Below are 57,671 nucleotides of genomic sequence, written 5' to 3' on the forward strand. Positions count from 1 at the left end.
ATGCCCGATATGGAAAGTTTCTGGAAAGATCTGGAAGATACTTACCAATCTGTTTTGTCTGCACCAAGTTTTGATGCTTGGATAAAAACAACGCAACCGCTAAAGTTGGAAAATAACCAGTTATGGTTAGAAGTTCCTTCAGCTGTTCATAAAGACTATTGGGAAAAGAATTTAGCCGCAAAAATTGTCGAGACCGGCTTTAAATTGACTGGTGCTGAAGTGATGCCTCATTTTGTTGTTACTGGTGAAACAGAGACGATGCCAATTCAAGAAGAAAAAAAAGCTCCTGTAACACAGGAAAAAATCGCTGAACATGGCAAAAAAGCTTTATTGAATCCAAAATATTCTTTTGACACATTCGTTATCGGAAAAGGAAATCAAATGGCACATGCCGCAGCTCTAGTTGTAGCGGAAGATCCTGGTTCAATTTATAATCCGTTATTCTTTTATGGTGGAGTTGGTTTAGGAAAAACCCATTTGATGCATGCCATTGGTCATCAAATGCTGCAAAATCGACCAGATGCTAAGGTAAAATACGTCAGCAGTGAAACATTCACAAATGAGTTCATTAATTCGATCCAGACAAAGAATTCTGAACAATTTAGAAAAGAATATCGAAATGTTGACTTACTACTAGTCGATGATATTCAGTTTTTAGCAGAAAAAGAAGCAACATTAGAAGAATTTTTCCATACCTTCAATGATTTGTATAATGAAAACAAACAGATCGTGCTAACAAGTGATCGACCGCCTAATGATATTCCAAAACTACCTGAGCGCTTGGTTTCTCGTTTTGCTTGGGGCTTATCTGTCGATATCACACCGCCTGACTTAGAAACTAGAATTGCCATTTTACGCAAAAAAGCAGATGCAGAACGTTTGGAGATTCCTGACGATACTCTTAGTTACATTGCTGGTCAAATCGATTCCAACATTCGGGAATTAGAAGGTGCATTAGTTCGAGTTCAAGCGTTTGCCACGATTAATGGCGAAGATATTACAACTAGTTTAGCTGCGGATGCTTTAAAATCCTTAAAATCTGTCGGCAGTCAAAATCACCTATCTATTTTACAAATCCAAGAAGAAGTGGCAAAGTACTATCATATCCAATTAAAAGATTTAAAAGGCAAGAAACGCGTGAAATCGATCGTTGTTCCTAGACAAATCTCTATGTACCTTTCTAGAGAGATGACAGATAACTCTCTACCAAAAATCGGTGCGGAGTTCGGCGGAAAAGATCATACAACGGTCATCCATGCTCACGAAAAAATCCAACAATTAATGGAAAAAGATCCGACAATTCAAAAAGAAGTTGGGGAAATCAAAAACTTGCTTAATTCTTGACCTGTGGATAAAAAAGAGGAAAAGGAAAAAGTTTTCCACAAGTTATGCACAGGTGGAAAACTTCTATTCCATTTCATTTTCAGACTTTTCCACAGAATTAACAAGCCCTACTACTTTTATTATTTATTTATATATAAATACAAAACTGTCTTAGCAAAATTAATGCTTTTAAAATCAATTAAAAAGGAGTTCAATCATTATGAAATTAACTGTAAAAAGAAATACATTCTTGCAAGAATTACAAACGGTTCAAAGAGCCATTTCTTCTAAAACAACGATCCCTATTTTAACAGGTGTAAAAATCGTTTTAACGGATGAAGGTTTATCTTTAACAGGTAGTAATGCAGATATCTCTATTGAAAGTTTTCTAAGCAAAGAAGATGAAAAAGCTCAAATGACGATTGAATCAACTGGAAGTATCGTTTTACAAGCACGTTTCTTTGGTGAAATTATTCGTAAATTACCCGAAGAAATGTTCACACTTGAAGTACTGGATAATAATCAAGTAGCGATTACTTCAGGTAAAGCGGATTTTACAGTTAACGGTTTGGATGCAGATAATTATCCACACCTTCCTGTAATTGATGCTAAAAATCAAATTCAATTGCCAGTGCACCTGTTGACAAAAATTATCAATGAAACTGGTTTTGCTGTTTCGCTGCATGAAAGTCGCCCAATTTTAACAGGTGTTCATTTTATATTAGACGATCAAAAATTATTAGCTGTCGCAACTGATTCACATCGTTTGAGTCAACGAATCATTCCTATTGAACAAGCAGCTGAAAATTTCAATATTGTGATTCCAGGAAAAAGTTTGACTGAGCTTTCTCGTTCATTCACGAATGAAGAAGAAATGGTTGAAATCAGTATTATGGAAAACCAAGTACTCTTCAAAACTCAAAATATGTATTTCTATTCTCGTCTGTTAGAAGGAAATTATCCTGATACCAATCGTTTGATTCCTACAAGTTTCAATACTGAAATTGATTTTTATGTACCAGAGTTATTATCAGCTATCGACCGCGCCTCTTTATTGTCACATGAAGGTCGTAATAATATCGTTCGTTTAGCAATTGCTTCTGATTCTGTTGTTCTTTACGGAAACTCTCCAGAAATCGGTAAAGTGGAAGAGCCATTAAATTATGAAAAAGTAACGGGTGATCCATTGGAAATTTCTTTCAACCCAGATTATATGAAGGATGCTTTGCGTGCTTTTGGTGATATGAGTATTACAGTTAAATTTATCTCTGCGATTCGTCCATTTACGTTGGAACCAACGGAAACAGATTTAGACTTTATTCAATTGATTACACCAGTTCGTACGAATTAAAACATCAAAAAAAAGTGAGTGAAAAACTGAACTTCAGTTTTTCACTCACTTTTTTCAGATTTATTGTGGATAGGAATGTTATCCAGTCTCATGTTTCTTTATAAGTCTTTTGATTTTTGTTCCCATAATTGTAAAGTAGATAGCGCCAAACATAAAAAACACCATTGGCATTATCTGGAGGAGCAAAAAGAACGTCTGCATAATAATCATTCCAAACAATTGCAGACCAGTATATGCCCAAATGCTTGAAGTTAAGTACCATGAGGATATGTTTTCAAAAGAAGGTTGCAGCATAAAGAAATAAAGAATCATCAAGGTCGCCCATATAATGGATTGATTATATAAACGTTTATAGCGTTCATTACTTGACGAAATATCTGAAAATATATCTAACTCTTGATTTTCACTTTTCAGTGGGACAAAAAATTGAAATCCACTACTTTTCGTCCCACTGATATGTTGCCAACCACTATCTTCAAATAAAGTCAGGTACGCAATATAATCAGCTTTCTTTTTGAATGTTTGATAATCAATCCTATAATTCAGTGTTTTTGGAGCTATCTTTTCAAATGTATAGATTCCCCATGCGTTATATTTAACCAATGCCCAACCTTGTTCAGCCATTTCTTTTAAATACTGTTCTTCTCTTTTTATATCAGCAAACAATTTAAATTTTTTCATTTGTTCCCTCCTATAATAAATTATCAGCAAGAGTCACTAATTCTTTTAATCGTTTGACTTCAAGCTTTAAAACTTTTTTTCCAGTAGTTGTTAACTTGTATACCCGTCGACGTTTATCTTCTCCAGAAACCTCACAAATCAACTTTTGTTTTAATAGATTTTCTGTGGCACCATACATTGTACCAGCTGCAATACGTACTCGTCCGTTGCTTATTTCTTCTACTTTTTGCATGATGGCATATCCATGTGATGGTTCAATTAGTGCCATCATAATATAGAACGTTGTTTCTGTTAGAGGTAAGATCTTATTGATAGTCATTTATCGTACACCTTTTATAAAATTATTATATACAGTTCGACTGTATAGTTAGATTTTATATCGGAGAACTGTATAAGTCAATTACTTTTTAGTAAATAAAAACTGAATTTTTTGATCTTTAACTTTTCTTGTTTCATAAAATGAAAGACACAGAAAAGTTTTTCAAGAAGCAAAACTTACAAATTTCTTCTTAAAATGCATTTTAAGCCTTTTTTAATCGTTAGAATATTTTTTGTCGATTATATTCAAAATTGCTTAGAAAGAAAATTAGACGGATAAATTTGTTTTTTAGCGTAAAAAAGAGTATAATATTAGAGTGAAAGTGAAAACAAAAAAGAGGGATGCATTTTGAAAAAGACGATTGTTTTAGAAACTGATTACATGACACTTGGTCAGGTCTTAAAAGAAGTCGATGTTATCAGCAGTGGCGGTGCTGCCAAATGGTACTTAGCTGAAAATAGTGTTTTCGTAGATGGGGAATTAGAGAATCGCCGCGGCAGAAAATTATATGCTGGCATGATGCTCGAGATACCTGAAGAAGGTACTTTTTTTATGGTCAAAAAAGGCGAGACAGTCGATGAGACTGAATAAAATCGAGGTACAGCATTATCGTAATTATGATGGGCTGAGCTTAGATTTTCCTAAAACATTAAATATTTTTCTTGGAGAAAATGCGCAAGGAAAGACCAATCTCTTGGAAAGTATTTATGTTTTGGCGATGACCCGCAGTCACCGAACCAGCAACGAAAAAGAACTCGTTCATTGGGATTCAGATTCAGCAAGAATCAGCGGTGTTATCGAAAAAAAGACGGGAACGGTACCACTGGAAATCATTATTTCTAACAAAGGTCGTAAGACAAAGGTCAATCATATTGAACAAAAGCGTTTGAGTTCATATATTGGTCAGTTGAACGTCATTTTATTTGCACCAGAAGATTTATCGTTAGTCAAAGGTTCACCACAATTACGGCGTAAGTTTATTGATATGGAATTAGGACAAGTCAATCCAATTTATTTGTATGATTTGGTTCAGTATCAGTCTGTCTTGAAACAACGTAATCAATATTTAAAACAGTTAGCTGAAAAAAAACAGTCAGATCTGGTTTATTTAGATATTTTGACGGAACAATTGGCGGAATTTGGCGGTAAAGTCTTGTTTGCTCGTCTTGAATTTATCAAAAAACTAGAGCACTGGGCAAACTTGTTACACAAGAAAATCAGCCACGAAAAAGAAGAATTAGCGATCAACTATTTTTCAAGTATCCCATTAGACCAAGAAAATTTTTCACTAGAAGAGATCCAGAAGCAACTACTTCAGAGCCTTCTTGACAACCGAAAACGTGAATTGTTCAAAGCAAATACTTTTTTAGGTCCTCATCGAGATGACCTGATTTTTAATGTAAATGGACAAAATGTCCAGACATATGGTTCACAGGGGCAACAAAGAACCACGGCTCTTAGTGTGAAGCTTGCAGAAATTGATTTAATGTATTCAGAAACAGGAGAATATCCTGTATTGTTATTGGATGATGTCATGAGTGAATTAGATAATGAACGACAATTGCACCTGCTAGAAACGATTGAAGGAAAGGTTCAGACTTTTTTAACAACAACAAGTTTGGATCATTTAAACAATAAATTAACTGTTGAACCAGACATATTTTATGTTCATCGGGGAGAGATAGAGAGGGAAGCATCTATATGACAGAAGAAGAAAAAAACATGAAAGAACGTGCACAAGAATATGATGCCAGTCAGATTCAGGTATTAGAAGGTCTTGAAGCAGTTCGTAAACGTCCTGGTATGTACATAGGATCGACGAGTTCGGAAGGTTTGCATCACTTAGTTTGGGAGATCGTTGATAATTCGATCGATGAAGCTTTGGCAGGCTTTGCATCAAGTATCCAAGTAATTATTGAAGAAGACAACAGTATCACAGTTGTCGATGATGGACGTGGGATTCCAGTCGGTATTCAAGCCAAAACAGGTCGTCCAGCAGTAGAAACAGTTTTCACTGTTCTCCATGCCGGAGGAAAATTTGGCGGTGGCGGATATAAAGTTTCCGGAGGACTTCACGGGGTAGGTTCCTCTGTTGTTAATGCTTTGTCAACAACATTAGACGTAAAAGTCTACAAAGAAGGAAAAATTTACTTCCAAGAGTTTCATCAAGGTGCTGTCAAAGATGATTTGAAAGTAATTGGTGATACAGACCGTCATGGAACAACTGTCCATTTCGTGCCTGATCCAGAGATTTTTACAGAAACAACTGTATTCAATTTTGATAAATTAGCAACACGAGTTAGAGAATTAGCGTTCTTGAATAAAGGGCTAAAAATTTCTATTGAAGATAAACGTGAAGAAAAACCTGTCTTGAAAGAGTATCATTATGAAGGCGGGATCAAGAGTTATGTAGAACATTTGAATGCAAATAAAGATGTATTATTCCCAGAACCTATTTTCATTGAAGGGGAACAACAAGACATCATTGTTGAAGTATCTATGCAATATACGGATGGTTACCATACTAACTTACTAAGTTTCGCCAATAACATTCATACTTATGAAGGTGGAACGCACGAATCGGGTTTTAAAACGTCATTAACGCGTGTAATCAATGATTATGCCCGTAAACAAAAGATTATGAAAGAAAACGACGAAAACCTAACAGGGGAAGATGTTCGTGAAGGATTGACAGCTGTTATTTCTATCAAACATCCAGAACCTCAATTTGAAGGACAAACCAAAACAAAATTAGGAAACTCAGAAGTTCGGACTGTTACAGACCGTTTATTCTCTGAGTATTTCAATAAATTCTTGATGGAAAACCCAACTGTTGGGAAACAAATCGTAGAAAAAGGCCTGCTTGCTTCAAAAGCTCGTATGGCGGCTAAAAGAGCTCGTGAAGTAACTCGTCGTAAAGGCGCTCTTGAAATCAGTAATTTACCAGGTAAATTAGCCGATTGTTCAAGTAAAGATCCTGAAAAATGTGAAATCTTCATCGTCGAAGGAGATTCAGCCGGCGGTTCAGCAAAACAAGGACGTAGCCGTGAATTCCAAGCGATTTTACCGATTCGTGGGAAAATTTTGAACGTTGAAAAAGCTAGCATGGATAAAATTTTAGCGAATGAAGAGATTCGTTCACTATTTACAGCGATGGGAACAGGGTTTGGTGCTGATTTTGATGTATCGAAAGCGCGTTACCACAAACTAGTGATCATGACCGATGCCGATGTCGATGGCGCACATATTCGTACGCTGTTGTTGACGTTGTTCTATCGTTTCATGCGCCCTGTTGTTGAAGCTGGATATGTATATATCGCTCAGCCACCTTTATATGGGGTTAAACAAGGAAAAAATATCACGTACGTTCAACCAGGGAAAAATGCTGAAGAAGAATTGGCTCAAATTTTAGCCTCTTTACCAGCTAGTCCGAAACCAAGTGTTCAACGTTACAAAGGTCTTGGGGAAATGGATGATCATCAATTATGGGAAACAACCATGGATCCTGAAAAACGTTTAATGTCACGTGTCAGTGTTGATGATGCAATCGAAGCCGATCAAATTTTTGAAATGTTGATGGGAGACCGTGTCGAACCACGCCGAGCATTTATTGAAGAGAATGCCCATTACGTGAAAAATCTAGATATTTAATTAAGAAGGAGATAGATTCATGAGTGAAGAAATCAAAGAGAACATTCAAGACGTCAATCTGACCAGTGAAATGAAAGAATCCTTCATTGATTATGCGATGAGTGTTATTGTGGCTCGTGCGTTGCCGGATGTTCGTGATGGGTTAAAACCAGTTCACCGCCGTATTTTATATGGGATGAATGAGTTAGGTGTAACACCTGATAAACCACATAAAAAATCAGCTCGTATCGTTGGGGATGTTATGGGTAAGTACCATCCACATGGAGATTCATCCATTTATGAAGCAATGGTGCGGATGGCTCAACCATTTAGTTACCGCAGTATGCTAGTTGATGGACACGGAAACTTCGGTTCTGTCGATGGAGACGGCGCAGCTGCTATGCGTTATACCGAAGCAAGAATGAGTAAGATCGCTTTGGAAATGCTGCGTGATATCAATAAAAACACGGTAGATTTTCATGGAAACTATGATGACTCAGAACAAGAACCAGATGTATTGCCAGCACGTTTCCCTAACCTTTTGGTGAATGGAACAACAGGGATCGCTGTCGGGATGGCAACCAATATTCCACCACATAATTTAGCGGAAGTAATCGAAGCTGCAAGTTTATTGATGGAAAATCCCGATGCAACGACCAATGAATTGATGGAAGTATTACCTGGACCAGATTTCCCTACAGGTGGTTTAGTTATGGGTAAATCAGGTATCCGTCGTGCCTATGAAACGGGTCGCGGATCGATCACAATTCGGGCTAAAGTTGAAATCATGGATATGCCTAATGGTAAAGAACGTATCTTAGTATCTGAGTTGCCGTATATGGTCAACAAGGCACGCTTGATTGAACGAATTTCAGAATTACATCGTGAAAAAAGAATCGAAGGAATCACCGATTTGCGTGATGAATCTTCTCGTGAAGGAATGCGTATCGTCATCGACGTTCGTCGTGATGTGAGCGCCTCTGTCATCTTGAATAATTTGTATAAGATGACAGCATTACAAACTTCTTTTGGTTTCAATATGTTAGCAATCGAAAAAGGCATTCCTAAGATTTTAAGCTTGAAGGAAATTCTTGAAAATTATATAGAACATCAAAAAGAAGTAATTACACGTCGTACAGAATTTGATAAGAAAAAAGCTGAAGCGCGTGCTCATATCTTAGAAGGTTTACGAATTGCTTTAGATCATATTGATGAAATCATCGCAATTATTCGAAATTCCAAAGCCGATGATGAAGCAAAAGCCTCTTTGATCGAACGTTTTGAATTTTCAGATCGTCAAGCACAAGCGATTTTAGATATGCGTCTACGCCGTTTAACTGGTTTAGAACGTGATAAGATCGAGAATGAATACCAAGAATTATTGAAATTAATTGCTGATTTGAATGATATCTTAGCTCGTCCAGAACGTGTTATTGAGATTATCAAAACAGAACTTGGTGAAATTCATGATAAATATGGTGATGCTCGTCGTACAGAATTATTAGTCGGTGAAGTGCTAAGTTTGGAAGACGAAGACTTGATCGAAGAAGCCGAAGTCGTTATTACCTTGACGAACAATGGCTATATCAAACGAGTAGCAAATAGCGAATTTAGAGCACAGCGTCGCGGTGGACGTGGTGTGCAAGGAATGGGCGTTCATGATGATGATTTCGTGAAAAACCTTGTTTCTTGTTCAACACATGATACATTATTATTCTTTACAAATAACGGGAAAGTATACCGTGCTAAGGGATATGAAATTCCTGAATACGGCAGAACAGCTAAAGGAATTCCTGTGATCAACATGTTGGGTATCGACTCTAGTGAGAAGATCCAAGCGATCATCGCTGTTGAAGGACAAGCAGAAGAAGGACATTATCTATTCTTCACGACTCGTAAAGGTACTGTTAAACGTACTGCAGTTAAAGCTTTCTCTAACATTAGAAGTAATGGTCTAATCGCAATTGGTCTGAAAGAAGATGACGAATTAGTCAATGTTGTTTTAACCAATGGAGAACAAAACATGATCATTGGAACCCATAATGGTTATTCTGTCACATTTGCCGAAACAGCTGTTCGTGATATGGGTCGTACAGCATCAGGTGTGCGTGGTATTCGTCTAAGAGAAGATGATTACGTCGTAGGAGCCTCATTATTGGACGCTGACACGGAAGTTCTAGTGTTGACGGAAAATGGTTACGGGAAGCGGACAAAAGCCTCTGAGTACCCTGTGAAGGGCCGTGGCGGTAAAGGGATCAAGACAGCCAACATTACAGCGAAAAATGGTCCATTAGCAGGACTTACAACTGTACGCGGTGATGAAGACATTCTAGTGATCACTAATAAAGGGGTCATTATTCGTTTCAATGTAGATTCAGTATCTCAGACAGGTCGTGCCACATTAGGTGTCCGCTTGATGAGAATGGAAGAAGATGCAAAAGTTGTAACGATGGCCGTTGTTGAGCCAGAGCCAGATGAAATTGTTGAAGAAGTTGAAAGTGTTGAAACAACAGTGATTGAAACTGAAACACCAGATACAGATACAACGACAGAAGAATAAATTGAAAAAGAACATTTCAGCAGAAGGCTGAGATGTTCTTTTTTTATAAATTTAAAAAATACATAATATCGTTTTGCTTTGTTTTGAAAAAAAGTATGATTATAATAGGAGTAATAAGAAGTGAGAGGTAAAAAGAATGACACAAGAAAAACTATTACTTTCGAAAACTTTTTCAAAACAACTAAATATTGGAACGGCATTGTCCAACTTTCTTGAAAATATACTGGAAATATTCGGAGGAAAAACGACTGTTTATGAACGAAGACCGATTACTTTTTCTGAATATCTGTATGTAGAAATGATTACTTTTTCAAATGGATTTCAAATTCGGACAAGCTTGAAAAGAAATCCAGAAACTTTCGAAATCGAAGCTTTTGCCTATTCAGAACCGAACCACGTTTATTTATCAAATTTAACTTCGGAAGAATTAAATCTAATGTATCTACTTGTCAAAAAAGAAAGAGAACAAATCATGAATCGAAAATATTCAGATGTGAATCAAAAAGAATTAGATATAATGTCTTCTTTGCTGATGAATTTAAAAGTTATTACAGGTGAAATAATATAGATAAATACCTCATTTGAAGTGAATATGACAAGTGAGGTATTGGCCTGTGGCTGAATCCGTCATAATAAGCTTATCAACTAATTGGGAGCGAATAAATAGGACAAATCATAATGAAAAAAATCGAAGCATTAAAACTAGAAAACGAAAACTTGAGATTACGTTTAGCAACGATAAAAGAGGAAAACAAAGAAGTTTGACAAAGTATAAAACTAGTTTTGTCAAACCTCTTTTTATTTATCCATTTTGCGGGTCATCAGTGTACAACGACCAACAGCCGTCATTTCTCCAGCTTCATTAAAAATTTTCCCTTCCCAAACTTGAATAGATTGACCGATACGATCAGCGGTTGCGATGACTGTTAATAAGCCACTAGGTACGCTTTTTAGATGGCTGATTTGAAGGTCGAGGCCAACTGCATAGGAAGTTTCATCCAGCTGTTCATTTGCCCCTAAGCTACAGGCCGTTTCAATCAAAATACCATTCATTCCGCCGTGTAAAATTCCATAAGGTTGTTTATGAAAGTCTTCTATTTTCATTGTTAAAACCACTTTTTCTTTAGATAATTTAGTAGTTTCAATGTTCAAATAATCTAATAAATACATGAAAATCACTCCTCTCTTTCTTCAGCGAATTCATTGTTAGATCGACTCCAGAAAAGCAATCACCTTGTCTAAGTTCAACTCATGATAACTTAACGAATCAAAGTAGAATACTTTTTCTTTTGGATAATCTTTTAGATCGAATTGTTTTTGCAGTCCTGGGACACAGATAATAGCATCTGCTTCTTGGGCGATAATGTCAATATCTGCGATGGAATCATCTAAAGTGACGAGCCAGTGACTATTTTTCTTTTCAAGTGCTTGGTTTAGCTGAGTTATTAGTTTATTTTGTTTAAACATGCCTAAAATATTTCCACCTGGCATTTTACTTCTGCCAAGCATGGGTGTATGTTGATAGACTACGATTGCTGTGCTCATAAAAATCTCTCCTTTATGATTAATAATGAGGTTCTTAGTAATAATAGTAACTAAGTTATTAACTGTTCACAAGGAAATTCATGTAAGTTAGTAATTTTATGCTTCGATCAAGGTTTTATTTTTTACTTTTGTAGTATAATTTATTTTTATAACTTTAAGCAGAAAGTAGGGGATTCACAGATGGGTTGTCTAGGAAATATTATTTGGCTTATTTTTGGTGGTTTTTTCGGTGGTCTGACTTGGTTTTTAGCTGGAATTCTTTGGTGTATTACAATTGTTGGGATTCCCATAGGATTACAGTGTTTCAAGCTCGCAGGCTTAAGTTTTTGGCCGTTTGGTAAAAGAGTGGTATATAGCACGAGCACGACTTCGTTTTTAGTGAACATTCTTTGGTTGATTTTCAGTGGTTTTTGGTTAGCGGTTGGACATTGTATTAGTGGAATTCTTTTGTGTGTAACGATTATTGGAATTCCGTTTGGTATGCAGTCATTTAAATTAGCTAAGCTAGCATTGATGCCGTTTGGAGCGCAAGTGGTACCTACGAATAGTATTTATATGGAATAGGATAAAAAATAAGAGTAGCTGAGCTGATCATGGCTTAGTTACTCTTATTTTTGATTATATATTTCTTTGAACCAGTTCTCCGACTTGTTTTGCTACCGTTGTTGTATCACTGCTGATTTCTTCTAAAACAAAAGATTCAATAATACCTATCACAGCGATTCCTAAAAATTTCAAAAGAATTTCTTGATCGATATAACGGTTGTAGGAGCCAATATTGGTCGGGTAAATCGTGAAAGTAATGGTAATGTAGCTGGTATAATCAAAGCTTTAGAAGCGATTGGGCAACAGCGTACAGTAGAAGCACAAGGTGGAGAACCTTTGATTGCGAATTGGATACCTAAGAATCAAGAGGAAAGAGAAGCTGCTGGAATAACAGATATTGACATTGTTGAGGTAGTAGATTACTATACAACGCCTCGTGGCCAACATCCTTGTTCTCCGAATAAAGTGAGGTATACTAGTTTCGGCTCAGTGATCGGGTTTGATGCGTTTCATATGGCAGAAGATTTGTTGACACAGCCGTTGTAAATTATTGTTGGTAGTGTAGAAGGGGCGTTTGGTTCGAAGCGAGATGGGTATGAATTGTTTGAACGTGCAGCTTCTGAGAAGAAAGAGTTGTACGTAATTGAAGGTGCTAGTCATTATGATTTGTATGATCAGATTGGTTTGGCTGTGGAGAGACTAGGGAATTTTTATCAAGAGAATCTTTAATGTGAGACCAAAAAGTTAGACTTTTTTCGGAGTAGTGAATTCTACTTCGTTTTTTTTGCTCAAAATTCCACATCCAACAAGACTAGCTTATAAATCAGTAAAACAACTCCTACCAATCGTAAAACTGTAAGAAAAAGCGGCATAATAAGAAACTGTAAATAATTGATTTTCCACGTCTTTTACGTAAAACCTATAGTTTCTCCTAGTACTATTTCACCAGTCTTTAAACCGTCTATCATTCTAAAATTTCTATATTTGTGTATAATAGAAGCATTGAAAACTAATTTAGCTTCACAAGCTAACCTCTCGGAAAAAAGATAAAATATAAATAAGGCCAAAAGAACCGTAGTTATATTTTCCTATTTTCAGTCAGAGCTAAGCGGTTTGTTCCGCTTTTAAAATTATAAGGAGGTTTCTTCATGAGAAACTGGACGACAATCAAAGAATACGATGAAATTTTATTTGAACAAGAAGGAAAAGTCGCGAAAATCACGATTAACCGCCCTCAGGTGCATAATGCTTTTACACCGAAAACAGTTATGGAAATGATTGACGCATTTAACATTAGTCGTGATAAACAAGATATCGGTGTGATCATTTTAACAGGTGCAGGCGATAAAGCATTTTGTTCTGGCGGAGATCAGAAAGTTCGTGGACACGGTGGCTATGTAGGTGAGGATAGTGTTCCTCGTCTGAATGTATTAGACTTACAACGATTGATTCGTGTGATTCCCAAACCTGTCATTGCTATGGTCAAGGGGTATTCAATCGGTGGAGGGAATGTACTTCAACTTGTTTGTGATTTGACGATTGCAGCAGATAACGCTAAATTCGGTCAAACAGGACCTAACGTTGGGAGCTTTGATGGTGGTTACGGATCTGGTTATTTAGCACGTGTAGTTGGTCATAAAAAAGCCAAAGAAGTTTGGTTCCTATGCAAACAATATTCGGCTGAAGAAGCCTTAGATATGGGTTGGATCAATACAGTTGTACCTTTAGCTGAAGTTGAAGATGTAACGATGGAATGGGCAGAAGAAATGTTGAAGAAAAGTCCACTTGCATTGCGTATGATCAAAGCTTCTCTAAATGCTGATACAGATGGACTGGCTGGTATTCAACAATTAGCAGGCGATGCAACGTTACTTTATTACACAATGGATGAAGCAAAAGAAGGACGCGACTCGTTTAAAGAAAAACGTGAACCTGATTTCGATCAATTTCCTAAATTTCCATAAGATAAAAGGGTGAGAAACATGCGCAGTTGGCTACAAAAACAAGTGAATGAAAGACCGGATCATCCTGCTTTTTATTGGCAGGATGAGGTCTGGTCTTTCACTGAAATAGCTCAAGAAGTCAAACAATGGGCCGCAGCGTTTTCTTTAAAGATTCCGAGTAAAGAAAAGCGAGTTGGTCTATTCAGCCGCAATTCAAAAGAAATGTATTTTTCAATTCTGGCATTGTGGGAGTTAGGTAAAGAGCTAGTCCTACTAAATACACATTTAAGTTTACAAGAACTCCACTACCAACTGACCGATGCAAAGGTAGACATGGTAGTGGTTTCTACTGAAAGTTTAGCGTTTCTTTCTGAGTTAAATCAATTAAAGTTGATTGAAATGGTACAAAATAATAATGCTAAAGCAACATCAGCAGCTGAATTTGCGTCGAGCTATCAACATGATGCGACGGCTTCGATTATGTACACATCAGGTACGACAGGAAATCCCAAGGGTGTCGTGCAGTGTTTTAGTAATCATTTGGCCAGTGCGTTGGCAACGCAAGAAAATATGAACATTACAGCGGAAGATTGCTGGCTTTGTCCAGTTCCCTTGTTTCATATTAGTGGATTGTCGATCATCATTCGTCAACTAGTGTTAGGATGCAGTTTCCGTTTATATAGTAAATTTGATGCAAAAAAAGTGACAAAGGATCTAACTGAAGATCGTGGAACTGTGATTTCGGTCGTGTCGGTTATGTTGCAAGAGTTACTGGAACACTACCCTAAGAAGGGGTATAGCTCAAATTTTAAAGTGATGCTACTTGGCGGCGGACCAATTTCGCCTAAAGCGTTGGAAAAATGTGAAAGCTACGGGATTCCTGTGATTCAATCATATGGAATGACAGAAACCTGTTCTCAAGTTGTGGCGTTAAGCTTTGAAGATGCAGCGAGGAAAATAGGTTCTGTTGGTAAGCCATTGATGGGAATGGCAGTCAAAATCATTGACGGTAACGAGAAACAGTTGCAGCAAAATGAAGTAGGAGAGATTCTTCTAAAAGGGAAGAATCTTGTTCGCAGGTATTTAAATGGGAATCAATGGCAAAAGGTAAAGTGGACAACAGATGGTTGGTTTAGAACAGGCGACATGGGCTATCTGGATGAGGAAGGGTATTTGTATTTAGTCAGCCGTTTAAGTGAGCTGATCATTTCAGGTGGCGAAAATATATACCCAACAGAAATCGAGCATGTGTTACAGGAGTTTCCTGGTGTAAAAGAAGTTGCAGTAGTTGGCGAGGCTGATGAAAAATGGGGCGCAGTTCCTGTAGCATATATTGTTGGAGAAGCAGCGATCACAATAGAAAATTTAAATGAATTTGCAAAAAACTATTTAGCAAAATACAAATTACCTAAACGGGTTTACTTATGCCATTCTCTACCAAAAACAGCTAGTGGAAAATTAGCGAAGCACCGTTTAACAACAATAGAAAGGGAGGCTTTTTTAAGCAAATGAGCATTCCTAAAGAACTAGAGAAAGCGTATGAAGACAGCTATCGTCAATTTAGCTGGATTGAAGAATTAAATGAAAATACAGATTCCTTGCGTACTTTATTTAAGAAGGGACAAAAAAAATTTAAAGGTGCACGCTTTTATTGGCAAACACCAGATAAAAATTTTACTCTCATCGGTTTTGGTAAAGAGCAAGAATTGATCTATGATCAAGCTACTTTTGAACAAGTGGATGCATTTATTTTATCAGAAAAAGAAAAAATATATCAAAACCGTTCGGTTACTGGAACAGGAGCTATTTTATTTGGTGGGTTTGCTTTTGATAGTAAACAAACTAAGCAGAATGACTGGGGCAAGATGGAACACGGACTGTTTTATTTACCAACTTTTTTAATTACTGAGACCAAGGGCAAACAGTATTTGTCGATGAACTTCAGTGTAGAGAATAAAAAAAAATTACAGCAAAAATGGCAGGAACTTAGAGTACAATTTGCAGAACTAATGACTACTCAGTTGATAGAAAAGAAAGAGCCTACCCAAATAAAAGCAGAAGAAATCGCTGTATCTGAATGGGTGTCAGTTGTTGACCAAACGGTAGCAAAACTAAGAGAAGCAGGAGCGTTAGAGAAGGTTGTTTTGGCTAGGCGGATGGAAGTGAAGAGTGATTGCCCATTCCAAGCAGATGTGATTTTAAAAAATCTTCAACAGCAACAAACCAATACCTATTTTTTTGTTTTGGAATCAGATGAACATCTTTTTATCGGTGCTACCCCAGAACGCTTATTAAAAGCGTCTGAAACGACATTTTCGACTGCAAGTATTGCGGGTTCTGTTTCACGTGGAACAACGGAAACACAAGATGCGGAGCTGGGAAATTACTTGCTGAATGATGTGAAAAATCGACAAGAACATAAAATCGTTGTAGACAGAATCGTTAAAGAGTTGGAATGGATGACGGGCACTACAATTCAAAAAAAACAACCACAATTATTAAAGAATCGTGATATTCAGCACCTACACTTACCCATTGAAGGGCAACGAAAAATTGAGTATCGCTTCCTAAAAGGAATTCAACAATTACATCCAACTCCAGCTTTGGGCGGAGAACCGAAGGACTTAGCGCTGAACTGGCTTAAAGAACATGAACCGCTGGATCGAGGATTGTATGGCGCTCCAATTGGCTGGGTCGCAATCACGGAAGATATAGGAGAATTTGCTGTTGGGATTCGTTCTGCTGTATTTTCTGGGAATATTGGCTATTTATATGCTGGTTGCGGTATTGTTAAAGATTCTCAAGCAGAGCAAGAAAGAATTGAGACAAAAATCAAATTTCAACCGATGTTAAGAGGAATAGGCGGAGATGATCATGACAAATCAAAGTGAAATGACAAATTATCTACAAACCTTTGTTGAAGGAATGATCAGCAGTGGAGTAAAACAGGCTGTGATAAGCCCTGGTTCTCGTTCTACGCCATTAGCACTATTGTTGCATAGGCAAGAAAAAATCGAAACTTTTATTGAAGTCGATGAGCGTTCTGCAGCATTTTTTGCTTTAGGATTAAGTAAAACTAGCGATAAACCAGTTGCTTTATTGTGTACGTCAGGGACAGCTGCCGCAAATTATTATCCAGCGATTTGTGAAGCAAATGCTAGTCATGTTCCTTTGATCATTCTAACAACAGATCGCCCTCATGAACTACGGCAAGTAGGTGCTCCTCAAGCAATGGATCAATTCCATCTATTTCAAAGCCATGTAAAAGAATTTATAGAAATGGCAATCCCAGAAGGAACGAAGGTGATGCTAGACTATGCGTACTGGCAAGGAATGCGTTCGGTTGATACTGCTTGTCAAACACCAAAAGGTCCTGTTCATTTGAATTTCCCATTACGGGAGCCGTTATTACCTGATTTAAATCAATCGTTGATTGCTGAAAGAAAAACAGAAATCTTTACAGGTAAAAAACAACTGTCAGAAGAACAGTTAATTAAGTGTGTCGATGCATGGCAAGGAAAAAAAGGAGTTTTAGTTATAGGCGGAAGCCACACACCAGACGAAGCTGAAGTATTTATTAAGTTGGCCGAAACGTTGAATTGGCCGATTATTAGTGATCCTTTGGCAAATATTACTTCGTGCAGAAAAAACAGCTCTTTGATCATGAGCTATGCTGATTTATTTATCCAAGAAGTGGAAATGATTCAATATCCAGAAGTAGTCGTTCGTTTTGGAATGCTGCCTATTTCAAAAAACACAATGCTCTGGTTACAATCACTTAATAAAATGACTGAAATCTACTTTGTTGATGAGACAGGCGAATGGCAAGATCAATTAAAGCAAACCCAAGTTGCGATTCAGGCCGAAGAACAAACTTTTGCTAAGGCAATCATTGATAAAGTTGAAATAAAAACATTGAATTTGTGGCGTAATCAGTGGATTAGTTGGCAAGAAACAACTGAACAACAATTAAATGAACTTAGTGAAATGGATACATTAAACGAGACAACTGCGAGTATTCTTGTTCATAAAAAAATGACAGATAGGGGTCAATTGTTTGTTTCAAATAGCAATGCGATTCGCTTTTTAGATCGTTTTACAACGTCTGAAAATAATCATTATCATTTATTTGGTAATCGAGGAATCAACGGAATCGACGGCATTGTTTCAACTGCTTTGGGTATGTGTGCGATTAATCCAGATCGTCAGAATGTGCTGTTGATAGGTGATTTGGCTATGTATCATGATATGAATGGCTTACTACTGGCCAAACGGTATAATTTACCATTAACAATTGTTTTACTGAACAATAATGGTGGCGGTATTTTCTCATTTCTTTCACAACGTCAATTAGGGATGGATGATTTTGAACCGGTATTTGGCACTCCAATTGATTTGGATTTTTCTTTAGTTGCTCAATTATATGATGCTGAGTATGTAAAAGCTGAGAGTTTAGAACAGTTAAATCTAGTGTTAGAAGCGACACAAAAACAACCCAAATTCCAAATGATTGAAGTTGTCGGTGATCGTCAGGAAAATGTGTTATTATATGAAAAAGTTATTGATGGATTGAAAGAAAAGCTAGGGAAAAAATAAATGAATATTAATATAAATGGTGTAACTTATTACTATGAATGGCTGTCTGCTCATGCCTATAAGGCAGATCGACCAACATTGGTTTGCTTCCACGGATTTACTGGAACTAGTCAAACTTTTGCTTCAGTTTTTCAAAAAGAATGTGGTATAAATATTTTAGCAATCGATCTAATTGGTCATGGGCAAACGGATTGCTACATCCATCCCTATCGCTATCAGATGGATTGTTTATGTCAAGATATTGCTGTATTGACTGAACGATTAGGGATAGTCGAATTTTCTTTATTAGGCTATTCAATGGGCGCTAGGGCAGCTTTAGGATTTACATGTCTATTTCCTCGGAAGATTCACCAACTAGTCTTAGAGAGTGGATCTCCTGGCTTAGAGAGCAGATTTGAGCAAATGCTGCGTAAATATTCTGATGAACATTTAGCTAGTTTTATTATGAGTCACCCAATTGAAGACTTCGTTGATAAGTGGGAGAAGCTGCCTCTTTTTGATAGTCAAAAAAGATTACCTTTTAAGATTCAAGAAACGCTTCGTCAAGAGCGATTGTCCCAACGATCATTTGGATTGGCATGTAGTTTATGGTTTATGGGGACAGGGGCTCAACCTAATTTTTGGCAAGAGCTTGCCAATATAAACAAACCTACTTTATTGATAGTAGGAGAATTAGATCTTAAATTCCAACAAGTGGCTAAAAAAATGAAAGAAAAACAGCCTGAGCTATTAATTGAAATCGTAACAGAGGCTGGTCACTGTATTCATTTAGAAAAACCACAGGTATTTGAGGAAATAGTGTATACATTTTTATCCAGCTTTACAAATCAATCCTTAGGAAAATAGATAAATTGCCAGTGAAACAAAAAGCGTTTCAAGGTCAATTGCCTAATTTTCTACAGGATTACCCGATTTGTATAGCTTTTAGTATTATCCAGCTTTACAAATCAATCATTAGGAAAAAGATAAATTGCCAGTGAAACAAAAAGCGTTTCAAGGTCAATTGCCTAATTTTCTACAGGATTACCCGATTTGTATAGCTTTTAGTATTATCTAGCTTTACAGATCAATCCTTAGGAAAAAGACAAATTGCCAGTGGAATAAAAATAGTTCATTATCAATCTATCTATTTTTCAGTTGGAGCTGAATAAGCCTGCTTAGCTTTTAGATTAGGAGGGAATCATGTTGAAAATTTACCGTATTGATCGTTATCGTGTTCGGTTACCCTTGCGAATTCCTTTTGAAACAAGTTATGGCCGTTTAACAGAGAAAGCTTTTGATATTTTATTAGTGACAGACGAATTGGGGAATCAAGGGATAGGGGAATTGGTTCCATTTGAACAGCCAAATTACATAGAAGAAACCATCGATACAGCTCGAATAATCATTGAAAAACATTTGATTCCTTTATTGAAAGAGGCTGATATTCAACATCCTAAAGAAGTTTCCCTTCTCTTTGATGAAGTAAAAGGAAATCAAATGGCTAAATCAAGCCTTGAGACGGCAATCTGGGACTTATATGCTAAACGGAATGGCAAAAGCCTAAAAGCCTACTTTAAAGATACTAGAGAGCATATTCCAGTTGGTGTCAGCATAGGGATTCAGACTGATTTAACCAAACTAACGAATCAAATTAATAAGTATATTTCAATGGGGTATCAAAGAATCAAGTTAAAAATTCGACCAGGCTATGATTTAAAACCAATTGAAGCTATTCGGAAAAAATTTCCTGATATATCTTTAATGGTTGATGCTAACTCAGCATATAGCATTAAGGATATTACACATTTGAAGAAATTAGATGTTTATAATTTAGCAATGATCGAACAACCCTTTGCAGCGAATGACTTTTTGGATCATGCACAACTACAAAAAGAAATAAAAACAGATATTTGTCTAGATGAAAATATTCGAACTCTTAAAGATTGTGAATTGGCGTTTGCCTTGAAGAGTTGTCGAGCAATCAATTTAAAGATTCCTAGAGTAGGTGGAATTGCTGAAGCAATGAAAATAGTCGACTTCTGTAAAGAAAACGGACTACTTGTTTGGCTAGGAGGAATGTTTGAATCTGGTGTGGGAAGAGCGTTGAATCTACAGTTTGCTTCCCAAAGAACGTTTACTTTTCCTGGAGATATATCAGCTTCTGATCGTTATTACTTTGAGGATATTCTGACTGAGCCAATTGTAATTCAAAAAGGTGAAATTAGTGTTCCAGATGGACTAGGTATCGGCGTTTCTTTATCTCGAGAATCATTATCAAAGTATAGTGTCATAGAAAATCTATATGCTGATTAAAAAGAATCACAGACTAATGATTTATCTTAGTCTGTGATTCTTTTTAGTTTAAATTATTCTTTTTCTTTCAAGGCTTTTTCGATCTGTAATCGTTGTACTTTCATTGTTGCTGTACGAGGAATTTCATCCCAGTCCATAATGATTGGTTTATTTAAATGCGGTAAATCGGCTACTTGTTTCCACCAAGCATCCCAATCCATTCCTTGTTTTGGCTCAACAGCTAAGATTGGTTGAGGTGAATTATCTTTCGCTCTAACAATGATTACTTCTTGCAGAAAGTCCAAAGCATCTAGTAAGTGATCCTCGATGGCTAAATTGCTGTCTATCTTTTCAATCAAATCTACTTGGCGATCCTTCAGGAATAAGTGTCCATTCTCATCTATAAAACCGTAATCACCACTATCCCACCAAGGACCAAAGACAGTAGCTTGGAATCGATCGTCTTCTTTGTAATAAGTTAATGCGCGTCCTTTTGATAAGAAATGAATATGTCCATCTGTCATTGCAGGTAAAACGTTGCCTTCTTTATCTGCGATTCGTGCCTCTGTCAAACCTTCTAAGCCAACGCCCATATCACGCGCATCGGATGTTTTCAGAGACTCTAAAGTATGGGCTTTTAAAATCATAGGACCACATTCACTTTGTCCATAAACTTGAAGAAAAATCGGTTCATTTTCCTTTGAAGCTTTCAAGAAACTTGCCATCGTTGCATTATTGATCGCATCAAAAGTAGAGTGATAATAACGAATGCTCGCAAACACTTTTGGTTGTTTTTTTGCCAAAGATGTCCACTGAACAAAGTTGTTCGGATGAGTTTCAAGAGCAATCGGTTGATGTTCTGATAACATTTTTGAAACAGAATCACTATTGGAAATTGATAAAGGCATCATAGGAAAACCCATGGACATTAAAGAGGAAATACCAATATTGAAGCGAGAGTGAACAGGTGAAATATGGAAACCAACAAGCTTTTTATCAGCAATTTTTGTGAAAATTGTTTTTTGCCACTTTGTACGCCAGCCCATTGAATTAGCAGAATGACAAATTAATTTAGGAATCCCAGTCGTCCCAGATGTGTGTGTCATATAAGCAATCATATCTTTAGGTAGTTCTATTTGAGGAACCTCGTTAGCGGATGCCTGTAAAAGTTTTGCCACTGAAATTTGTTTCTCTTGAGAACTATTTCTTACTTTTGCTACCTTTTCTGCCGTTTCATCATCAAATAAGATAAAAGGATTTTCTAAACGATCGACAAAAACTTCAATCGTTTCCGCTGGAAAATGATAAGAAATCATTGCAGGAACCGCTCCTAAGTAAGAGGCAGCAACTGCTAACAAATACGTATCGAATTTTGGGCTTTTAAAAATGATTATTTTATCTTCAGCTTTTACGCCTAAACTAGCTAATTGGTAGGCACGATTTAAAATCGCTTCGTGACTTAGTTGATACGTATAATTTGTTCCAAGTTCAGGAAAAGCTGGCAAACGTTCATCATGAATAATAGCGATTTCTGGGGTATTACGTGCAGCCTCAAGATAATTCGTGTACAAGTTGAGCGGTTGGTATTCTAACAGTTGATTCAATGTAACAGCATCCTTTCAAACTACTTTAAAATATTTGTGTAATATCGAACAAGGATAGTATACCATGAAAAATAAATAACCTAAATCAATAGTAAAAAAATGACAAAATTGAATTTACGCGTATATTAAAACTAAGACCTGAGAGGAAAAAAAGAGTGCTAAAAAAAATGATCAAAAATTGCTAAGAACGCTTGATTTTATCAGCTTTTAGCTGTATAATGAAAAATTGTGAGTAGTCTATAAATTTTAGATAACTCTCCTTGCTCTTAGCAATCTAAGAGCCTAAAGTCCATAGGGAGGTGAAAATCAATGAGTCAAGCTACGAATTATGAAATTATGTACATTATTCGTCCGAACATTGATGAAGAAGCAAAAACTGCTTTAGTAGAACGTTTCGACACAATCTTAAAAGATAACGGAGCAGAAGTTATCGAATCAAAAGATTGGGAAAAACGCCGCTTAGCATATGAAATGAACGGATTCCGTGAAGGCATCTATCATATCGTTAAAGTATCTTCTCCATCAACTGCAGGAGCAATCAATGAATTTGATCGTCTTGCTAAAATCAATGACGATATTATCCGTCACATGATTATCAAGGAAGAAGCATAACCAAATGTTTCACGTGAAACATTGGATTGACGAAAGGAGATGTTTAAATGATTAACAACGTTGTATTAGTTGGAAGACTAACAAAAGATCCCGATTTACGATATACATCTAGTGGTTCAGCGGTTGCGACATTTACTTTAGCAGTAAATCGTAACTTTACGAATGCAAATGGAAATCGTGAAGCAGATTTTATTAACTGTGTGATTTGGCGTAAACCTGCTGAAACAATGGCAAACTATGCGCGTAAAGGTACATTATTAGGCGTAACTGGTCGTATTCAAACTAGAAATTACGAAAATCAACAAGGTCAACGTGTCTACGTAACTGAAGTTGTATGTGAGAATTTCCAGTTGTTAGAGTCTCGTTCTGCATCAGAACAAAGACAAACGGATGGATCAGATTCGACACCAAGTTATAATGCTGGTGGCGGAAGTTTCCAACAACCACAGAACAATAATTTTTCAGGACAAAACAATTTTAATCAATCATCCTCTCAGTCTAGCAATAACGGTATGCCTGATTTTGATAGAGATTCTGACCCATTTAGTGGATCAGGCTCGACTATCGACATTTCAGATGATGATTTACCATTCTAAACGAATTTGATAGGAGGGAATAAGAATGGCACAACAAAGAAGAGGCGGACGTAAACGTCGTAAAGTCGATTATATCGCAGCTAACCATATTGAATATATTGATTATAAAGATATTGAATTACTTAAAAAATTCATTTCTGAACGTGGAAAAATTTTGCCACGTCGTGTAACAGGTACTGGTGCTAAGAACCAACGCAAATTAACAATTGCTATCAAACGCGCACGTATCATGGGCTTATTACCATTTGTTGGTGAAGAGCAATAATATAAGAGTTTATAAGAGCCAAAGAAACTAGTTTTCTTTGGCTCTTTTTATTTTAAATTTATGATAAAAAGACTTAAGAAACACAGTTGTTGTTTATATAGTTTGAAGTGCATAAAAATCGTTTAGAATGTTTCACGTGAAACATTCCGAGATTCGCAGAAATCCTTTTTTTATGCTAAAATAATCATATCTGTAGAACACGGAGGAGTCTTTATAATGAAAAAAAATAGAATGAAACGGATTTTGGTTTCTGTATTCGTTCTCTTTTTATTAGAAGTAATTCTGTTTTTCTTTGTATCTAATAAATATATTATTATTGCTGGATTACTTATACTCAATCTTATATTGATAAATCGAATTCTGACTATGAGCAAAAAAATTGAGATATCTAATACAGAAAAAATTAGAGAAGCAAGTACAATTGCAGAAAAATCTTTGGATTATGCTTTTAATGAAGTGGCTGTGGGGATTATTAATTACGATATTGAAACAAAAGAAGCTAAATGGTTAAATCCATTTGCTGAAGCTATTTTTAGAAAAGATGGACAAACTCTGATTAGTCCAGAATTAATAGAAGCATATGTAGCGTTAGCAGAAAAAGGTAAAGATATATTTAAAGTAGGAGATCATATTTATCGGTTCAATGTTGATACAAACCAAAATACGATCACATTTAAAGATATTACAGAAGAAAGTAATCTATACCAGGAAAAATTAGAAATGCAGACGGCTATTGGCATTGTTTCTGTTGATAATTATGATGATATAACAGATAGTATGGATGAGAAAGAAATATCTTACTTGAACAGTTTTATTACTACCATGGTTTCTGATTGGATGGACGAGTATCAAGTTTTCTATAAAAGATTGAACGCTGAACGCTACTTCTTTATTGCGCAGTTAGAAGATATTAAAAAAATGATGGATTCAAAATTTCAGATTTTGGATAAGATTAGAAAGGAATCAAGCTCAAGAGAGATAGCGATTACATTAAGTATGGGCATTTCTTATGGGGGAGAAAACTTAAGTCAGACCGGAAATACTGCACAGACAAACTTAGATACAGCACTAGTTAGAGGTGGTGATCAAGTCGTTGTAAAAGAAGCAAAAGATAATGCTAAACCTATTTTTTATGGTGGTAGAACAGCATCTGTCGTGAAGAGAACGCGTGTTCGTTCTCGTGCGATGAGTACAGCGATTCAAGGGATTTTAACTGAATCTTCCGATGTTTATATCATGGGACACCGTTTTCCAGATATGGATGCTATTGGTTCAGCATTCGGTATGGCTCGTCTAGCTAAATTTCATGATAAGGAAGCTTGGGTCGTTTTGGATAAGCATGAAAGTATTCCTGATGTTGAACGGGTAATGTCTGAGTTGGATAAATATCCTGAGTTAGCCAAACAAATCGTCACACCAAAAGAAGCAATAAAAAGAAAGACCGATAGTAGTTTATTGATAATGGTGGATTACCATAAGCCATCGCTTTCAATTTCGCAAGAGTTGTACGAACAGTTTGATAAGGTGGTAATTATCGATCACCATCGCCGTGGTGACGAATTTCCAGCTAAACCATTACTTTCCTATATTGAATCATCGGCCTCTTCTGCATCGGAATTGGTAACGGAGCTGATTGAATATCAAAGTAATAGTCAAAAACGTTTAGACAAATTTGAAGCAACATTATTGCTAGCGGGGATAGTTGTTGATACGAAGAGTTTCAGTGTTCGTACAACTGCGCGTACATTTGATGTAGCAAGTTATTTAAGGACTTGTGGCGCAGATTCATCTCTAGTACAATATTTGTTAAGTTCAGATTTGACTAGCTATCTGGAAATGAACAGTTTAATAGCTAAAAGCGAGTATGTAACGCCAGATACAGTTATTGTTACTGGTAGTGAAGAGAAGGAATATGATAGTGTAACTGCCGCTAAAACAGCAGATACATTGTTATCAATGGTTGGAATCAACGCAGCTTTTGTTATAACTAAACGCACAGACAAACAAATTGGAATTAGTGCACGGAGTAATGGATCGATAAACGTCCAACTAATCATGGAAAACTTGGGTGGAGGTGGTCATTTTACTAATGCTGCGGTACAATTACCTAATGTAACAGTAGCTGAAGTAAAAGAGCAACTGCTGAAAGTGATTCAACAAAATATAGATGTGATGTATGATTCTGATTCATTAGGCTAGCTTTTTGGAACAAGCAACATTTTCCTATTTGTGTTAGCTGATCTCACTATATTAATTATTATACGAGGAGGAATAATACGTATGAAGGTTATTTTTTTACAAGATGTTAAAGGTAAAGGCAAAAAAGGGGAAGTAAAAGAAGTGCCAACTGGATATGCACAAAACTTCCTAATTAAAAATGGCTATGCTCAAGAAGCAAATAAAGGCAGCATCAGCGCTCTTGCGGGGCAAAAGAAAGCTCAAGATAAACATGAAGCTGAAATTTTAGCTGAAGCAAAAAAAATGCAAGAATTCTTAGAAAAAGAAGAGACTGTTGTGGAGCTTAAAGCGAAGGCTGGTGAAGATGGACGTCTCTTTGGGTCTATTCCTTCAAAACAAATCGCAGAGGCCTTAAACAAGCAATATAAGGTCAAATTAGACAAACGTAAACTAGAACTATCACAACCAATCCGCTCATTAGGATTTACAAAAGTTCCAGTGAAATTACATCATGAAGTAACTGCAACGATTAAAGTTCATGTAGTAGAAGAATAATAATAAGTAAAAAACAGAGGATTTCCTCTGTTTTTTACTTATCATCAAGAAGAAATGATACGATAATGTCATTGTACATTTAGCCTATTTCTTGTTAAAATAGAAAGACTGAACGGCGTAATTTGAGCTATAGGAGAGAAAAAAATGAATGAAGTATGGCAAGATCGAGTACCGCCCCAAAGTATGGAAGCAGAACAGGCCGTTTTAGGGTCGGTTTTTTTAGATGCTGAGGTTATTATCGATGCGTTAGAATACATAGAACCAAAAGATTTTTATCGCCGTAATCATCAATTAATTTTTCAGACTATGCTTACCTTGAATGATCGAAATGAAGCGATTGATGTGATTACGATCAAAGATCGTTTGGAGCAAGAAAATTTATTAGAAGATGTAGGTGGTCTAAGCTATCTTTCAGATTTAGCGTTGGCTGTACCGACAGCAGCGAATATTGTTTATTACGCGAAAATCGTTGAACAAAAATCACTATTACGTAACTTGATTCAAACCGCTACAGAAATTGTTACCAAAGGATTTGAACAAGGAGAAGATGTAGAAACTATACTAGATGATGCGGAACGCAGCATTTTGGAAGTTTCAGAAAAAAGAAATCGCAGCGGCTTCTTGTCGATTGCAGATGTATTGAATACCTCGATCGCTAATATCGATCAACTGTATCAAAATGATGAAGAAATCACTGGATTACCAACTGGATATCCAGCATTAGATAAAATGACAGCTGGACTGCAAGCAGAAGAATTGATTATCTTAGCAGCCCGTCCAGCGGTAGGGAAGACAGCTTTTGCTTTGAATATTGCCCAAAATATCGGGACTAAAACAGACCGCTCGGTTGCTATTTTCAGTTTGGAAATGGGTGCTGAATCGCTAGTGAACCGGATGCTTTGTGCAGAAGGATCAATTGAAGCAGGACACTTGCGAACAGGTCAGTTATCAGAAGAAGAGTGGCAAAACCTCATTATTGCAATGGGGAGTTTGTCAAGAGCGCAAATTTATATCGATGATACGCCTGGTATTAAAATTACAGAAATTCGAGCGAAATGTCGTAAACTAGCGCAAGAGCGTGGCAATTTAGGCTTGATTTTGATCGATTATCTACAATTGATTGAAGGAACTGGTCGTGAAAGTCGTCAACAAGAAGTATCTGAAATTTCCCGTCAATTGAAGAAGTTAGCGAAAGAATTAAAAGTTCCTGTTATTGCCTTGTCTCAATTATCTCGTGGCGTGGAACAACGTCAAGATAAGCGTCCTGTGTTAAGTGATATTCGTGAATCTGGATCGATCGAGCAAGATGCAGATATCGTAGCATTTCTATATCGTGATGACTATTATGATCGCGGTGAAGATGGAGAGGATGGAGATCGTGAAGAGCCGGAGATCGACAACGTGATTGAAGTTATCATTGAGAAAAACCGTAGTGGTGCTCGTGGAACGGTGGAACTGTTGTTTATAAAAGAGTTCAATAAATTCGCATCACTATCACCGAGAGAAGAGTTCTAATCAATTGTGAATAGATAAAAATAATAGCCTCAGTAAGTAATTTATTGAATACTTACTGGGGCTATTATTTTAGCTGAAATCTGATTTTAACAGGGAATATTTATTTAGGTCTCTAAACGCATCATACATAAAAAAATCTGATTTATCGGTTCCAACAAAGGAGAAGCCACATTTGAGTGTAACGGCATTGCTTGCTTCATTTTCAGTGTCAGCTTGGATACTTAATTTATTTAAGTTCATTTCTTCAAAAGCAATCGCGCAAACTCTTTTAACAACTTTTGTCATAATACCTTTATTGGTTTGAGACGAATGAAGCCAATAACCAAGCTCAGCCTTTTTATTATTGGTATCAATAAAATGTAAATCGATACAGCCGATTATTTTCTGATCAAAAGCAATTAAAAATAAGCGGTCGGTCCCTTTGATATAGCCTTCTAATTTCATCTTGATATATTGCTCTTGTGGTTCAAAAGATGTTGATGAATCAACAAAATCAAGAAATCTCCTTAAATGATCCCGATCTGAATCAATGACTTCAAAAAGTTCGTGTGCCATAGATAACGTTGGTTGGATTAATGATAAAGATTCATCGATCTCTAAACGAAAAGAATGTTTCATATCCCGAGTATACCTCCTTTTAAGTTCAGAATATATTGTGTATGATTATAACAAAATGAAATTTCTTTACAAGACAACAAATAAATTTTCGTTTTTTTATCTGATGTAAAATAATTTCTGGAATATCGTTCGTGTTTTGCTTGTTTTTTTTCTTTTAATAAAAACAACATTCGATTTTTCCTTGAAAGCGTTGTGTTTTATTGGTACAATGAATCAGGACAAAATAATTTAGAACGAGGTGTTCGAATGTCATCAGTTGTAGTAGTCGGAACGCAGTGGGGCGATGAAGGAAAAGGAAAGATCACAGATTTTTTAAGTGAGAATGCTGAGGTCATCGCACGTTATCAAGGCGGAGATAATGCAGGTCACACGATTAAATTTGATGGTGTTACTTATAAACTACACTTGATTCCTTCAGGTATCTTTTACAAAGACAAGATCAGTGTGATCGGTAATGGTGTTGTTGTCAATCCGAAATCTTTAGTAAAAGAACTGGCGTATTTAAAAGATAATAATGTCACAACAGATAACTTACGTATTTCTGACCGTGCTCACGTGATTTTACCGTACCACATCCAATTAGATCAATTACAAGAAGATGCTAAAGGTGAAAATAAGATAGGTACAACCATCAAAGGGATCGGTCCAGCATACATGGATAAAGCCGCTCGTGTGGGAATTCGTGTGGCAGATTTACTAGATAAAGAAATCTTTGAAGAGCGTTTAAAAATCAATCTAGAAGAAAAAAATCGTCAATTCGTCAAAATGTTCGACAGCGAACCGATTGCATTTGAAGATATTTTTGAAGAGTATTATGAATATGGTCAACAAATCAAACAATACGTAACAGACACTTCTGTTATTTTAAATGACGCATTAGATGCAGGCAAACGTGTTTTATTTGAAGGGGCACAAGGCGTTATGCTAGATATCGATCAAGGAACGTATCCATTTGTAACATCATCAAATCCAGTTGCTGGAGGGGTTACGATTGGTAGCGGTGTTGGTCCGTCTAAAATCAATAAAGTCGTGGGTGTTTGTAAAGCTTATACATCACGTGTTGGTGATGGTCCATTCCCTACAGAATTGTTTGACGAAACAGGAGAAACGATTCGCAGAGTTGGGAAAGAATACGGTACAACAACAGGTCGTCCACGTCGTGTGGGTTGGTTTGATACTGTCGTGATGCGTCACTCTAAACGTGTTTCCGGTATCACAAATCTATCATTGAACTCAATTGATGTTTTAAGTGGTTTAGATACAGTAAAAATCTGTACGGCTTATGAATTAGATGGCGAATTGATTTATCATTATCCAGCTAGCTTGAAAGAGTTGAGTCGTTGTAAGCCAGTTTACGAAGAGTTACCAGGATGGTCAGAAGACATCACTGGGTGTAAAACGTTAGCTGATTTACCAGCGAATGCAAGAAACTATGTACACCGTATTTCTGAATTAGTTGGCGTACGTATTTCAACATTCTCAGTAGGTCCAGACCGTAATCAAACGAATGTATTAGAAAGTGTTTGGGCACAAATTTAAACGACAAGATAAGCGAGAGGCAAAGTAAAAATTGTCTCTCGTTTTTTGATTCATTTTTTTCTATAAAAGTGTATTTTTTGGTTGCCTGCTTGTTGAATAATGCATGAGTATCCAACAATTATGTGTTAGAATAGAAAAATAGTTAGGGAGGATTTAAAATGACGTTTAAAGTAATGACAGATTCATGTTGTGATTTACCATATACATATTTAGAAGCAAATGATGTTGATTTTATTAGCATGACGATTCAATTAAACGGAGAAGAATTAGTCGACGACTTAGGGAGAACGTTTGACTATGATTGGTTTTTACAAGAAATAAAAACAGGTGGCATGCCTACGACCTCACAAGTAAATGTGGGACGTTATATTGAATTTTTTAGACCCTTTGTGGAAAAAAAGGTGCCAATCTTGTATTTGGCTTTTTCTTCTGGTTTAAGTGGTTCTTATCAAAGTGCTAACCAAGCGGTTGATATTCTTAAAGAAGAGCATGAAGATGCTGAGATCTATGTTATTGATACGAAAGCTGCTAGTTTGGGTGAAGGTTTGCTTGTCAGCGAAGTTATCCAATTAAAGGGAGAGGGTCATTCTTTAGATGATATTCTCTTATGGTTATCTGAAAATAAAATGACGGTTCATTCATGGGTTACGGTCGACGATTTAAAACATTTAGAACGAGGTGGTAGAATCTCAAAAGCCGCCGCCGCCATCGGTGGATTGATGAATGTGAAACCGATCATTGTAGTAGATGAACAAGGGAAACTACAAAACATCGGAAAAGTTCGCGGTCGTGGTAAAGCCTTGAAGAAGCTAGCTGATGAAACCGTTCAAGGAATCATCGAACCCTTAAAACAAACGGTGTTTATTGCATATGCCGGTGATTTAGAAAGTGCTGAGAAAGTTAAATCATTGATAGAAGAAAAGATCCAAGTCAAAGAGATTCGTTTACACCCACTAGGCCCAACGATTACTAGTCATACGGGAAATGGCTGTATTGCAGTCTTTTCTAGAGGGAAAAAAAGAGATCATTAAAAAAGAAACATCCATAAACATGGATGTTTCTTTTTTAATTAATATTCACCAGAAAACAGTTCATCCAATTGTTTTTGAACGTCTTTATTCTCTAAGAATTCATCATATGTTGTATCTGCACGATCCACAACACCTTTATCAGAAACAGCGATGATACGATTCGCTAATGTTTGAATAAACTGGTGATCATGTGATGCAAACAAAATAGCACCAGTGAAGGCCATCAAACCATCATTCAAAGCAGTGATTGATTCTAGATCCAAGTGATTTGTTGGATCATCTAAAACAAGCACGTTTGATTTAGAAAGCATTAGTTTAGAAAGCATGACACGAACTTTTTCGCCCCCAGAAAGAACGTTTACCGATTTTAGTACGTCTTCACCAGAGAATAGCATTCTACCTAAGAAACCACGTAAAAATGTATTGTCGTCTTCTTCTTTACTTGCAAACTGACGTAACCAATCTAAAATCGTTAAATCAGTATCAAAGTCTTTGCTGTTATCTTTCGGTAGATAAGCTTGAGTCGTTGTAACACCCCAACGTACACTACCTGTATCAGGAGTAATTTCGCCCATGATCACTTTGAATAAAGTCGTTGTAACGATATCATTATCTGCAATGAAGGCTACTTTATCAACGTTACTTAAAGAGAATGAGATATTGTCTAAAATCTTCTTACCATCGATTGTCACAGAGACATTTTCCACATGGAGTAAATCATTTCCGATTTCTCTTTCAGGAGTAAATCCAACAAATGGATAACGACGTGAAGAAGGTTGGATATCATCTAAAGTAATTTTATCAAGCATTTTTTTACGAGAAGTCGCTTGTTTTGATTTTGACGCATTCGCACTGAAACGAGCGATAAAGTCTTGTAATTCTTTGATTTGTTCTTCTTTTTTGGCATTTGCATTTGATTGTAATTTTGCTGCTAATTGGCTTGATTCCAACCAGAAGTCATAGTTACCAACATATAATTTGATTTTACCAAAATCAAGATCGGCCATGTGTGTACACACTTTGTTTAAGAAGTGACGGTCATGGGAAACCACGATGACTGTGTTTTCAAAGTTGATCAAGAATTCTTCTAACCAGTTGATTGAACGAGTATCCAAACCATTGGTCGGCTCATCTAATAGTAAGACGTCAGGTTTACCAAAGAGAGATTGGGCAAGTAATACTTTGACTTTTTGCCCAGCTGTTAGTTCGCTCATTTTTTGGTCATGCAGACTTTCAGGAATATTTAAACCTTGTAGTAAAACAGCCGCTTCTGGTTCAGCTTCCCAACCATTTAGCTCCGCGAATTCACCTTCAAGTTCAGCTGCCTTGATTCCATCTTCATCAGTGAAATCTTCTTTCATGTAGACAGCATCTTTTTCTTTCATTACTTCGTACAATCGTTTGTGACCCATGATAACTGTTTCTAAAACAGTATTATCTTCAAAGTCAAAATGATTTTGTTTCAAGATTGCCAAACGTTCATCAGGACCTAAAGCAACATTTCCAGTTGTTGGCTGAATATCGCCAGATAAAATCTTTAAGAATGTTGATTTACCAGCGCCATTAGCACCAATCAAACCATAACAGTTACCAGGTGTGAATTTAATATTTACTTCATCAAAAAGTTTGCGGTCAGAAAATAGCAAACTTACATCATTTACAGTAATCAATTGTTTTCCTCACTTCATATAGAATAGTTAAACCTCTCTGCATTATAGCGAGGAAACCCATATTTTTCAAGGAATTTCAGACTTTTTCAGAAATACCTTATGGATTTTACTAAAATGAGATAACTTTTTATAAAAAGAGTGTTTCATGTGAAACATTTTAATAAAGTAGTTATCAGTGTACTTTTTAAACGATACACTGTATGATACACATGAAATTAGTGTATCATTTATAGATTCAGCTGAAATTGCTATCTGGTTTCATGAGCTTGTTTAGTTTTTAAAATAGAAAGGAGGAGTCAAATGAAGCGCATCGAACGAATCTATCTTTACGTAAAAGAACAGACTGAGGATATGACCCCAAGCGATGTCTCTTTGGGAGGCGGTGTGACGACAGAGGACGTCTCTAACGCATTAAATATACAAAGAACAAATGCCAGTAAAGACTTGAATCAGCTTGTTCGAGAAGGGCTATTAGAGAAAACAGAAGGACGACCAGTCAAATATATCGATAAAGTTATTTTTAAATACCAACCATTGTCTAAACCAGTGAAAAGCTATCGTGAACATAGTCTAATGAAAGAACGTACTCCTTTTCCAAGTGATTCACCGAAATCAGCTAAAAAGTTTATTGGAGAGGATATTTTTAAAGGCATGATCGGCTCGACAGGTAGTATGAGAACACCTGTTGAGCAAGCAAAGGCAGCAATATTGTATCCACCAAAAGGCTTGAATTGTTTAATTACAGGAGCAACTGGCTCTGGAAAAACCTACTTTGCGCATGCAATGTTCCAATTTGCGTTGCTGAATCATGTGATTGACTCAGACAAAAAGCTCGTCGTGTTTAATTGCGCCGATTATGCACATAATCCTGAATTATTGATGTCCCATCTCTTTGGTTATGCTGAAGGTGCCTTTACAGGGGCGACGAAAGCCAAAGATGGGATCATCCATGAAGCGGATGGTAGTATTCTGTTTCTTGACGAGGTGCATCGTTTGCCACCAGAAGGACAGGAAATGGTTTTTTATTTTATGGATCATGGCACCTATTCAAGGTTAGGTGAAACAGTTAAAAATCGGAAAGCAGATGTACGCATTATTTGTGCTACGACTGAAAATCCAACCTCTTCTTTATTGAATACTTTTGTCCGTAGAATTCCGATTATCATTCAACTACCTAACTTTATAGATCGTCCAGCTAAAGAGAAAATCGATTTACTTAGAGTGATGATCTCAATGGAAGCGTCCCGTATTCATAGAAAAATTTCGTTATCAGAAGATGTTGTGAAAGCCTTGATCGGTAGCGTTTCTTATGGGAATGTCGGGCAATTGAAATCGAATGTTCAATTAGTGACGGCTAGAGGTTTTTTAAATCATATTGATCAAGATGAACTGACGATCACGATCGATGAACTGACTGATAGTATCAAAGAAGGCATGATGCAATTAGCAAGTAATCGTGATGCATTAGCTGAGCTATCTAAATATTTAGAACCGCAAATGATCGTGACACCAAACGAACCTTTAGTAACGATACAGTCGGATTCATACGAACTGCCGTATAATTTATATGAAATTATTGGAGATAAAGCAGCCTTATTAAAAGCAGATGGTCTAGAGCAAGAAGTAATCAACAATTTTATTACCACAGATATCAATGTTCACCTAAAGTCTTTCTACAAGGATCATGGATTTACTTTTGATACTGAAAATAAGTTAGCGGAAATCGTGGATCAACGTATCATCGACGTTACTAAAGAAATCTATAATTTCGCCAAACAAAAGCTAAACTACAATTTTCAATCTAATTTTATTTATGCGATGAGTTTACATATCAGCTCATTTTTGAAACGAATCCAAAATGGTGAAGAACGTCAACATCAATTAAATGAAAATATTAGAAATATGGTGTTGGATTATCCAGTAGAATTTGAGACTGCTCAAGAGATCAAGCGCATCATCGAAATCAATTATCAAATGAAAATACCAGAATTTGAAACCTATTATTTAGCAGTTTTACTCATTTCGTTAAGAGAGAATAAAGATGCAGGACGGATTGGGATCGTGGTTGCGGCTCACGGGAAAAGTACAGCTACAAGTATGGTACAAGTTGTATCACAGTTATTGAATGTTGATAATCTAAGGGCAGTGGATATGCCTTTAGAAATGCAACCAAAAGAAGCATTGCGCCAAATTGTTAGTGTAGTCAAAGAAGTGAATGAAGATAGTGGCGTGATTTTGTTAGTCGATATGGGCTCTTTAGCCACTTTTTCAGATGAAATCACGCGCCAAACTGGTATCGAAGTGCGAACGGTCGACATGGTCACAACACCGATCGTTTTAGAAACAGCTAGAAAAACAACATTGATCGATACACAATTGGATACTCTATATGAATCTCTGAAAAACTTTCAAGGTTACGCAGACATTCAACAAGAAAGAGAAGTCGACCCTTTAGCACTTTGGAAAAAACGAGTAATTATCGCAATCTGTGCATCTGGCGAAGGAACAGCCAAGCGAATGAAAGAAATGATCGAAGCCTCTGTTCCGCCACAATTAGGGCTAGAATTAGAAGTATTGCCGTTGTCTATTATCGATATGAAGGAACAACTGATTACTATTCAAGAGGAATATCGTGTGATTGCTACAACAGGTATTACCGATCCTAAAATTACTGCCCCATTTATTCCAATGGAAACATTCTTTTCTGGTGAAGCCGAATCTGTGATCGATCAGTTATTGATGGACAGTGATATCTATGTAGAGACACAGGAGATGGATGAAACAGCTGCTAAGAAAATCTGTATTGATTATATGGAAGAAAGTTTCACTTTTATTAATCCTAAAAAAGTCATTGATCCTCTGTGGGAATTCGCAGATAGTATCCGAACAGCGCTTGCTTTACAATTGGACTATTCTTTTTATGTCAATTTAGTGATGCACTTAGCTGGGATGCTAGAACGAGTGTTACAACATGATACATTGACAGTCACAGAAGCAGAGTTAAAGCAAGTAACATCTGAACCCAGCTATGATGTTGTCATGAGGGCATCACGCGATTTAAAACAGAGCTTCAAATTAGATATACCGCTAGAAGAAATCTATTACATTATTCAACTAATAAAAAATACTCAATTAAATCAAGAACAAAATACAGAAGATACACTATAAGCGACACACAAAAAAGATACACTACATAAGTGTATCTTTTTTGTATATTTTCTTAAATTAATCCTTACTTTTCCCTTTTTTACCACAATACACTAATTTTGGCACGAAACTTGCTTTAATTAAGATGGTGGATGGAAAGAATCCGTAGTTCAATCGATTTTTGCTGATTTTCTTAGTCGTTATTTTGGCAATAAATGACTGGGCATAGTATTTTAGTACTAACGCCTTAAACATTTTTGATTAAGCTGTTGAGAAAAAGGAGAACAACATATGATGGATATTCGTTTAGTGCGGATCGATGATCGTTTGATACATGGGCAAGTTGCTACTGTCTGGACCAAAAGTACGAATGTAAACCGGATTTTAGTTATTAGTGATGCAGTTGCACATGATACGTTGAGAAAAGCCTTGCTTGTACAAGCTGCCCCACCTGGTGTAAAAGTCAATGTTATCACGGTTGATAAGATGATCGATATTTTTGCAGATGAACGTTTCGATGGTTTAAAGGTCATGTTGTTGTTCACTAATCCAGAAGATGTGAGACGTGTGGTACAAGGAAATGTCGTATTCAGTTCCGTCAATATTGGCGGTATGAGTTTTACTAGTGGCAAACGAATGATCACAAATGCAGTCGCAGTCAACACAGAGGATATTGCAGCATTCAAGTACTTACATGATCAAGGTATCAAATTGGAAATCCGCAAAGTAGTTGCGGACAACCAAGTAGATTTGATGGAATTGCTGAAAAAAGAACAGTTAGTTTAGTTTCTTTTTCGGCTTCTATATAAATAAAGTGACGAACTCGATGCTCATTGTCGTAACTTATGTATAAATTTGAGAGGAGTGATCATTCAGTAATCGGTAACTAGCCATAATCATCTATCAGATTAATAAGAAGTAATCGAAAACATTAAGTGGAGTAACGCATTTTTTCTTTTTATATTTTTCTAGAAGGTGTTTTCATCTGATGGTGAGGGTCAAGATAAAGTAGTTGATAAAAATATAGGAGGTATCAAATTATGGTAGGAATTATTATTGCTAGCCATGGAGAATTTGCCCAAGGCATTTTACAATCCGGTTCCATGATTTTTGGTGAACAGGAAAAAGTACAAGCAGTTGTATTGATGCCTAGCGAAGGCCCAGATGATTTAAAAGCAAAATTGAAAGAGGCAATCGCAACGTTTGATGAAGAAGACGAAGTATTATTTTTAGTCGATCTATGGGGAGGAACACCGTTTAACCAAGCAAATAGTCTTTTTGAAGAACATAAAGACAAGTGGGCGATCGTTAGCGGATTGAACTTACCAATGTTGATCGAAGCATATGCATCACGTTTCTCAATGAATTCAGCGCAAGAAATCGCAACGCACATTCTTGAAACCGCTAAAGAAGGCGTAAGAATCAAACCAGAAGAGCTAGAACCTGCAGAAGAACCAAAAGCTGTTGTAGAAGATGCTCAACCAAAAGGAGCATTGCCAAAAGGAACAGTTGTCGGTGACGGCAAAATCAAGTTCGTTTTAGCGCGTGTTGACTCTCGTTTATTGCATGGTCAAGTTGCGACTGCCTGGACAAAATCGGTTTTACCAAATCGAATCATTGTTGTCTCAGATGCCGTTTCTAAAGATGATCTTCGTAAAAAATTAATTGAACAAGCAGCTCCTCCAGGAGTGAAAGCCAACGTTATTCCAATCAGTAAAATGATTGAAATTTCAAAAGATCCACGTTTTGGGAATACAAAAGCCTTATTACTATTTGAAAATCCAGAAGATGTGGTAAAAGTAGTTGAAGCTGGCGTAGATATCAAAGAAGTTAACGTTGGTTCTATGGCACATTCAGTCGGTAAAGTAGTTGTAAGTAAAGTATTATCAATGGGGCCAGAAGATGTTGAAGCTTTTGAGAAATTAGAAGATTTAGGTGTTAAATTTGACGTTCGTAAAGTGCCGAATGATTCTAGTGCGAACATGGATGAAATCCTTAAAAAAGCAAAACATGAGTTGGCACAAGCACACTCAAAATAATCCAAAAATTCAAATGAAAATAGGAGGCTTATCATGTCTATTATAACAATTATTTTAGTAATTTTAGTTGCCTTTCTAGCTGGTATGGAAGGAATTCTTGATGAATTCCAATTTCACCAACCGTTAGTGGCATGTACCTTGATCGGTTTAGTAACTGGTAACTTGGAAGCTGGGATCGTTCTTGGTGGAACGTTACAAATGATCGCACTTGGTTGGGCGAACATCGGAGCCGCAGTAGCACCGGATGCGGCATTAGCATCTGTTGCATCAGCAATTATTTTAGTATTAGGCGGACAAGGTGTTAAAGGTGTTCCATCAGCAATCGCGATTGCTGTACCACTTGCAGTAGCAGGTCTTTTCTTAACAATGATCGTTCGTACACTTGCTGTACCGATCGTGCATATGATGGATGCGGCCGCTGAAAAAGGCGATATCAGAAAAATTGAAATGTTGCACATTTTAGCAGTATGTATGCAAGGGATTCGTATTGCGATTCCAGCAGCAGCGCTTTTATTCATTCCAGCAGAAACGGTTCAATCAGCATTGGAATCAATGCCAGCATGGTTAACTGAAGGTATGGCAATCGGTGGTGGTATGGTCGTGGCTGTAGGTTACGCATTAGTAATCAACATGATGGCAACAAAAGAAGTATGGCCATTCTTTATCATTGGTTTCGTTGTAGCAGCAATTTCTCAATTAACATTGATTGCACTTGGTGCTTTAGGTGTTGCTTTAGCATTGATCTACTTGAACCTTTCTAAAATGGGTGGTTCTTCAAATGGTAGCGGTGGCGGAAGTAATACTGGCGACCCACTTGGTGACATCTTAAACGACTATTAATCCTGAAGGAGGAGAAGAGACATGGCAGAAAAAATTGAATTAACTAAAAAAGATCGTTTAGCCGTTGCATGGCGCTCTACATTCATTCAGGGTTCTTGGAACTATGAACGTATGCAAAATGGTGGTTGGGCATTCTCAATGATCCCAGCGATCCGTAAACTATATAAAACAAAAGAAGATCAATCAGCAGCATTGAAACGTCACTTAGAGTTCTTTAACACGCATCCATACATTGCGTCACCTATTCTTGGTGTAACATTAGCACTGGAAGAAGAACGTGCCAATGGCGCACCTGTTGATGATGTAGCGATTCAAGGGGTTAAAGTTGGGATGATGGGACCCTTAGCGGGTGTTGGTGATCCAGTATTCTGGTTTACGATTCGTCCGATGTTAGGTGCTTTAGGAGCGTCACTTGCGATCGGCGGAAACATTCTTGGCCCAATCATTTTCTTTGTTGCTTGGAACTTAATTCGTTGGGGATTTATGTGGTACACACAAGAATTTGGCTATAAAGCTGGTTCTAAGATCACAGAAGACCTTTCAGGTGGTTTGCTGCAAGATGTCACAAAAGGAGCTTCGATTCTCGGTATGTTTGTACTGGCGGCCTTAGTACAGCGGTGGGTATCCATCAAGTTCATACCAATTGTTTCGACTGTTAAATTGGACAAAGGTGCTTATGTTGAATGGGATAAACTTCCGATAAATGGTGAAGGTCTACAAAAAGCATTTGAAGAAGTAGGATCAGGTAAAGCACTTTCTGCAATGAAAGTTACAACTTTACAAAATAACTTGGATCAATTGATTCCTGGTCTGGCAGCGTTATTACTTACATTCTTCTGTATGTGGTTATTGAAGAAAAAAGTTTCTCCAATCGTTATCATTCTTGGCTTATTCGTAGTCGGTGTACTTGGTCACGTAATTGGATTACTATAATCTGTCTATGATTTTTATGCTTGGGATAAGGCCAGTTGGTTTTGTCCCAAGTTTCATTTACATAGCTTAATTGGCTGAAAACACATATAATAAAGAATAGAGATAACGGCAGAAATGGAGCAGATAGAATGGTTCAATCACTGAATACTAAAGTAGATTTCATAACGGATGCCACCGCTTTTACGGGACTTACGGATTATGGAAAAATTATGATCGGCGACAAAGGTTTTGAATTTTATAATTCACGTGATAGTCGGAAATTTGTTCAAATTCCGTGGGAAGAAGTGGATTATGTGATCGCTTCTGTGATGTTTAAAGGAAAATGGATTCCGCGCTATGCTATCCAGACGAAGAAAAATGGTACATTTACGTTTTCTTCTAAGCAACCAAAAAAAGTACTTAGAGAAATGCAAGAATATGTAGCACCAGATCATATGGTGCAGTCGTTAGGATTTTTTGATGTGATCAAACGTGCATTCCAATCGATCGGTAAGAAAAAATAAAAAATGCTTGAGTCAAAACGAAATTTGTTTTGTCCCAAGCTTTTTTTATGTTATTTAACTTTTTTCTCCTGCAAATAAAATTGAATAGAAGGTAATACAAACATGATTAGTAGTAATAGTGTTGAGAAGATTGCTTTACTAGCCAGAGAAAGTGTAGCAGGTTTCACCAAACCCACCAGAACCGTGATTTCTAAAACGGTTAGAATCACTGTGGGAATGGCTTCTAGAAAACTACTTTTTTCTAAATAATATCCTACTAAAATAATTCCAGATAAAATAAGTAGTATCAAAGCAAAGGTTTGATGAGAAATTATCACTGTTTTTCCTATGCCGTTCATCATGTTATCGATTATTGGAATTAAAAATGTCGCTAACCAACAGATAAAAGCGAATAAGCCAAAAGAATAACTCGCTTTTTTTGAAAAACTGCTGTATTTTACCGTTGCAAGTATGAAAAATATGGCTAAAGCCAGTAACAAGATCGGAAGGCCTGTTTTGAAAAGACTGATTGTTACTACAGGCTCTAGGAGAATATTAAACAGGTTAAATTGTAGAAGCAAAACGAATATCATAAGAACAAATTTTGTTAAATCCATCCCAGAGTTGTTCGGTAACTCTGCTAAAATACTATCACTGATCCCTTTAGGATTTTTTCCGAAAAATTCTTGAGCCGATGTGCCATTTTTTTGTGCATCTATAATGTCTTGTAAAATTTCCAAGAGAGTTTCTTCCGTTTGCCGCTCATCTTTGTTCACGTTTACACGGATATAAAGCAGGATTTCTTCATAGTATTTTTTATTTTCTGGGTTCAACCGTTCTCTTAGTTCGTTATTTTGTTGGATAATATCTTTTGTATTCATATTCAGCCCTCGTTTTCCTTTTCCATAATATTGTTAACGCCTGTGGAGATCAGTGACCATTGTTTTTCAAATTGCTGTAAATAAATTTCTCCAGTCGGTGTCAAAGAGTAATATTTTCTTTTCGGCCCTTCAGAAGAGGGACGCATTTCACCTAAGATCAATTGTTGCTTTTGAAGTTTGAGTAGAATGGGGTAAATACTACCTTCGCTGACCATATTCAAACCGTATTCTGATAAGAGCGTCATCATCTCATAACCGTAGACTGTCTTTTTTTGAATAATTTTTAAGATACAACCTTCGAGCAAACCTTTTAACATCTGGGTAGCATCCAATTAAGTTCCTCCTTTTGTCTGGGTATCTTGTAATACAATATACCAAAAGATCACTATGTTGTAAAGCAACATAGTGATCTTTTTTAATAAACGTATATTTTATTTTGTTTAGAAGTCTAGGACTAAGTCATTCCATTTGAGTGTAATGATGTTTTTCCCTAAAAATTCTTGTGTATGGCTCATCTTCATATGAGCATCAAAAACTGCTTGATTATTCCAAACTTCCCATAGCATAAACTCGCCCTTACTAGGGTTACTTGGTGCGACAAAAAATTCGACGCAACCTTCTTCTTTAGTTGTTTTTTCAACAAAACTTAATAGTTGTTGGTAAACGTCCATGTAATCATTTCCAGCAGTAGCACTTAAACATGCTGTATTGTAAACAAAGTTTCTCGCATTATCAATGTTGATCATGTTAATTAATTTATTGTTCATTTTAAAGCCAACTCCCCATATTTTATTGTATGTACCAGTGTGCTAAAATAAGTATAGTTTTAAGAGAACAAATGAACAAGTACGCACTTTTTTGTGCCTTGAGGGGTTGGAGGGCTTGAATGGAAGAGTATCCTGTAATACGAGAAAATCCGTGTCCTGTAACAGCTGCTTTAAAAATTATTGGAGGGAAATGGCGCATTCCAATTATTTGGAAACTGGCAGCAGGTCCCATACGGTATAATGAGCTAAAAAGACAGTTGACTGGGATTACGAATATTATGTTGACGCGCTCTTTAAAAGAGCTAGAAGAGTACAACTTGCTTAAACGTATCCAGTATTCTGAGATACCGCCTCATGTAGAGTATTCACTGACAGAGGATGGAGAAAAATTATTGCCTGCTTTAATGATTATTAAAGAATGGGGTTTAGATGTTATAGATAGAGAGTTGTAGTAAAAAGAGAGAGCTAAGAGTCGTTTGATTTCTTATTTAACAGCAAAAATTTGGCTGAGAAAAAGAAATCTAGCGATTTTTTATTTTTCATATGTCTTTGAGTTGATGTATTTAACGTTTTCGATAGAAAATCGTTGTTTTTAGGTAATTTCTGTGAGATAAATTACGTTTGTTATTTTTTAGACCTTTTGTTTTGACCCCTTAATTTTTTAGGAGTACCATAAAATTGTAGAGAGAAATAACACAGGAAGAAGTGGGAAATTATGAATGAAACAAGTAAAAAAGGAATTGACTGGGGTTCTTTGATTCTAGGTATTCTGTTTGTTTTAACAGCGTTATTATCTTTCCAAGATCCAGCTGGAAACTTGATTGCAATTGTGATGGTTTTTGCTATATTTGCGATTTTGAAAGGTATCTTTGAAATTTTTGCTCGTAACAGAATGAAGGAATTAATAGGGTACAAAGCGTATGCGCCAATTATTTTAGGTGTGATCGATATCATAATTGGTCTATATTTCTTATTTAACTTAAACATCGGTGTTGCAGCATTACCATTTATATTTGCGATATGGTTTATCTTGGATTCTATTTTTGGATTATTCGCATTGGATTTAGCAAAATCAGTTAGTACAGGGTACTTTTGGTTTACATTAGTCGTAGATGTTTTAGGGATTATTTTAGGGATCATGTTATTGATGAACCCGTTGTCTTCTGCGCTAACATTAAGTTTTCTAGTTGGATTTTATTTTATGCTGTTTGGTATCACACATATTGTTTACGCGTTTAGGTAAGACAAGGAGGAATAAGTTATGACAAATTATGCAGAAAAAGAAGTACGATTAGTAGAAAAAATCGCAAAAGAAATGGATAAGTTAGATGCGACTCTTTTAAAAATGGAAGATACTGACAGTAAGATCAAACACTTTTTTGAACAAGAAAAAGCGTTGCATGAAGTGAAATCAATTATCCGTAAAGAAAATAAAATCGAAAAAGACGAACAAAAAGCACAGGATAAAGTAATTGATAATACTGAAAACTGGATCGACGATCAAGAATCATTGGTTGGTCAAATCAATAATGAAATTGATAAATTAGAGACAACGTTAGGGAAAATAGATAGCGATGAAAATAAAGTGAAAAGCTACTTGGAGCAAAAAAAAGCAATTCATGAAATCAAAAAAATTGTTAAAAAAACAGAAAAATTAGGGTAAATGACCGATTGCTAATTGAATAATAAAAAGTAGAGGACGATTTTTTAAATGTGTCTCTACTTTTTTATTTCAAAAATACGCTATAATAGAAAAAAACACGAAGGAATGACACCATGAACTATCATCGTTTTAAACTACCTAAAGCTTATTGTCCGAAATGTTCAAGAAAAGTAGAGTTACTTTTTTCTGAAGAAGCTTCAGGTCTACCACAGTTTTATCTTTGTTTTAAATGTAAAATGATTGGGCAATTTGGTGTAGGTGAATTACCTGTTAATGAGTTCTCAACTTTTTCTGTTGAAAGAAAAAAAGAAATTCAGGAAATAATTGAAGAAATTCCTGATAAATATATCTATAAAGCTAAAGGCAGTCAATTACGCTTAGAAGAAAAATCAGATACCTATAAAAGGCGTTGGCTAAGTCTCTATGAGTATGAAAAAGCTTTTGGTGAAAAATTAGGATTTGAAACGATTGATTTTAGGGAAGATATCGGATTATGTAAATGGTGTAATCAACCATTGGAAGGTCGAAGAAGGTCTTTTTGCTCGGACCGCTGTAGCCGAAATTACGGGAAAGCGACTTTTTTCAAGCGGGGAATTTCAACGTTGCCCTACAGAATTGCTAGCAGAGATCGTTTTTATTGTAGAGTAACTGGGGAAGACTTAGCAGTTACGAATCGCTTTGGGGTCAGAATTCCAGCGAGTGATCATCAAGTGGAAATTCATCACTTAGTTTTTGTATCAGAAGGCGGAAGTGATCATGAGAGTAATCTTTTAACCGTTTCTAAACAAGTTCATAAAGACTATCATATGGGGAAATCGTATGCTGTAGTCGAAATTGAAAAAATCAAAGAGCAACAGCTGTTATTCTATAGAGATAAAATGTATACAGCATAAGTAAATAGTTAAGTAAAATGGTTATAGCGATATCACTAAAAAATGAGGCTAGGACATAACTCTATGAGTTACATCCTAGCCTCAAAAAATCCGAATAACCGGTGGCGCAGAAGCAACTCCTTCTTGTTTCCGAAGGAGTTAAACACTTCTGTTCCAACCTCATTTTTATCTATCTTTTAATAATATCTACGACGATTTGATGAGCCTGAAATCATACGAACTAACCAAACAGCGATTGCTACAGGAATCATGATCTTAATTGCAAACCATAATAGTCCACCTAAAATCCCAAGCACAATACTTAAAACAATACTTCCTACGAAGAATAACCCAATTACCATTAATATATTCATTACCATTGATCGTTGTCTCATTATTAAAACCTCCATTTTTTCTCTCGTTCTCTATGAATAAAGTATAGCAAGAATCTTCATCTAAGAAATCCACCTTTAGGCTGATTTTTTCTCCATCTTTAGGCGGGTCATATTCATTGCAATTACTTAAAAAGAACGTAAAATGAAAAATGAGGAGATGAAAAACATGTCGAAATCAAGAATCGAAGCTTTTACAGATGCTGTTATTGCAATTGTAATGACCATCTTAGTTTTAGAACTGCGTCAGCCAACAACAGATACTTTAGCTGGTCTAGCAGGTGTTGAGCGGAAGTTATTTATTTATATAGTAAGTTTTGTCATGCTGGCAATTTATTGGAACAACCATCATCACATGTTTCAATTAGTGCATAAAATCGATGGGCGTGTCCTTTGGGCGAATAACTTTTTTATTTTTACATTAACGCTTGTTCCATTTGCTACTGCTTGGGTAGGCGATTTTATTGACAGTTTGATTCCACAGCTAACTTATGGTGTGATGACATTTTTAGCGAATAGTTCATATCTGGTGCTGACTCGTGAGTTGATCCGAGCGAATGGTAGTGACTCAACTTTAAGAAATCTGTTTCAGCGTTATAATAAATCGTACATAACGATTTTTTTAAATATTCTAGGGCTGATTCTAGGCGTGTTGATTCATCCTTATTTTGTCTTGATTGTAAATATCGGTATTCTGATTATGTGGATCATACCTGATCGGCGAATTGAAAAACAATATAAAGAGTAACTAAGAAAGTATATTTTTCTATTAATTTAATAAAAAAGATAAAATAACCCCATTTTTTAGCTTTATCTTATGTTTTTAACTAAATAAGAATATATCTTTTTGTTTAAAAAGATATATTCTCATTTTTTTATGATATCAGCACATTTTATGAAAACAAATGGGGTTGTTTTTAGGGTAAAATTAAAAATGATTGTTTAAAAAAGTACGTAATAAACATAGAATTATAAAAAGGATGTAGAGGGGACTGGAACATAAGGAACTTAAGTGTTGCTTTATGCTGCCTGAATCCAAACAAACTGGTGCTACAAAAGTTATTTTGATAATACATGACCCGTTCAATCTAATCAGCTTTTAAGCAAAAGATAAAGAAAGTTGATGGTCTTGATTTTTAAAGTGAAGCTTTTGGCTCAGCCTCTTTGATTATAAAAAGGGTGTTTTTAAATAAAAGGTAAGGTACAAGTAAAAAAGGGGCCGTTAATACATATGGAAAAGTTGAATTTTACAAAAAATACAACAGAAAACAAAAAAGTCTTTTTAAGAAAAGAAATCGAAGCGAATCGATTAGGAGAAGAGCTCTATTCGGATGATGTCTTGAGTCAATATTCTGTTTACCTATTAAGAAAATTTGAGGTATCAACGGATTATGAGTATCCAGAGCAATTTGAAGCACTTTTGGCAGATCTTCCTGAACAGTTTAACCATGAATTTGAAGACTGTGTCGCGAAAAATCTTTATGTGCGTGTGACACAAAAAGCTGTTTATATTACATTGCTTTTGGCGTTAGCACATCCACTTAGCAAATTACAAATCAGTGATTTACGTACGTGGATCAGTAGTCTAGAAGTCCCAGAATTACCATTGGAGCACATGTCTAATTTTTCTGAAGAAGTTCCGCTTGAAATGGTGAAAGGGCTGCAAGAAACCAATAGTGAAGTCTTACTTTTAACAGAAATGATGAATCAATTTAGTGAAAATCTAAATGACATCTACAAAGAAGTTCAAACGGTTAAAGACAAAAGAACACCGCCAGTCGTCAAAGTAGTACAAAGTAAAGTGGCTGCTAAAGAGGCGTTGGAATTGGAGAATGCCAAACAATTAAAAGCAGTAAATGAAAAAATTGTTCGATTAATGGAAGAATTTTCTACATTTAAAGTACATGTAGATGCTAAATTAGCAAATATGCCAAAATCGAAAAAACCGCCGAAATTTAAAATTACGTTTGGTCCAGGTGAAGAATCAGGACCGACTATGGAGACGCGTTTAGAGGAAGCAATAAAGAAAATTGATTTGTTAGGTCACAGAATGACTCGATCAGATCAGCAAGTTACAGAGTTAAACAAAATAATCGAAAAAAATAAACAAGCCTCAAGACCAAAAATAAACTTTTCGAGGGCTAAAACAGCAGCGAATGAACAAGATAAATTAGCAGATAAAGTAGCAACAACCAGTAAAGAGGTCACAACAATCGCGCAGCAGTTACAACAGATAAATGATAAATTGAGTGCTTTAGAATCTAATGTCTTGGAAGTGAAACCAGATTCTCAAGCATTAGCAAGAATTGAAAAGGATCATGGTCAACTACAAGAAACAGCTTCAGAAACCATTAAGTTGAACCGAGTGATCGATCAGCTGACAGAGAAAATACAAACTGTTGAAACGGAACTGACTACAGTTAAAAATGATAAGAAAAAAGTCCCCACAGCAAAATTAACAAAAAGTGATTCAGCCCAAAAGCTAGCTGAACAGCATCAAAAAGATCAAGAGCAATTAAAATCAAATGCGACAGAAATCAAAAAATTGACACAAACAGTGGGGAAAGTTGATGTTCAATTAATCAAAGCACATCAAAAAATCGCTGAATTGGAACAAAAAATGCGTCAAACAACACAAGCAGCACCAATCGTTAAAAAAGAACCTGTAACCGTCGTTCAGCAAGCACCTGTGACAAGATCAAACAATACAATGATGGGACCGCCAGCACCGCCAAAGCTCCCTACAACATCACAGCAAAAGTCGACGACACAAACAGGGAGAAGTTTTCCGACAAAAGAGACCTTTCTACAAGCAAACAGACCTGTGAAGCCAATCATAGAGGGGGAGGAAGAAAGACCAACAGTTACTTTGGCGATTGAAGAAATGTTGGATCGGGTTTCAGAGAAGCATCCTCAAACGACGACAGGAGCCCAAAATACTTGGGGATTGGATGAAGGTTATGACCAAACTAATCGTGATTCAGGAGATTCACACGGTCCATCCTTACGCCGTTTGAAAAAATTAGAATGGGATATTCATTCATTCTTCCAACAAGGACGCGGTTTGGGACATAAAGGTATGATGCCAAAAGATGATTTTTATGCGAATATCCGCAGCATCGAAGTACTGCCTTATTTATGGGCATCTGTATACGAGCGAGAGAAGAAAGATATTTTGTTGGGGAATGAATTAAGTACGGAACAACTGATCACTGACTTGAATGACTTTTTAGAAGAAGTAGATATACTATCCAGGAAACGAAAAGTCATGGGTAAGTGGATTTATTGTCCGAAAGAAGTGGAACAAAAGATGGAAGGGTATAAGCTATTGAGTGAGTACCTAGAGACGTATCTGGCACGACAAAATGATGGATAGTAAGATGAAAATAGAGAACTGTGGAGAGGTTGGGATGTAACTCGTAGAGTTACGTCATAACCTCTTCTTCTTTTTAGAGATATAGGTTTTGTCAGGTAAATTGAGAATATCATGCTATAATATAAATACCTTATTACAAAAATAAAATTAAGACGATATTAACTAAAGGAGGATTTATAATGAAGCACATAAAAAAAGAGTTCCTACTTAATTGTACTCCAGCTGAGGCCTGGCAACTAATTGTTGATCGTAACAAGTATGAAAAATGGGCAGCCGCATTTCAAGATGGGTCAACCTATACTGGTGAGATGGGATTGGATGAAACAATTTCATTTGTTGATGATACAGGGAATGGTCTAGTTTCTAAAGTAGTCGTTTTTGAACCTGAAAAAGAAATCAAGTTCTTATTTTTAGGTGAAGTCAACGATGGTAAATATAGTGAAGTTCCTGAATTTGCCGACATGCTTGAACACTATATATTTGAGCCCATGGGCAATCAAACTAAAATGCTTGTGGATGTCGCTATGGAAGATAAGTATTATGATATGATGAATGATTTGTGGGATAAAGCAGGAACTGAACTAATACAGCTAAGCAATTAAATTGAGATATAGTTTAATCAATGTAAAAAAAGACAATCTTAGTTTGGTTGTCTTTTTTTGGCCCAAATTCATATTATTACCCATTCTTCTTATGGTTTGATTAAATGCATTTTAAGTAAGTAACACATAAAGACAAAAAGCTATTATTACAACTATAATTAAAATTAATGTATCCTTCCAAGTTGTTCCAGAATCAGGATCCCCACTAGGTAATCCCTCAATTGTTCTACGCGAGTTCTCGCTACCAGTTGGAATAGTGTCAATTTTTTTATTTTTTTTCACAACGCTCATCTCCTTATCGCTTAAAACACCCTTAAATCTAATTTGATTGTATTTTAAAGCGAATGCTTTCGCAATCCTTTTTATACTCGGTAAAGTGCACTAGGTTTATTGACTTACATAATCGCATAGATGAAAACGATTTCTATTTTAAATCTATCTCCATATATAATAAAAAACATGATAAACTAATATTGTTAGTTTTTTTCATATTTAGGGTGCTGAGTCAAGAGAAAAAGACAACAAAAAAATTAAAGGAGTTTACTATGGAAATTAAAGTAAGGGATCTAGTTATGCGCTATGGTCGTGCAGAAGTTTTGAACATTCGTTCATTGGACTTTGAAAAAGGCATGTCGTATGGTTTAGTTGGTCATAATGGTGCAGGTAAAACAACGTTATTTAAATGTATGACGAACATCATTGCCAATTACCAAGGAGAAATATTGATCGATGATACTTCTGTGAAACAACATAATGAAGTGTTATTGAATGTAGGAATCGTTTTAGATGGAATGTCTGTCTACTCGAATCGCTCAGGTTGGTTCAATATCCAGTATTTTTCTGGATTGCGTGGCAATTTTGACGAAAACAAGGCGAGAGAGCTAGCGAGAGAGCTGGATTTATATGCCGTATTGGATCAAAAAGTAAAAACCTATTCTTATGGGATGCAGAAAAAATTAATTTTATTGATTGCATTGATGCATACGCCAGAAGTGTTGATCTTAGATGAACCGTTCCGTGGTTTAGATATCGATACAGTTAAATGGTTTAAAAAGTATTTGAAACAATTGACAGAAAAAGGCTTAACATTGGTAATTTCCAGTCATGTTCAAAATGACTTAGAAGCATTGTGTGATATTGTATACGTGATTGATCGCGGTCGAATTTCGGAAACGATCGATATCAATGCTGAAAAAGAAAAACAAATTCGCCGTGTTGATACGACGAATAATGCCCGTCTGCAAGAAATGTTAGATGAAGCCAATTATTATTATCAAGTAGATGATGAAGGCGGCGTCAAATTGGATATCTCCGATGAACGCTGGGCACTTGTCAAACAACGTTTAGCAGAGGAAGCAGTTGAAATTTCTGAGTTATCTAAAGTGAAAATTTTAGATGAGAAATTGAATTAGGAGGGGCGATAATGACTGGAAAACTGATTTTTAAAATGGAGTTATTTAAATTTTTACGAGATAAAAGCTTTTTGATCACAGCTGGCGTGATAGGTGTTTTGAATATTGTTGTAACGTTGCTTTCATTAAGTTTAACATCGGCTTTTTCGGATTCGTATTATGAATCCAACGCTACAGCATCAATGATAGGGACAATCGTCTTTGTTGGCGTAATCGTTTTTATTGGTAATATTATTTTTGCTTATGTTTATCCGTTCCATATGATTTCTATGGATTATAAGAATAATGTTATGGCAATGATGGTTGCTTCTGGTGTGAATCGCCGAAAATTATTTTTTGCTAAAATCGGTGCTATTTTTATTTGTACGATTGCATTGATGTTGATGATTGCATTGATTCCGACTATTTTATTTTTAATAAAATTAGTCCAATTAGACGCGTGGGATAGTTTTGCAGATGGGTTTAATTCAGCTTTTTATTATACAGATTTAAGCTTTGGCAAATTTATTTTTTCTGGTTTGCTGGGCTATTTAAACATGCTGATGGTCATCGCAACAGCTTGTATCATCATGAAAGGTAAAAATCTTTCGTTCTTACTATTCTTTGGTTTTAATATTCTTAGTAGTCTGATTACTGGAATGTTGCAAACGTTAGCTTATTCATTTAATTTTAGTGAAACTGGAAGCTATATTTTCCAACTATTCTTAACCGTTCTTTCGATTGTTGTTTTTGGTTATATCTCGTTAAAAGCATTAGAAAAACAAAATTTATAAACATAATTTTGAAGATAAAGCTAGGTACGATTCCTCTGGCTTTATCTTTTTTATTTGATGATTGATTTTCTAAATCCCGATTAACTGGTACAATAAAAGTACTAAAGAAACTAAAGGTGCATACAGATGACGGGATCATTGATTACAAAAAAGAAAATTGCGAAGGTATTTAAAAAACTTGTTGCTGAGATGGGTTTTGAAAAAGTGACGATTGCAAAAATCATGCAGGAAAGTAACATGCGCCGCCAGACGTTTTATGATTATTTTCAAGATAAGTATGATTTAGCCGACTGGATTTTCCGACAAGAGGCAATTGAAAAAATTGAAGATAATTTAGCTTACGAAGGTTGGCAATTTATTGTGGAGAACTTGTTTGTTTACTTTGAGGAAAACCAGATTTTTTATCGAAGGATTTTGACTTTTGAAGGGCAAAATTCGTTTCAAGAATATTATACCCAACATTTAAAAGCTTTGATTCAGCAAGTTCTAGTGGTTAAGAAGCAAACTGAGGAGACAATTGAGGAGGAAGATCGCTTATTTCTGGAAGAATTTTATGCGAATGCATTTGTTTCATTAACGACAAAATGGATCATTGATGGTTGCGAGATTGATTCACATCGCTTTGCTGAGCAAATGAAAATCGCCTTTTTAATGGGGTTTGAAGAAAGACAATGAACAATAGCGTATACGTGGAATTTACGCTATTGTTCATTGTCTTTTTGATTTCTCGTTTTTTATTTCCAGCCAAAGGCATTAGTTGGAACATGTAAATAATCCAACCATTTCTCATCTTTGATCGCTAATAAAGTTAAAGAAAGACCATTTGTATTGTAAGCAGTTAAAAAATTGCCCATTCGTTTATAAACGACTGTAATATCTTCAATATCCAGCAATTGTTGGACATCATTCATAAAAATACCAAGTTCGAGTAACGGAATACCGCCTAACCCATTTACTAAAACAGCTGCATTTTTTAATTCTTTACTTTGGTATTGCTGCTTTAACTTATTTACAAGTTCAATTGCGATTCGTTCAGAGGATTGCATTGTTTCAATTCGATAGCCGGGTTCTCCATGAATCCCGATACCAAAGTACATTTCATCTTCCGCCAATTCATACTGTTGCGCAATGACACCAATAGTAGACGCTGGTGAAAAAGCGACGCCTAATGTTTTGATTAAAGGAATCAATTGCTCTCCTAATATTTGCAGTTCATCTAATGATTTACCATCAGCTGCTGCGGCCCCGAGAATCTTGTGCACAAACACAGTTCCGGCAACTCCGCGACGTCTTTTCTCAAACGTACCGCTTTCAATCGAACAGTCATCCTCTATGATTATATGGGAAACAGACAAACCCTTTGCTTTAGCTAGTTGTTCTGCTTCTAAAAAACTAGCTAAGTCTTTTTCAAAATTTTTGATGATTAGTAACGTCCCTTGACCATTGTAAGTTTGTTCAATAGCTTGAAGAATTTCATTGCTAGTAGGCGGTTCAAAAATGGCGCCCATCACTGCGCAATCCAACATATTCTCACCAATATAGCCTATGTGAGCTGGTTCATGACCGCAGCCGCCACCGCTTATCAGAACAACTTTATTTTTCGCAATATTTTTTTTAGTGACAATCCCGGTTTCTGTTTGCCAGTCCAGTCTGTCATTATATGTATAAGTGAGCCCGGCCAGTAGTTGTTGGCGAATATATCGGCTAGAGTTGATCAATTGTTTCATTGAGCCTTCGCTCCTTTTCTGTAATATCTAATTCTATTATACGCTGTCTTTCAAGTGAAAACTACATTTTGAAAAAAAACGAAATGAAAGCGGACACATTTTGTTGTTTGTCCGTTGCAAGATTTTCCATATGCGCGTATTGTAAACGTATACAAAGAATGAAAGCGCAACAGGCTCGTTTAGCCTGTGTAGCTAGCTAAAGCAAAAATGCAACGAGCTCGTCCAGCTGAGACGAAAGTGTAGTTACTAAAGCCAAGGCATAATAGGAGGGAATATCATGAAAAAAATTATCAATCAAGCACAAAATGTCGTTCCAGAAATGGTACAAGGATTTGTCCGAGCTCATCACGAAACGATCGAGCAAGTTCCAGAAACATTCGTATTGAAGCAAAAAGAAATTGGCAAACAAGTTGCTTTGATCAGCGGTGGCGGTAGTGGACATGAACCAGCCCATGCCGGATTTGTTGGGTCTGGGATGCTGCAAGCAGCAGTTTGCGGGCAAGTTTTCACATCTCCTACTCCTGATCAGATTTTTGAAGGAATCAAAGCAGTCGACCAAGGCCAAGGTGTTGTGATGGTTGTAAAAAACTATTCTGGGGACATCATGAATTTTGATATGGCAAAAGATTTGGCAGAAATGGAAGATATCAAGGTTGGTACAGTTGTCGTAGATGATGATATCGCAGTTGAAGATAGTACCTATACTCAAGGTAAACGTGGCGTAGCGGGTACGATTTTAGTTCATAAAATTTTAGGTCAAGCTGCACGCAATGGTGCAACTGTAGAGGAATTAGTTGCATTAGGAGAACGCGTCGTGAACAATTTAAAAACGATTGGGGTTGCTTTAACAGGTGCAACGGTTCCAGAAGTTGGAAAACCGGGCTTTGTGTTAGCAGATGATGAAATCGAATTTGGTGTTGGGATTCACGGTGAACCTGGTTATAAACGAGAAAAAATTAAACCATCTAAGGAGATGGCGGAAGAATTGATTTCAAAATTAGCTGCAGCTTTTCAATGGAAAAAGGGTGATAAGTTCGCCATTTTAGTGAATGGATTAGGTGGAACACCCTTAATGGAACAATATATTTTTTATGATGATGCAATGCGCTTATTAGATGCTGAAGGCATAGAAGTTTCGTTTTCAAAAGTTGGTAACTATATGACCTCTTTGGAAATGGCGGGTATATCTGTAACGTTATTGAAAGTCGAAGATAGTTGGGTAGATGCATTGAATGAAGACGTTGATACGGTGGCTTGGTAAGAAAATTAGCTCATTCAACGTTTAAATTAGGAGGGAATTTAAATGTTTACAGTAGATAATTTAAAAAAATCATTACAATTATTCAAAGAAAAAATCGATAAAAACAAAGACTATTTAAGTGAGCTGGATACGCCAATCGGTGATGGTGATCATGGAAATAATATGGCGCGTGGAATGGAGGCTGTAAGCGAAAGTTTGCAGAGTAAGGCACCAGAAACGGTTCAAGATATTTTCAAATTGACTGCAATGGCTTTGATCAGCAAAGTCGGTGGGGCATCAGGTCCGCTTTATGGAACTGCAATGATGGAAATGGCTAAAACCTCTGCAACAACTTCAGAGGCACTACCAATTTTAGAAGCAGGCTTAGCAGGAATCGAAAAACGAGGGAACAGTAAACCTGGTGAAAAAACGATGCTGGATGAATGGGCACCAGCAATCGAAGCAATCAAAAATGGAACCTTAACAGATGCCGCACTAGAATCAGCAATAGAAGCAACAAAAGAGATTGCTGCAACCAAAGGGCGGGCGTCTTATGTAGGTGAACGTTCTATTGGTCATATTGATCCAGGCGCAATGTCCAGTCTATATTTCTTTCAATCTTTAATGGAAGCAGGTGTGTTTGATGCGTAATGGTGTAGTAATTGTGTCACACGTCAAAGAAATCGGTGAAGGTGTAGATCGTTTGATCAAAGAAGTGGCAAAAGATGTGCCGATCACTATCGCGGCAGGCTTGGATCAAGGCGAAGTTGGAACTTCATTTGAAAAAATCATGGATGCCTTTGAAAAAAATCCTGCGCAGACATTACTAGCATTTTATGATTTAGGCAGCGCTAAAATGAATTTGGAAATGGCCATTGATATGACGGAAAAAGAAGTGCTGTTGTTTGATACGGCCTTGGTGGAAAGCGCATATACAGCCGCCGCATTGCTACAAGTAGATACACCGATCGACGTCATAAAGGAGCAGCTAGCCCCTTTAAAAATAAAATAAGATAAGAATAGGAGTTTACAAACATGAGAAAAGCGTTTATTAGTCCAACGAAATACGTTCAAGGTGAAGACGAGTTATTGAATTTAGGCTATTTTGTGACAACATTTGGGAAAAAAGCATTATTGATTGCCCATGCAGATGATGTTAGCCGGGTGAAAGATAAACTAGATAAAACTGCTGAAAAATTTAATATTTCTTTTATTGAAAGTAATTTCCACGGAGAAGCATCGCGAGTAGAAGTAGCTCGTCTACAAAAAGTAGCTCAAGAGAACGAGTGTGATTGCGTAATCGGTCTTGGCGGTGGGAAAGCGATCGATACAGCAAAATGTGTAGCAGAAGGTCACAACTTGATCATTGTACCGACGATCGTTGCAACTGATGCCCCAACCAGCCATTCTGCGGTACTTTATACAGAAGATGGTCAGTTCGATGACTATGCTTACTTTGTTCAAAGTCCAAGCGTGGTTTTGATTGATACAGTGGTAATTGCGAATGCGCCAACACGTTTTTTAGTCTCTGGTATGGGAGATGCTTTATCAACTTATTTCGAGGCAAGAGCCACTCACAATTCGTATTCTAATGTAAATGCTGGTTTGCCTTGTGGGGCTCGTGAAGGTGTTTGTCCGCCAGCTAAAGGAACGAATACAGCACTAGCACTAGCCAAACTATGTTATGAAACGATTTTAGAAGATGGGCTAAAAGCTAAAGAAGCATCAGATAATAATGTGGTAACACCTGCCTTGGAAAATATTATCGAAGCAAATATTTTACTTTCAGGTTTAGGGTTTGAAAGTGCTGGTTTGGCTGCAATCCATGCGATTCATGATGGATTGACCGTTTTACATGACGCTCATGGTGCAACACATGGCGAAAAAGTAGCATTCAGTACGATTTGTCAGTTGGTTCTAGAAAATGCACCGAAAGCTGAATTATACGAAGTATTAGATTTTGCCTTATCGATTGGGTTACCAGTTTGTTTAGCTGATTTAGGGGTGAAAGAAATCTCGGATGCTGAGTTAACAGAAGTAGCTGAAAAATCATGTATTCCAGAAGAATCGATCCATTCAATGCCGTTTCCGATTACAATAGATCAAGTGAAAGCAGCGATTATTGTAGCTGATCAGATTGGGAAAGAGTATAAGAGTCATAAATAGTTAGTCATTTCATGAAAGCAGTTATTAGGCTAGTAAATTGTAGCTTAACAACTGCTTTTTTGTAGTTCGTAAGAGAGAAACTGGAAAAATAATCAGTTATAAGATAACATGTAAAAGATAACTCTTTAAAAAGTACAAAGGTGGTGAACAGATGAAAAATCAACTGAATCAACTAATTCACTGGATGAAAGAGCACAGCTTGTTATTAAAATTAATTTTTCTAGGTTCGGTTTTGATTTTCGTTGCGAATCAAGTAACGCACATTGTTCAAGGAATGACTTGGCAGGACGTTTTTCATACTATGGGGCAACAGAACCGCTTTCGTATAATAGGAATGGTTTTAGCGGGATTTATTGGTGTATTGCCGATGCTTTTATATGACTTAGTGGTCGTCAAAGTATTGGAAGAGCAAGGCAAGCCAAAAATGAATCGCTGGGAGTGGTTTGTTTCTGCTTGGGTTACAAATACAATCAATAATCTTGCAGGATTTGGCGGTGTGGTAGGCGCAACGTTACGGGCGAATTTTTACGGAAAAGATGCGCCGCGTAAAAAAGTCGTAGCGACAGTTTCTAAAGTCGCATTATTTATGATTTCTGGTTTGTCTATTTTATCGTTTATTGCATTTATTGATGTGTTTTTTATTCGACCAGATAGTTTGTTTCGAGAGTATTGGCTCTGGTTGCTTGCAGGCAGCTTGATTGCGCCAGCTTTATTATTGTTTACTCAATTAAAAAAATATACCTTGTTTAAGGATTTTTTCCCTAAAGGCATTTACCTGCTATTTGGAGCTTCGCTCGGGCAATGGTTAGGTGCGATGTTTGTCTTTTTAAGTGTTGGATTATTGATGGAAGTGGATGTATCTCTGATATCGGTTTATCCGATGTTTGTGATTGCGACCTTGATTGGGATGCTGACAATGGTGCCAGGTGGTATGGGAACCTTTGATGTGTTGATGATTCTGGGTTTGTCTCAGCTGGGGGTGGGGCAGTCTACAGCAGTTGTTTGGTTGATTTATTATCGATTGTTTTATTATGTATTGCCTTTTATTACCGGAATTATTCTATTTATTCATCAAACTGGGATCAAAATCAATCGATTTTTGGATAATTTACCACGAGTATTCTCACAAAAAGTGGCTCATTTTATTTTAGTTGCTTCTCTTTATTTTGCAGGTATCATGATGGTTTTACTTTCAACGATTACCAATCTATCGAATGTTAGTCGGTTGTTTAGATTTTTATTGCCATTTTCTTTTGATTTTTTAGATCAAACATTCAATATGTTAATCGGCTTTCTATTGCTAGGGCTGGCTCGAGGGATTTCTATGAAAGTAAAAAAAGCGTATTGGCCGACGATTGGGTTATTGATTTTCGGAATTGCCAATACAATTTCTAGAACAGCTTCTTGG

Annotated in this window: 58 protein-coding genes (1 of these 58 running past the window's edge); 45 read left to right on the plus strand and 13 right to left on the minus strand. The window is 36.4% G+C overall.

From position 1 onward, the window contains the following. Both dnaA and dnaN read left to right on the plus strand, forming a co-directional pair. On the plus strand, positions 1–1,344 hold the full coding sequence (gene dnaA / locus AC4BB5_RS00005) for a chromosomal replication initiator protein DnaA (RefSeq protein WP_490457420.1): 1,344 nt from the start codon (positions 1–3) through the stop codon (positions 1,342–1,344). 199 nt (positions 1,345–1,543) lie between these two features. Continuing rightward, positions 1,544–2,674 (plus strand): DNA polymerase III subunit beta, encoded by a 1,131-nt coding sequence (dnaN, locus tag AC4BB5_RS00010; RefSeq protein ID WP_490457421.1) that lies wholly within the window; start codon positions 1,544–1,546, stop codon positions 2,672–2,674. Between the two features lie 78 nt (positions 2,675–2,752). Here dnaN and AC4BB5_RS00015 read toward each other — a convergent pair whose 3' ends face one another. Continuing rightward, complete coding sequence (locus AC4BB5_RS00015; protein ID WP_490457422.1) at positions 2,753–3,355, minus strand: DUF2812 domain-containing protein; 603 nt, start codon at positions 3,353–3,355, stop codon at positions 2,753–2,755. A 10-nt stretch (positions 3,356–3,365) separates the two neighbouring features. After that, positions 3,366–3,674, minus strand: coding sequence for a PadR family transcriptional regulator (locus tag AC4BB5_RS00020; protein ID WP_490457423.1), 309 nt, complete (start codon positions 3,672–3,674; stop codon positions 3,366–3,368). Between the two features lie 348 nt (positions 3,675–4,022). On the opposite strand from AC4BB5_RS00020, the gene yaaA reads away from it, so the two are divergent. The 5 genes from yaaA (at position 4,023) to AC4BB5_RS00045 (ending at position 10,432) form a co-directional block, all read left to right on the plus strand. Beyond that, positions 4,023–4,265 carry a S4 domain-containing protein YaaA gene (yaaA, locus tag AC4BB5_RS00025; RefSeq protein ID WP_490457424.1) on the plus strand — a complete coding sequence of 81 codons (243 nt, stop codon included), beginning with the start codon at positions 4,023–4,025 and terminating at the stop codon, positions 4,263–4,265. Beyond that, positions 4,252–5,379 carry a DNA replication/repair protein RecF gene (gene recF / locus AC4BB5_RS00030; RefSeq protein WP_490457425.1) on the plus strand — a complete coding sequence of 376 codons (1,128 nt, stop codon included), beginning with the start codon at positions 4,252–4,254 and terminating at the stop codon, positions 5,377–5,379. The genes yaaA and recF overlap by 14 nt, the downstream gene beginning before the upstream one ends. After that, positions 5,376–7,325 carry a DNA topoisomerase (ATP-hydrolyzing) subunit B gene (gene gyrB / locus AC4BB5_RS00035; RefSeq protein WP_490457426.1) on the plus strand — a complete coding sequence of 650 codons (1,950 nt, stop codon included), beginning with the start codon at positions 5,376–5,378 and terminating at the stop codon, positions 7,323–7,325. Before recF ends, gyrB begins: the two co-directional genes overlap by 4 nt. A 19-nt stretch (positions 7,326–7,344) precedes the next feature. Continuing rightward, entirely contained in the window at positions 7,345–9,864 is a 2,520-nt protein-coding gene (gene gyrA / locus AC4BB5_RS00040) for a DNA gyrase subunit A (protein ID WP_490457427.1), read from the plus strand. 136 nt (positions 9,865–10,000) lie between these two features. Then, positions 10,001–10,432 carry a hypothetical protein gene (locus tag AC4BB5_RS00045; protein ID WP_490457428.1) on the plus strand — a complete coding sequence of 144 codons (432 nt, stop codon included), beginning with the start codon at positions 10,001–10,003 and terminating at the stop codon, positions 10,430–10,432. A gap of 230 nt (positions 10,433–10,662) precedes the next feature. On the opposite strand, the gene AC4BB5_RS00050 is transcribed toward AC4BB5_RS00045, so the two are convergent. Beyond that, the gene (locus AC4BB5_RS00050) at positions 10,663–11,034 is read right to left on the minus strand and encodes a PaaI family thioesterase (protein ID WP_490457429.1); all 372 of its coding nucleotides are present in this window, start codon (positions 11,032–11,034) and stop codon (positions 10,663–10,665) included. Between the two features lie 36 nt (positions 11,035–11,070). Further along, positions 11,071–11,409 (minus strand): hypothetical protein, encoded by a 339-nt coding sequence (locus tag AC4BB5_RS00055; protein ID WP_490457430.1) that lies wholly within the window; start codon positions 11,407–11,409, stop codon positions 11,071–11,073. A 180-nt stretch (positions 11,410–11,589) separates the two neighbouring features. Between AC4BB5_RS00055 and AC4BB5_RS00060 the strand changes: the two genes are divergently transcribed. From AC4BB5_RS00060 to menC, 9 genes are all read left to right on the plus strand, one after another. After that, positions 11,590–11,973, plus strand: coding sequence for a YccF domain-containing protein (locus AC4BB5_RS00060; RefSeq protein WP_490457431.1), 384 nt, complete (start codon positions 11,590–11,592; stop codon positions 11,971–11,973). A 183-nt stretch (positions 11,974–12,156) separates the two neighbouring features. Continuing rightward, positions 12,157–12,501, plus strand: a complete 345-nt coding sequence (locus AC4BB5_RS00065) for a hypothetical protein (protein WP_490457432.1) — start codon at positions 12,157–12,159, stop codon at positions 12,499–12,501. Between the two features lie 54 nt (positions 12,502–12,555). After that, positions 12,556–12,684 (plus strand): hypothetical protein, encoded by a 129-nt coding sequence (locus AC4BB5_RS00070; RefSeq protein WP_490457433.1) that lies wholly within the window; start codon positions 12,556–12,558, stop codon positions 12,682–12,684. 419 nt (positions 12,685–13,103) lie between these two features. Continuing rightward, complete coding sequence (menB, locus tag AC4BB5_RS00075; RefSeq protein ID WP_490457434.1) at positions 13,104–13,919, plus strand: 1,4-dihydroxy-2-naphthoyl-CoA synthase; 816 nt, start codon at positions 13,104–13,106, stop codon at positions 13,917–13,919. An 18-nt stretch (positions 13,920–13,937) separates the two neighbouring features. Further along, a complete protein-coding gene (locus AC4BB5_RS00080) occupies positions 13,938–15,410 on the plus strand; it encodes an o-succinylbenzoate--CoA ligase (protein WP_490457435.1) in 1,473 nt (490 codons plus the stop codon). Further along, positions 15,407–16,789 carry an isochorismate synthase gene (locus AC4BB5_RS00085; RefSeq protein WP_490457436.1) on the plus strand — a complete coding sequence of 461 codons (1,383 nt, stop codon included), beginning with the start codon at positions 15,407–15,409 and terminating at the stop codon, positions 16,787–16,789. The genes AC4BB5_RS00080 and AC4BB5_RS00085 overlap by 4 nt, the downstream gene beginning before the upstream one ends. Next, on the plus strand, positions 16,773–18,494 hold the full coding sequence (gene menD, locus AC4BB5_RS00090) for a 2-succinyl-5-enolpyruvyl-6-hydroxy-3-cyclohexene-1-carboxylic-acid synthase (protein WP_490457437.1): 1,722 nt from the start codon (positions 16,773–16,775) through the stop codon (positions 18,492–18,494). Before AC4BB5_RS00085 ends, menD begins: the two co-directional genes overlap by 17 nt. Beyond that, positions 18,495–19,340, plus strand: a complete 846-nt coding sequence (gene menH / locus AC4BB5_RS00095; protein ID WP_490457438.1) for a 2-succinyl-6-hydroxy-2,4-cyclohexadiene-1-carboxylate synthase — start codon at positions 18,495–18,497, stop codon at positions 19,338–19,340. It abuts the gene before it with no gap. Between the two features lie 339 nt (positions 19,341–19,679). Then, complete coding sequence (gene menC / locus AC4BB5_RS00100; protein ID WP_490459097.1) at positions 19,680–20,789, plus strand: o-succinylbenzoate synthase; 1,110 nt, start codon at positions 19,680–19,682, stop codon at positions 20,787–20,789. A 53-nt stretch (positions 20,790–20,842) separates the two neighbouring features. On the opposite strand, the gene AC4BB5_RS00105 is transcribed toward menC, so the two are convergent. After that, positions 20,843–22,372, minus strand: coding sequence for an AMP-binding protein (locus tag AC4BB5_RS00105; RefSeq protein WP_490457439.1), 1,530 nt, complete (start codon positions 22,370–22,372; stop codon positions 20,843–20,845). Positions 22,373–22,681: 309 nt separating this feature from the next. Between AC4BB5_RS00105 and rpsF the strand changes: the two genes are divergently transcribed. The 6 genes from rpsF (at position 22,682) to dnaB (ending at position 28,093) form a co-directional block, all read left to right on the plus strand. Next, a complete protein-coding gene (rpsF, locus tag AC4BB5_RS00110) occupies positions 22,682–22,984 on the plus strand; it encodes a 30S ribosomal protein S6 (RefSeq protein ID WP_069663270.1) in 303 nt (100 codons plus the stop codon). Between the two features lie 47 nt (positions 22,985–23,031). After that, a complete protein-coding gene (gene ssb, locus AC4BB5_RS00115) occupies positions 23,032–23,580 on the plus strand; it encodes a single-stranded DNA-binding protein (protein WP_490457440.1) in 549 nt (182 codons plus the stop codon). A gap of 25 nt (positions 23,581–23,605) precedes the next feature. Then, the gene (rpsR, locus tag AC4BB5_RS00120; RefSeq protein ID WP_010762117.1) at positions 23,606–23,845 is read left to right on the plus strand and encodes a 30S ribosomal protein S18; all 240 of its coding nucleotides are present in this window, start codon (positions 23,606–23,608) and stop codon (positions 23,843–23,845) included. A gap of 216 nt (positions 23,846–24,061) precedes the next feature. After that, complete coding sequence (locus AC4BB5_RS00125) at positions 24,062–26,044, plus strand: DHH family phosphoesterase (RefSeq protein WP_490457441.1); 1,983 nt, start codon at positions 24,062–24,064, stop codon at positions 26,042–26,044. Positions 26,045–26,125: 81 nt separating this feature from the next. Beyond that, positions 26,126–26,578, plus strand: a complete 453-nt coding sequence (rplI, locus tag AC4BB5_RS00130) for a 50S ribosomal protein L9 (protein ID WP_069653499.1) — start codon at positions 26,126–26,128, stop codon at positions 26,576–26,578. Positions 26,579–26,722: 144 nt separating this feature from the next. Beyond that, positions 26,723–28,093: a replicative DNA helicase gene (gene dnaB / locus AC4BB5_RS00135; protein ID WP_069653498.1), complete on the plus strand. Its 1,371-nt coding sequence runs from the start codon at positions 26,723–26,725 to the stop codon at positions 28,091–28,093. A gap of 69 nt (positions 28,094–28,162) precedes the next feature. Here the strand turns inward: dnaB and AC4BB5_RS00140 are convergent, their stop codons facing one another. Then, on the minus strand, positions 28,163–28,711 hold the full coding sequence (locus tag AC4BB5_RS00140; protein WP_490457442.1) for a GNAT family N-acetyltransferase: 549 nt from the start codon (positions 28,709–28,711) through the stop codon (positions 28,163–28,165). A gap of 246 nt (positions 28,712–28,957) precedes the next feature. On the opposite strand from AC4BB5_RS00140, the gene AC4BB5_RS00145 reads away from it, so the two are divergent. Together AC4BB5_RS00145 and AC4BB5_RS00150 are read left to right on the plus strand one after the other, a co-directional pair. Further along, on the plus strand, positions 28,958–30,250 hold the full coding sequence (locus AC4BB5_RS00145; protein ID WP_010762112.1) for an adenylosuccinate synthase: 1,293 nt from the start codon (positions 28,958–28,960) through the stop codon (positions 30,248–30,250). Positions 30,251–30,408: 158 nt separating this feature from the next. Beyond that, positions 30,409–31,281, plus strand: coding sequence for a DegV family protein (locus tag AC4BB5_RS00150; RefSeq protein ID WP_490457443.1), 873 nt, complete (start codon positions 30,409–30,411; stop codon positions 31,279–31,281). 38 nt (positions 31,282–31,319) lie between these two features. On the opposite strand, the gene AC4BB5_RS00155 is transcribed toward AC4BB5_RS00150, so the two are convergent. Next, positions 31,320–32,951 (minus strand): ABC-F family ATP-binding cassette domain-containing protein, encoded by a 1,632-nt coding sequence (locus tag AC4BB5_RS00155; RefSeq protein ID WP_490457444.1) that lies wholly within the window; start codon positions 32,949–32,951, stop codon positions 31,320–31,322. A 300-nt stretch (positions 32,952–33,251) separates the two neighbouring features. Between AC4BB5_RS00155 and AC4BB5_RS00160 the strand changes: the two genes are divergently transcribed. The 6 genes from AC4BB5_RS00160 to AC4BB5_RS00185 all read left to right on the plus strand — a co-directional run bounded on the left by AC4BB5_RS00160 (position 33,252) and on the right by AC4BB5_RS00185 (position 40,413). Then, positions 33,252–36,119 (plus strand): sigma-54-dependent transcriptional regulator, encoded by a 2,868-nt coding sequence (locus AC4BB5_RS00160; protein WP_490457445.1) that lies wholly within the window; start codon positions 33,252–33,254, stop codon positions 36,117–36,119. A 270-nt stretch (positions 36,120–36,389) separates the two neighbouring features. After that, entirely contained in the window at positions 36,390–36,884 is a 495-nt protein-coding gene (locus AC4BB5_RS00165; protein ID WP_490457446.1) for a mannose/fructose/sorbose PTS transporter subunit IIB, read from the plus strand. Positions 36,885–37,138: 254 nt separating this feature from the next. Continuing rightward, positions 37,139–38,137 (plus strand): mannose/fructose/sorbose PTS transporter subunit IIA, encoded by a 999-nt coding sequence (locus AC4BB5_RS00170; RefSeq protein WP_490457447.1) that lies wholly within the window; start codon positions 37,139–37,141, stop codon positions 38,135–38,137. A gap of 33 nt (positions 38,138–38,170) precedes the next feature. Next, entirely contained in the window at positions 38,171–38,977 is an 807-nt protein-coding gene (locus tag AC4BB5_RS00175) for a PTS mannose/fructose/sorbose transporter subunit IIC (RefSeq protein ID WP_010762081.1), read from the plus strand. Positions 38,978–38,998: 21 nt separating this feature from the next. After that, entirely contained in the window at positions 38,999–39,910 is a 912-nt protein-coding gene (locus AC4BB5_RS00180) for a PTS system mannose/fructose/sorbose family transporter subunit IID (RefSeq protein ID WP_490457448.1), read from the plus strand. Between the two features lie 128 nt (positions 39,911–40,038). Continuing rightward, entirely contained in the window at positions 40,039–40,413 is a 375-nt protein-coding gene (locus AC4BB5_RS00185; protein ID WP_490457449.1) for a DUF956 family protein, read from the plus strand. A gap of 50 nt (positions 40,414–40,463) precedes the next feature. Here the strand turns inward: AC4BB5_RS00185 and AC4BB5_RS00190 are convergent, their stop codons facing one another. The 3 genes from AC4BB5_RS00190 to AC4BB5_RS00200 all read right to left on the minus strand — a co-directional run bounded on the left by AC4BB5_RS00190 (position 40,464) and on the right by AC4BB5_RS00200 (position 42,040). Continuing rightward, on the minus strand, positions 40,464–41,273 hold the full coding sequence (locus AC4BB5_RS00190) for a DUF1129 domain-containing protein (protein ID WP_490457450.1): 810 nt from the start codon (positions 41,271–41,273) through the stop codon (positions 40,464–40,466). A 2-nt stretch (positions 41,274–41,275) separates the two neighbouring features. After that, positions 41,276–41,605, minus strand: coding sequence for a PadR family transcriptional regulator (locus tag AC4BB5_RS00195; RefSeq protein ID WP_490457451.1), 330 nt, complete (start codon positions 41,603–41,605; stop codon positions 41,276–41,278). Positions 41,606–41,713: 108 nt separating this feature from the next. Next, positions 41,714–42,040 carry a putative quinol monooxygenase gene (locus tag AC4BB5_RS00200; protein ID WP_490457452.1) on the minus strand — a complete coding sequence of 109 codons (327 nt, stop codon included), beginning with the start codon at positions 42,038–42,040 and terminating at the stop codon, positions 41,714–41,716. Positions 42,041–42,159: 119 nt separating this feature from the next. On the opposite strand from AC4BB5_RS00200, the gene AC4BB5_RS00205 reads away from it, so the two are divergent. The 4 genes from AC4BB5_RS00205 to AC4BB5_RS00220 all read left to right on the plus strand — a co-directional run bounded on the left by AC4BB5_RS00205 (position 42,160) and on the right by AC4BB5_RS00220 (position 44,596). Continuing rightward, the gene (locus tag AC4BB5_RS00205) at positions 42,160–42,492 is read left to right on the plus strand and encodes a winged helix-turn-helix transcriptional regulator (RefSeq protein ID WP_490457453.1); all 333 of its coding nucleotides are present in this window, start codon (positions 42,160–42,162) and stop codon (positions 42,490–42,492) included. 263 nt (positions 42,493–42,755) lie between these two features. After that, positions 42,756–43,283, plus strand: a complete 528-nt coding sequence (locus tag AC4BB5_RS00210) for an HdeD family acid-resistance protein (RefSeq protein WP_490457454.1) — start codon at positions 42,756–42,758, stop codon at positions 43,281–43,283. An 18-nt stretch (positions 43,284–43,301) separates the two neighbouring features. Beyond that, positions 43,302–43,703, plus strand: coding sequence for a hypothetical protein (locus tag AC4BB5_RS00215; RefSeq protein WP_490457455.1), 402 nt, complete (start codon positions 43,302–43,304; stop codon positions 43,701–43,703). Between the two features lie 113 nt (positions 43,704–43,816). Then, positions 43,817–44,596, plus strand: a complete 780-nt coding sequence (locus AC4BB5_RS00220) for an HNH endonuclease (protein ID WP_490457456.1) — start codon at positions 43,817–43,819, stop codon at positions 44,594–44,596. Between the two features lie 176 nt (positions 44,597–44,772). Here the strand turns inward: AC4BB5_RS00220 and AC4BB5_RS00225 are convergent, their stop codons facing one another. Further along, complete coding sequence (locus AC4BB5_RS00225; RefSeq protein WP_490457457.1) at positions 44,773–44,970, minus strand: hypothetical protein; 198 nt, start codon at positions 44,968–44,970, stop codon at positions 44,773–44,775. A gap of 166 nt (positions 44,971–45,136) precedes the next feature. On the opposite strand from AC4BB5_RS00225, the gene AC4BB5_RS00230 reads away from it, so the two are divergent. The 3 genes from AC4BB5_RS00230 (at position 45,137) to AC4BB5_RS00240 (ending at position 48,945) form a co-directional block, all read left to right on the plus strand. Continuing rightward, on the plus strand, positions 45,137–45,715 hold the full coding sequence (locus AC4BB5_RS00230) for a TMEM175 family protein (protein ID WP_490457458.1): 579 nt from the start codon (positions 45,137–45,139) through the stop codon (positions 45,713–45,715). A 483-nt stretch (positions 45,716–46,198) separates the two neighbouring features. Beyond that, positions 46,199–48,343, plus strand: coding sequence for a hypothetical protein (locus AC4BB5_RS00235; RefSeq protein ID WP_490457459.1), 2,145 nt, complete (start codon positions 46,199–46,201; stop codon positions 48,341–48,343). A 179-nt stretch (positions 48,344–48,522) separates the two neighbouring features. Further along, positions 48,523–48,945 carry an SRPBCC family protein gene (locus tag AC4BB5_RS00240; protein ID WP_490457460.1) on the plus strand — a complete coding sequence of 141 codons (423 nt, stop codon included), beginning with the start codon at positions 48,523–48,525 and terminating at the stop codon, positions 48,943–48,945. Between the two features lie 111 nt (positions 48,946–49,056). Here AC4BB5_RS00240 and AC4BB5_RS00245 read toward each other — a convergent pair whose 3' ends face one another. After that, entirely contained in the window at positions 49,057–49,227 is a 171-nt protein-coding gene (locus tag AC4BB5_RS00245) for a hypothetical protein (protein ID WP_490457461.1), read from the minus strand. Between the two features lie 263 nt (positions 49,228–49,490). Between AC4BB5_RS00245 and AC4BB5_RS00250 the strand changes: the two genes are divergently transcribed. The 3 genes from AC4BB5_RS00250 to dhaS all read left to right on the plus strand — a co-directional run bounded on the left by AC4BB5_RS00250 (position 49,491) and on the right by dhaS (position 51,805). Further along, entirely contained in the window at positions 49,491–50,357 is an 867-nt protein-coding gene (locus AC4BB5_RS00250; protein ID WP_490457462.1) for an ABC transporter ATP-binding protein, read from the plus strand. Between the two features lie 11 nt (positions 50,358–50,368). After that, positions 50,369–51,130 carry a hypothetical protein gene (locus AC4BB5_RS00255; RefSeq protein WP_490457463.1) on the plus strand — a complete coding sequence of 254 codons (762 nt, stop codon included), beginning with the start codon at positions 50,369–50,371 and terminating at the stop codon, positions 51,128–51,130. A gap of 126 nt (positions 51,131–51,256) precedes the next feature. Next, positions 51,257–51,805, plus strand: a complete 549-nt coding sequence (gene dhaS / locus AC4BB5_RS00260; RefSeq protein WP_490457464.1) for a dihydroxyacetone kinase transcriptional activator DhaS — start codon at positions 51,257–51,259, stop codon at positions 51,803–51,805. A gap of 59 nt (positions 51,806–51,864) precedes the next feature. Here dhaS and AC4BB5_RS00265 read toward each other — a convergent pair whose 3' ends face one another. Beyond that, positions 51,865–52,857 carry a dihydroxyacetone kinase subunit DhaK gene (locus AC4BB5_RS00265; RefSeq protein WP_490457465.1) on the minus strand — a complete coding sequence of 331 codons (993 nt, stop codon included), beginning with the start codon at positions 52,855–52,857 and terminating at the stop codon, positions 51,865–51,867. Positions 52,858–53,134: 277 nt separating this feature from the next. On the opposite strand from AC4BB5_RS00265, the gene dhaK reads away from it, so the two are divergent. From dhaK to mprF, 5 genes are all read left to right on the plus strand, one after another. Beyond that, positions 53,135–54,118, plus strand: coding sequence for a dihydroxyacetone kinase subunit DhaK (gene dhaK / locus AC4BB5_RS00270; protein WP_490457466.1), 984 nt, complete (start codon positions 53,135–53,137; stop codon positions 54,116–54,118). Between the two features lie 42 nt (positions 54,119–54,160). Further along, on the plus strand, positions 54,161–54,748 hold the full coding sequence (gene dhaL, locus AC4BB5_RS00275; RefSeq protein ID WP_490457467.1) for a dihydroxyacetone kinase subunit DhaL: 588 nt from the start codon (positions 54,161–54,163) through the stop codon (positions 54,746–54,748). Further along, entirely contained in the window at positions 54,741–55,109 is a 369-nt protein-coding gene (gene dhaM / locus AC4BB5_RS00280) for a dihydroxyacetone kinase phosphoryl donor subunit DhaM (RefSeq protein WP_490457468.1), read from the plus strand. The genes dhaL and dhaM overlap by 8 nt, the downstream gene beginning before the upstream one ends. Before the next feature lie 23 nt (positions 55,110–55,132). Then, positions 55,133–56,263: a glycerol dehydrogenase gene (locus AC4BB5_RS00285; protein WP_490457469.1), complete on the plus strand. Its 1,131-nt coding sequence runs from the start codon at positions 55,133–55,135 to the stop codon at positions 56,261–56,263. Positions 56,264–56,414: 151 nt separating this feature from the next. Beyond that, positions 56,415–57,671: the start of a bifunctional lysylphosphatidylglycerol flippase/synthetase MprF gene (mprF, locus tag AC4BB5_RS00290; protein WP_490457470.1), read on the plus strand. It continues 1,335 nt past the right edge of the window; 1,257 of the gene's 2,592 nt are visible here — the first part of the coding sequence; its start codon is at positions 56,415–56,417; its stop codon lies beyond the right edge, outside the window.

The sequence above is a fragment of the Enterococcus sp. AMC1252 genome (assembly GCF_058216515.1).

What these genes read in the sequence shown, in the direction of transcription:
- gyrA (WP_490457427.1), top strand. Translation starts at nt 7,345, where the DNA reads ATGAGTGAAGAAATCAAAGAGAACATTCAAGACGTCAATCTGACCAGT.
- menD (WP_490457437.1), top strand. Translation starts at nt 16,773, where the DNA reads ATGACAAATCAAAGTGAAATGACAAATTATCTACAAACCTTTGTTGAA.
- AC4BB5_RS00060 (WP_490457431.1), top strand. Translation starts at nt 11,590, where the DNA reads ATGGGTTGTCTAGGAAATATTATTTGGCTTATTTTTGGTGGTTTTTTC.
- AC4BB5_RS00180 (WP_490457448.1), top strand. Translation starts at nt 38,999, where the DNA reads ATGGCAGAAAAAATTGAATTAACTAAAAAAGATCGTTTAGCCGTTGCA.
- AC4BB5_RS00085 (WP_490457436.1), top strand. Translation starts at nt 15,407, where the DNA reads ATGAGCATTCCTAAAGAACTAGAGAAAGCGTATGAAGACAGCTATCGT.
- AC4BB5_RS00140 (WP_490457442.1), bottom strand. Translation starts at nt 28,711, where the DNA reads ATGAAACATTCTTTTCGTTTAGAGATCGATGAATCTTTATCATTAATC.
- AC4BB5_RS00160 (WP_490457445.1), top strand. Translation starts at nt 33,252, where the DNA reads ATGAAGCGCATCGAACGAATCTATCTTTACGTAAAAGAACAGACTGAG.
- dnaN (WP_490457421.1), top strand. Translation starts at nt 1,544, where the DNA reads ATGAAATTAACTGTAAAAAGAAATACATTCTTGCAAGAATTACAAACG.
- AC4BB5_RS00045 (WP_490457428.1), top strand. Translation starts at nt 10,001, where the DNA reads ATGACACAAGAAAAACTATTACTTTCGAAAACTTTTTCAAAACAACTA.
- rpsF (WP_069663270.1), top strand. Translation starts at nt 22,682, where the DNA reads ATGAGTCAAGCTACGAATTATGAAATTATGTACATTATTCGTCCGAAC.
- rpsR (WP_010762117.1), top strand. Translation starts at nt 23,606, where the DNA reads ATGGCACAACAAAGAAGAGGCGGACGTAAACGTCGTAAAGTCGATTAT.
- AC4BB5_RS00125 (WP_490457441.1), top strand. Translation starts at nt 24,062, where the DNA reads ATGAAAAAAAATAGAATGAAACGGATTTTGGTTTCTGTATTCGTTCTC.
- AC4BB5_RS00145 (WP_010762112.1), top strand. Translation starts at nt 28,958, where the DNA reads ATGTCATCAGTTGTAGTAGTCGGAACGCAGTGGGGCGATGAAGGAAAA.
- menH (WP_490457438.1), top strand. Translation starts at nt 18,495, where the DNA reads ATGAATATTAATATAAATGGTGTAACTTATTACTATGAATGGCTGTCT.
- AC4BB5_RS00210 (WP_490457454.1), top strand. Translation starts at nt 42,756, where the DNA reads ATGAATGAAACAAGTAAAAAAGGAATTGACTGGGGTTCTTTGATTCTA.
- dhaK (WP_490457466.1), top strand. Translation starts at nt 53,135, where the DNA reads ATGAAAAAAATTATCAATCAAGCACAAAATGTCGTTCCAGAAATGGTA.
- AC4BB5_RS00265 (WP_490457465.1), bottom strand. Translation starts at nt 52,857, where the DNA reads ATGAAACAATTGATCAACTCTAGCCGATATATTCGCCAACAACTACTG.
- AC4BB5_RS00230 (WP_490457458.1), top strand. Translation starts at nt 45,137, where the DNA reads ATGTCGAAATCAAGAATCGAAGCTTTTACAGATGCTGTTATTGCAATT.
- dnaA (WP_490457420.1), top strand. Translation starts at nt 1, where the DNA reads ATGCCCGATATGGAAAGTTTCTGGAAAGATCTGGAAGATACTTACCAA.
- menB (WP_490457434.1), top strand. Translation starts at nt 13,104, where the DNA reads ATGAGAAACTGGACGACAATCAAAGAATACGATGAAATTTTATTTGAA.
- dnaB (WP_069653498.1), top strand. Translation starts at nt 26,723, where the DNA reads ATGAATGAAGTATGGCAAGATCGAGTACCGCCCCAAAGTATGGAAGCA.
- AC4BB5_RS00020 (WP_490457423.1), bottom strand. Translation starts at nt 3,674, where the DNA reads ATGACTATCAATAAGATCTTACCTCTAACAGAAACAACGTTCTATATT.
- ssb (WP_490457440.1), top strand. Translation starts at nt 23,032, where the DNA reads ATGATTAACAACGTTGTATTAGTTGGAAGACTAACAAAAGATCCCGAT.
- AC4BB5_RS00080 (WP_490457435.1), top strand. Translation starts at nt 13,938, where the DNA reads ATGCGCAGTTGGCTACAAAAACAAGTGAATGAAAGACCGGATCATCCT.
- AC4BB5_RS00170 (WP_490457447.1), top strand. Translation starts at nt 37,139, where the DNA reads ATGGTAGGAATTATTATTGCTAGCCATGGAGAATTTGCCCAAGGCATT.
- AC4BB5_RS00240 (WP_490457460.1), top strand. Translation starts at nt 48,523, where the DNA reads ATGAAGCACATAAAAAAAGAGTTCCTACTTAATTGTACTCCAGCTGAG.
- dhaS (WP_490457464.1), top strand. Translation starts at nt 51,257, where the DNA reads ATGACGGGATCATTGATTACAAAAAAGAAAATTGCGAAGGTATTTAAA.
- AC4BB5_RS00235 (WP_490457459.1), top strand. Translation starts at nt 46,199, where the DNA reads ATGGAAAAGTTGAATTTTACAAAAAATACAACAGAAAACAAAAAAGTC.
- dhaL (WP_490457467.1), top strand. Translation starts at nt 54,161, where the DNA reads ATGTTTACAGTAGATAATTTAAAAAAATCATTACAATTATTCAAAGAA.
- AC4BB5_RS00150 (WP_490457443.1), top strand. Translation starts at nt 30,409, where the DNA reads ATGACGTTTAAAGTAATGACAGATTCATGTTGTGATTTACCATATACA.
- AC4BB5_RS00200 (WP_490457452.1), bottom strand. Translation starts at nt 42,040, where the DNA reads ATGAACAATAAATTAATTAACATGATCAACATTGATAATGCGAGAAAC.
- AC4BB5_RS00220 (WP_490457456.1), top strand. Translation starts at nt 43,817, where the DNA reads ATGAACTATCATCGTTTTAAACTACCTAAAGCTTATTGTCCGAAATGT.
- AC4BB5_RS00205 (WP_490457453.1), top strand. Translation starts at nt 42,160, where the DNA reads ATGGAAGAGTATCCTGTAATACGAGAAAATCCGTGTCCTGTAACAGCT.
- AC4BB5_RS00175 (WP_010762081.1), top strand. Translation starts at nt 38,171, where the DNA reads ATGTCTATTATAACAATTATTTTAGTAATTTTAGTTGCCTTTCTAGCT.
- AC4BB5_RS00215 (WP_490457455.1), top strand. Translation starts at nt 43,302, where the DNA reads ATGACAAATTATGCAGAAAAAGAAGTACGATTAGTAGAAAAAATCGCA.
- AC4BB5_RS00255 (WP_490457463.1), top strand. Translation starts at nt 50,369, where the DNA reads ATGACTGGAAAACTGATTTTTAAAATGGAGTTATTTAAATTTTTACGA.
- AC4BB5_RS00165 (WP_490457446.1), top strand. Translation starts at nt 36,390, where the DNA reads ATGATGGATATTCGTTTAGTGCGGATCGATGATCGTTTGATACATGGG.
- dhaM (WP_490457468.1), top strand. Translation starts at nt 54,741, where the DNA reads ATGCGTAATGGTGTAGTAATTGTGTCACACGTCAAAGAAATCGGTGAA.
- AC4BB5_RS00285 (WP_490457469.1), top strand. Translation starts at nt 55,133, where the DNA reads ATGAGAAAAGCGTTTATTAGTCCAACGAAATACGTTCAAGGTGAAGAC.
- AC4BB5_RS00190 (WP_490457450.1), bottom strand. Translation starts at nt 41,273, where the DNA reads ATGAATACAAAAGATATTATCCAACAAAATAACGAACTAAGAGAACGG.
- gyrB (WP_490457426.1), top strand. Translation starts at nt 5,376, where the DNA reads ATGACAGAAGAAGAAAAAAACATGAAAGAACGTGCACAAGAATATGAT.
- recF (WP_490457425.1), top strand. Translation starts at nt 4,252, where the DNA reads ATGAGACTGAATAAAATCGAGGTACAGCATTATCGTAATTATGATGGG.
- AC4BB5_RS00015 (WP_490457422.1), bottom strand. Translation starts at nt 3,355, where the DNA reads ATGAAAAAATTTAAATTGTTTGCTGATATAAAAAGAGAAGAACAGTAT.
- AC4BB5_RS00225 (WP_490457457.1), bottom strand. Translation starts at nt 44,970, where the DNA reads ATGAGACAACGATCAATGGTAATGAATATATTAATGGTAATTGGGTTA.
- AC4BB5_RS00250 (WP_490457462.1), top strand. Translation starts at nt 49,491, where the DNA reads ATGGAAATTAAAGTAAGGGATCTAGTTATGCGCTATGGTCGTGCAGAA.
- AC4BB5_RS00185 (WP_490457449.1), top strand. Translation starts at nt 40,039, where the DNA reads ATGGTTCAATCACTGAATACTAAAGTAGATTTCATAACGGATGCCACC.
- AC4BB5_RS00050 (WP_490457429.1), bottom strand. Translation starts at nt 11,034, where the DNA reads ATGTATTTATTAGATTATTTGAACATTGAAACTACTAAATTATCTAAA.
- AC4BB5_RS00055 (WP_490457430.1), bottom strand. Translation starts at nt 11,409, where the DNA reads ATGAGCACAGCAATCGTAGTCTATCAACATACACCCATGCTTGGCAGA.
- rplI (WP_069653499.1), top strand. Translation starts at nt 26,126, where the DNA reads ATGAAGGTTATTTTTTTACAAGATGTTAAAGGTAAAGGCAAAAAAGGG.